Source organism: Mesorhizobium sp. C089B (assembly GCF_030323125.1).
Lineage (GTDB): Bacteria > Pseudomonadota > Alphaproteobacteria > Rhizobiales > Rhizobiaceae > Mesorhizobium.
In genome coordinates this window covers 1,289,009-1,346,679 of the sequence record NZ_CP100469.1, presented here as the reverse complement: position 1 = coordinate 1,346,679, position 57,671 = coordinate 1,289,009, and the positions used below count along the sequence as shown (strand labels likewise).

The window sequence follows — 57,671 nt, the reverse complement described above, 5'->3', positions numbered from 1 at the left end:
ACCGCAACATCGCCATGGTGTTCCAGAACTACGCGCTCTATCCGCATATGACGGTGGCCGACAATATGGGCTTTGCCCTGAAGATCAAGAAAGCCGATCCGGCCGACACCGCCGGCCGCGTCGGCAGGGCCGCCAGCATTCTCGGCCTGGACAAGCTGCTCGACCGCTATCCGCGTCAGCTTTCCGGCGGCCAGCGCCAGCGCGTCGCCATGGGCCGCGCCATCGTGCGCGACCCGCAGGTGTTCCTGTTCGACGAGCCGCTGTCCAATCTCGACGCCAAATTGCGCGTGCAGATGCGCGGCGAGATCAAGGCGCTGCACCAGCGGCTCGGGACCACAACCATCTACGTCACGCACGACCAGATCGAGGCCATGACCATGGCCGACAAGATCGTCGTGCTGCATGACGGCCTTGTCGAGCAGATCGGCGCGCCGCTCGATCTCTACGATCGCCCGGCCAACCTCTTCGTTGCCGGCTTCATCGGCTCGCCGGCGATGAATTTCATTCGCGGCCATGTCGAGGAAGGTGTTTTCCGCAGCGCCGGTGGACTGATCTTGCCGCTGCCGGAAGGCATCGACCTGACCAACATTCCCGGCGGGGACCTCATCTACGGCATCCGCCCCGAACACATCCGAGCGACGACCGCCAAAGGAATCCCCGGCACGATCGTGCTTCTGGAAGCAACGGGTTCGGAAATCTTTGCCAGGGTCGACTGCGCCGGAGAAGAAATCTCCTGCCTTTTCCGCGAGCGGCTGGCACTGAAACAGGGCGAGCAGATGCGCATCGAGATCGACCGCGCCTGCGCTCATCTGTTCGACACCAAGACCGGGCGGCGATGTCGAACCCGAGACCTACTGATTAAAAGTCAAGACAAGGCATCCAACTCTTCCTCACCCGCCCTAACTTCTTCAGATCATAAATATTTGAATACAAAGCGTTTTCCGACTTCCTGTTTCGCACTTCCTAACATACGGTATCGGCTCCTACCGGCGCGTTTCCGTTACCCTCTGTTACCCCAAGGAGCTTTTCACTTGGCCAAAGCACTCAACGTGAAGTCAGTTTCGGCGGCAAAACCGGACCCCGACAAACGGGTTGAAATCGGCGATGGTCTCCTACCTGGCTTGCGGTTGGTGATCCAACCCAGCGGGGCAAAGTCATGGGCGCTTCGCTATCGCCGCCATGGGAAGACCGCGAAGCTCACGCTTGGGCCGGTACTTTTCGAGCGCGAGGGCGACGCCGTGCCGGGGCTCGTCACCATCGGCGAGGCTATGACCCTGGCCGAAGCGCGCGCCGCCGGCCGGGCAGCGCTACAGGTGCTCGCCGAAGGAAAGGATCCGGCGGCAGTTGCAAAGCGCTCAAGCGCCCGCAAAGGCGCCCTACCCGACCGGAACCGGGACCTGGTGGTAGTGCAGGCGGATGCGTTCATTACCCGCTACTGCAAACCGCGGAATCGGTCTTGGCCGGAAGTCGAACGCCAATTCAAGACTGTTGTTAACCCATCGTGGGGCGAGCGGCGGGTGCAGGACATCACGAAGCGAGACGTTACCGACCTGCTAGATGCAATGGTCGATCGCGACGCCCCCGTGTTGGCAAACCGGGTGTTCGCAACGATTCGAAGGTTTTTCGGATGGCTGGTCGAGCGCGACGTGCTGAAAGTCTCGCCATGCGCGGGCCTCAGATCGCCCTCGTCCGAGAAGTCTCGCGACCGGGTGCTTGACGACGACGAAGTCCGCCTTTTTCTCAAAGCTACCCACGGTATTGGTTACCCTTTCGGCCCAATGTTTCGGCTGCTGCTGCTCACGGCGCAACGGAAATCGGAAGTTGGAAGCATGAGCCGAGGTGAGCTTGCAACGGCGGGCGATAAGCCGCTCTGGACTATTCCGGCCGAGCGGGCAAAGAACGGCAAGGAGCATGAGATCCCGTTGTCCAAGGCGGCGGTTTCCATAATTGGAGCCCTGCCCCAAATTGGCGACAGTCAGTTACTGTTCACGACGACGGGTAAGACGCCGGCCTCGGGTTTTTCTAGAGCGGTAGAACGTATCAGTTCCAAGATGCAAGAAACTCGGCGCGAAGAGGCGGCAAAGCGAGCGGACGACCCTGCGAAGGTAACCCCAATTCTTCATTGGACATTGCACGACCTACGCCGGTCGGCGGCCAGCGGCATGGCGAGGCTTGGTGTCTCCCTCCCGGTGATTGAAAAGCTGCTAAATCACACTTCGGGCTCATTCGGCGGCATTGTTGGCGTCTACCAAAAGCACTCGTTCGCAGATGAAAAACGCCAGGCACTGGATCTCTGGGCGCGCCACCTTGAAAGTCTCGAAGCCCCGACGCTGAGTTAAGCCCCCATTTAGTTTTTGCAGGTCTGATTGTTCTCTGTTGTCGCTATCCCAATCAAAACAGATGCACCTTTCACCGCGGTAACAGGGGTTCGATTCCCCTTGGGCGTACCAGACATTTCAATAAATTAGCTCATTTGTGAAGAATCTCGTCTAATATCCGTCTAATATTAATCTCTTGGCGAGCGGTGGAAACGCATGGGATCATGGCGGTTAACAGCGCTCCGATCCGCGAACCGCCATCACGCAGAGATGGTTCGTCCACTAAATCTTGCTGACGACCCTAAATCTTGGATCGACAGCGAACCGAATGTCTTATTGATGAGGTCGCGTGTTCGAGTCACGCAAGCGGCACCACTTCCCCATCCAGTTAGAGCCGGATGATTTCAGGTCGAATCGACCTGAAATCTGAATTCACACTTTTCGGCATCATGCTCTAGCAGGTGCCAGGAACAGCTCAAATGGTCGTCAGTGGACCGACAGTATATGGCGTCCGACAAGTGATAGCGGACATCGGTGCGGCCTAGCTCTCAAGACCGGGCCCCACACTCAAAGCCTTGTCAGCGCCGACACCCTTGGAAGCCAGAAAGAGGGTGCAAGAACGGATTAGTTGAGTCAAATAGGTAATTATTTCACTCCATCCCGAAACGGGTCTTTGCCCGAAAGCAAGTCCTTGATCCACCGCCGCCGTCTCATTGCATCCTCCGAATTCTCGGATTGTGCCGCTACAAATACTTGCATATCGCTGATTGCCTTGCTCGCCTCTCCCAAGAGAGCGTACGCAACGCCGCGGGTATCATGATAGTATGGATCTTGCGGACGTTGCGAGAGCGCGCACTCGATTGCGGCAAGGGCATGTTGCCCGTCCCTCTGCAACGCGAACGACCAAGCCACGCTGTTGCATACATCCGCTTCGTCCAAACTGAGTGTCCAGCGAACCGTCTCGTCCGCCAGACTTGCACCAGCTTCTGGACTGTCTTCCCGCAGACGGAACGAAAGCCCGACAAGTGCCTCGAGCGTGCGCGCATCAACCCGCACACCGGGAAAAGTAGGTCTATAAACCTCTTGAAGCTTGGTTTGTGACCATTCGTCGAGAGAGAGATTTCGACCGAGAACCGCTTGAGCCGATCGAATGAGATCTTCGACCTTGGTGAAACTCAGGCGCAGCGCAGTCTTGGACGAGGCTACCATCACCCCGCTGTCATCGATGAAGTGAACACGGTCAAGCTCCACTCCAGGCTCGCTTATTGCGTAAACCGCGTCTTCGTTCGGCAACGCGCTTAGGTCCACGGTGGCGACTTGGGAGCCGGATGTTCCTGACCGCCTATCCAACGTCTGGCTCTCAGTCAAAATGACAAGCTTGTTGTTGTCTGCCGTAAACTCGATGTTTTTGATCGCCCGCCCGCCAGTTGAAATCGGCATGCCGGCTTCTGGAACGATCGGCCCGCCAAGCTTCCAAAGATAAGGTATCGGATTGTCAGAGTTCGAGATGACCACAACTGAGCTGGTTGCATCAAACTTGATATCCCAGTGCCAGTTATGGGTCTGCCGAGGGACGTCCAATCTGGCCACCAGTTTGGGCAGGCTCTCAAGTGACCATAGCTGCGCCAGAGGGCCGGCACCGCTGATGGTAATCAGATATCGGCCATCCTGGCTGAACTCGGCTCCATGCAAGAAGGTGGCAATTTCGGGTAGAACGAAGGCCTCAGGCGACTGTTTGTCGCCGTCCAGTCGCCAGAGGCGCGCTAAGGTTCTTGAGCCCTGTAGAGTCACGTCGTACGAGGCCGTAAGGAGCCAGCGGCCATCGCCGCTGAAAGTTGGTTGGGTCGCAAACTCATGGCCGGTGAGATCGACGGCAGCCGAGCCCGGCTCGTCCAACCGGATCAAGCGAACGTTGCTATCGGTGCGATCGTCATCGTTCAAAGAGCGCTCGTCGGCGAGTGCCAACCAGTGTCCATCAGGCGAGAATGCCACGCTGCCAATCCCAGCGGCAAAGCCGTTGACTCCGACTGGCTGAAGAAGTTCGCTCGACCCGTCCAGCCTCAGGACATAGCCAACCTCTTCTGCCCTGCCAATCTTATCACGGTAAGGATTTACGTATCGTCCATAGAAGACGACGTCGCCACTCGGACTGACGTATCTGCTGTAGCTACCCGCCGGAAGAACAACCACCTGCCGTTTGGGCTGAGAGCTCCCTGTTGCATCTAGTCCATATATCGCTTCTTGCTCCCCCTCCTGCACAAAGAGATAGCGACTGTCAGCGCTGAACTGTATTTCATCGGTTCCAATCCAGGTCCGCGACGGCACCACAAAAGCGCGGCCGCCCTCCTTGAGTTCAATAATCGAGCTTTCATTGTCAGAGGCCCCTTGGATCGAGGCCCAAAGATGGGTTTTTGAAACAATGACGCGGCAGGGGAGGCATTCCGCGATACTCTTGACCTGAGTGTCCTTCAATTGCCACCGCCGAAGTAGAACGGGTTCCAGCGGGCTCACGAGGTTCCAGAAATCGAGCTCGTCATCTAGCAGGTTGACTGCAACCCTTCCGTCATCTGACAGCCAGGCCGCGCGCCCCAGCCTGTAAGGTGACGGTTTGATGCCGATCTCAGCGGTTGCGTTATTGGAGAAATCCCAAATCCGCCCTTTGCCGTCGTTGCTTCCTGCGAACAAGAACCGTCCGCTCGGACTGAACTCGATAACGTTTGCCGCACTGTCGAGCCCAGTCAGTGCGGCGGGCGCAATGCTGCCCGTTGGTACTGTGAGCTTCTGGGTCGGAACGACCGCGATTTCATGCTCTAGGCCGTACGCCATCATGGCGCCGTCCTTGCTGACGGCAGTCGAATTGACAAACGCATTCGCCCTGAACTCGGTCGAAGGAACCGCCTCGGTACTGTCGTCGACACGGTGAAGTCTCCAGGAACGCAGCCATCCGTCCAGAGACAACGAGAAAAGCCCGCCATTCGAATTCGTGAAACGCGCGAGCTGAATGGCGCTGCTATTTGGCGCGCCCCGGTGCGGCAGGACGAGCGGGGCACCAACAGGCTTCAAACCATCGAGCGACCATAGCTTCAGATTGAGATCGGCCCACGTTGAATTATCGAGCCAGTCGGAGCTGGCGGTGAAGATCATTGAATGACTGGCATCGACTCCGCATATATCGACCCCGACGTCGGGCGATACAGGCCGATCTGCCCGATGTCTTGCATCGATGCTTGCGACGGGTTCCGCCGAAGACGAGCTAAGGTCCCAAATCCAAACGTTGGATGTAGCGGTGCACCCAAGAAGTACGCTGTCATCTGGAGCAAACGCGAAGCGAAGAATTCGGCTGTCCGTTGGGGGGCGCAACGTCCTAAGTACGATCGTTGTCGATAAATCTTCGAGCGATATGAGTTGTACGGTTCCGACGGATGTCGTTGCGGCAAGGAACAGCCCATTGTTGGACCGCCCAATCACACCGACCTGATACGAACTGGCAACGAGGGGCCGCGAGACTGGGTAACGCTCGCCGTCGACGAGAGTCCAAACCAGCGCATCCGTTCGCGGTTCATCCCACGACGCTGTCTGGACGGTCAAAAGATGAGCCGCCTTCCGATCAAATGAGATGTGCATGAGCCTGTTCCGTCCCTGCGCGATTTGCGCGAGGGAGGGTGCCAAAGGGTTAGACAGGTCCCACACTCGAACCTCGTTTAGCTGTGCTGTGCTCGGATCCTCGGCACCCGTCGCGAGGAAGTGCTCATCGCCGCTGAAGGCTGCGATGGTAATTTGGTCCTGATGTCCATTGATACCGACCCCGGAAACACGGCGGAGCGCGTCATGAAGGGCGCTGAGCGCTGCAGGTACCACATACCCCTGCTCCGAAGTGGATTTCGCTGCTTCCACAGCCAACAGGAGAGCACGCTGGTCGTTGGTCCCGAGCACATCGCGTGACTGCGACGTGAGCAATAGCGACCTATTTCGCGCCGACTGCGCGTTGGCCAGTGCCGCGTTCTGGTTAGCGAGGTGCTGGAACCATAGTGCAGCGACCGCGACAGCGGCGAATATGGCCGCCGCGACAGCCAATATGACAATTGCTTGACGTTGGCGGCGCCTAATCCTCTCTGCACGAGCAAGACTCGCGTGGGCAAAAGACTCTTCGACAGCATTCAGCCCCGGATGCTTGATGGACAGGAGTGTTTGAATTGGACCGCTGCGGACCGCATCCGCCCAAAGTAACTCGGTCTTGTTGGAAGTTGCCCACTCCCGCGCATCAGGGGTCAGCCGGCGCAGGGCCGCGATACGTTCTGAGTCCTCGCGCACCCAATTCTGCAGGCGATCCCAGTGTAGGATCAGCGCATTGTGTGCCAATTCAAGAGATCCTCCGACCTCAGCGTTGTCGAAAATGATGAGACGAGCGGTATCGAGGCGACGAAGCACGTCGTCGACGCGTTCGTTCTCGCCAGCGTCTGCGGTGTAGAGCTCGCGAAGAGGCACGCGTCGTGTCGCAAGGCTTTCGGGTTCTACCATCCGCTCGAGCACGCACCGTGCTGTGAGCCGGTGGGCTGTGTCCAAGTCCTCGATGACCTCCTCGGCGCGGCCGCAGACGAAACCGCCGATGCCACCCTGGAGCGCCTCGTAGTGCGCGCGCGTCAGCGAGCGATCGGTGGCCGGTTGGCTCAGAAAGAGCTTGTATATCTCGCTGAGGACCCGCGACAGGATCGCAAGTGCCCCCGGCATCTGCACCACGTTGTTCACGAGAATGTCGACAAGATCCTCCGATTCGAACCGCATGACCGCTTCGGTTGCCGGCCCCTCGATCACTCGGCGCAATTCGTCCTGCGTCATCTGTGGCACAATGAAGCGGGCCGCCATCCCGTCTTCAGCCAGCGGGGACAGAGCAAGCTTTTGATCGCAATCGGAGCGGACCGTGAGAACTACGCGAAGGGGCAGTCTCGGGAATCCGAAACTGGCCGGCACCAACTCGCCCTCCTTGGTAGCGGTGACATGCCAGACGCCGACGTCATCCTCGGAGAGCTCACGAATATTGTCATAGCCAAGGGACCGCAGCGCGGACTCGGCCTCGGCTTTCGAATGAGCACTCGCAGGCGGTCGCTGTTTCGATTGGTCGATTGCATTCTTAATGAGGCTCAAAATGCTCGTGGGAGCTTCAGGGTCGATTTCTTGGCTGACTAACTCGTCAGCCGAATCGATCACTAACAGGATCTCATGTCCCGCGTCGGCCAACTTGTTCGCCCAAACTTTGAGCGCATTTGGGTCCGTTTCCAGAAGCCGTTGGTCGGGAGCCGCGAGATTCGCGGGCGTGCTGTCACGCAGCGCCGCCGCGAGGTTCGCGAACGGCGCCTGTCCCGGACGCACTACGATGGAGCGGATCGATCCGGGGAGCCGCGGCAGCAGCCCGGCTCTGACGAGGCTAGATTTGCCGATGCCGGAAGGTCCGGTGACAACTACAAGTTGATCTTGCAGGACCCGCGCGAGCAACTGCTCGCTGATCCGCTTCCGACCAAAGAACAGGCGGGCATCGCTCTCTTTGTAAGGCTCGGCACCACGCCAAGGGTTAGTGGTCGGATCAAGTGGCGGTGCCGGCGGCAACTCCAACGGACGTCCAGGCACGAGGAAGACGTACTGCCCCTTGTCGTGCTTGGGCAGCGGCCACAGAACGGGGTTTTGCGATGACCGGTTGCTGCCTGGGGCTGGCATCAACTGCTGTTCTACGAAAAGGAACAACTCCGTCGCCGTAATCACACCGTCCCCAGTGCTGTTTGCACGGGGAAGGTCGGCTGCGCCCTCCAGTCCATCCATCAGCGCCTTGGCAAAAGGCGAGTGGTCACCCGCCCGGCCGCGATCACCGAGATCCCAACCAGCCGCAACGTCGAGCGCCTTCTGGTCGTGCGCCGCCGAAGCGATCGCCTGCCATGCAGAACCTTGGACATACCAGCTATAACGCTCCTGATGCAGGTTCTCAGGTCTGAGCGCCAAGTTTCGCGAATTTGACCACCGGAACGCGCCGGCGAAACAGCAGTCCAGCACCACCAGGATATGCCGGCACTGCAGGTTCGAGAGTGCCTTATCTAACTCGACCATAGGAAGGTATCGATCGGTCGAATTCGAATCCGCGTCTTGTGGAAGGATGTAACCTACCGGACCTCCATCATTCTCGACCGCGATCCCATGACCGGCGAAGTAGAACAGCACCCGGTCATCCGGGCCAACATACCGAGAGAGAGCTTTGAGTGACCTCCGCAGTCGAACGATGGTCGCCTTATCGTTCACAACGACTTTCGTCTTAAAGCCGTGCTTGTCCCGTAGCACCCCGGCCAGGCTTGTGGCATCTGCCACAGGGGTGCGAAGCTCTGGGACTCCGTTCGTATACCGGTCGATGCCGACTATGAAGGCCAAGTCGCGAGAGAAACCTTCAATGCGGCTCGAGGAACTCATAGGTGCCCCAGCGCGTCGAGGAGAGCCTCCCGACCCTCATTGGAGGTGAAGAACGTCACATGATCGCAGGCGACCTCAGCAATCCGCGGCTCCGGAATACGACCCTCAGGGACTGCCATAGCGCTTACCACGCTGACCGCAATGTCATTCGGCGCCCTCAGGAAAGCGAGAGAAGAGGCGGCATGCAGCACCCGCTGGGGCGCGAGCTTTGACAGCAGCCTTTCGAGCATGGCGCCCTCCGCCACAGCAGGGATGATCGACGTATTTCCGGCCAGAAGCGCATAGGGCACCTCTGGGTCGGCGCTCTTGCTCAGTTCCACCAACAGGGGCGAGCCCGGCGCCATCTCGTCGAGCGTGACGTCTACCGTTTCTATGGCACCTACCAAATCGCCGAGCACCTTGACCGGCCAAGCGACCTGCGTCAGCCCGTTGAGCCCAATGGCGAGCGCCGCAGTGGCCCAGTCCTGGATCTTCGGCCAGGGTGAGCCGGCATGCGGCGTGCCGAGTGTGACCAGTCGCTGGACCACTTCGTTCCCACCCTCGCGTTCGATAAACCAGCGCGCGACTAGTCCGCCCATCGAGTGCGCCGCCACGTGCAGCGTCTTGCTGTGATTTGCAGCGAGCCCGACGGTTGCAAGCCTTTCCTTGAGTGCCTTGGCCGTCTCCTTGATGCCCGTGTTGATGTTCTCGTAGTTGAACGCCAGCACGAGGTCGTATCGGTCCCCGATCCGCTGGGGCGGCGCATTTAGAAGCGCGATCTCCGCCCGCGATGAGTTCGTCATTCCAAGCGTGTCGCCGAGGATGCCATGGATGTAGAGTAGGATTCGGTTTGCCTGTGCCACCCTCGCGCGGACAACGTCTGCCGTGGCTTCGTAGCGCGGGGGCCCCTCAGCATCGAAACTTATCGCCGCCAAATGCGGGTAGTCGAACTCAGTTCCGAGCTTCGAGTTCAGGATTTTCTGGAACAGGATCCGAACAGAGCTAACAATGCCTCGCTCAACGTCGCTCGCGGTCTGGAGCGGTGCCGGGAGCTGCCGCAACTCGACCTCGGTGCCGGCATCGAAGGGCCGGGTCACACCAAGCGGTAAGAAGAATTCGCCGTCCCAAGCGAAAGGCAAAACGTGCTCGCCGGGCTTGAGCTGCGTTTGTAGCTGCACCACGAGCGGCGTATCAGCAGTGACCGCTTCCGGGTTTTCGATGTCGATGAGCTGGAGTCCACAAAGGCCCGGATCGGTACCACGCGAGATTTCGAACAGAAACGGCTGCGAGGCCTCTGGATCGTCGCGCAGGATGGCGGGTAAGCCAAGATCTCCAAGGCCGCGCCCCGCCTCAGTCGGGGAGATAAGACGCGCCCTGGCCTTGAGCGCTGGGTGCCCGAGCAGTGTGACGTCGGCACCGAGCGACACCTGCTGATCTTGCGGTGGGACCGGAGCCGCTTCCAACGGCCGAACTACCACGAACGCTAAGTCGCCGGTCGCCCAATCGGGGATTGCCTCGGTGCCTCCTGGCTTGATCCTCAGACTGCGATCATGAACCCGGGCGGCTAGCCGCTCAATAGTGTTGCGAAACAATGACCGGGGACCTCTAGCGGCACGGGTGACGACATATCGATCAAGCTCTTCCTGATCGAACAGCGTGGCATCGAACTGTTCCGTGCTGGCGATAAGCTTTAGTACGTCCCGGACCTCGGTTTTGCCCTCGTGCCACATCTCATCGGGGACGAATGCGGACACAGGCATACCACCGTACGCCGCAGCGGATTTTCCTGCCGGGATGTGTACTGTGCCGCCTTGGATCAGGCCAGAGCTCACGGAGTAGTCTGAGCCAAGCCATAGCAGCGCACAGTAAACGTCCTCGCGCCCCTTGTTCCTGAGTTCGATGCGTACCTTGGGCTCTACCCACCCTCCGTCTGCATACCGATACTCTAGGCGGATGCTGTGACGCAAGTCGGCCTCGCGCCCAACAAGGTCAGTTTCATTTGCGAGCTGCAGGACGACAATCTCAATTGGCTCAGATCCAAGCCGGCTTCCCGTGTTCTCGAGCCGGGCCACGGTCTCCCAGCGGGCGACATGTTCCAGGCGCTGGACCGAAGCCTTGGCGGCCTCGTCACCCAACCCCACAATCTCGGCGACGAGCGGGCGGTCCGATTGGGCCCGGCTGATCCGGAACGAGCCATCCGCGGCGTCCAGACGTAACTCGGCCTCATTCTCGTCGGCAACCTCTCGGACCAAGGTTGAAGGGCCGCCGCCGTCGCCGGACGTCGCAAGAGCGCGCCGAACGCCCTCCAGCGCGTCAGGGACTCCGAGCAAGTGGACGCCGAGGACTGGGAGCGGCGTCGCAATCACCACTGCTCGGTATGTCGAGTTCTGATCGAGTTCGCCATTGTGGACGCTGAGCTTCACGCGGCTCTGTTCCGGGCGCACCTCCTCGACCTCGGCGGTGGCCAGCGCCGTATTAATCTGGCGCCAGTCATCGGGGGCGGCACGCAGGTCGAAGATGGCGAGAAGCGTCGTTTCGCTCCCAGCCGGCCGCGCAATCCCGTGCACGGCGCCAGCGTCGATTACCCATCCAAGGTCCTTGTCACGCCGCAAAGTGAAGTTCGCCCGCTGCTGGCGGGCCGTCCCGCCGAGGAAGAGCCGTTGCAGATCGCTCGGATCGCTCGCCTCGACCTGCGGCACCTGCTGTGCGACCCGTAGGCGAACCTGCGCCTCGGCCCGTTTGAGCAGGTCGCGATAGGTGATCGAGCCGCAGGTCTGGCGCAGCACTGAGAGCAGGGCTGCGGTGAAGGCCCCATGCGGTGTGCCCGCCTCCATCACCTCCTTTGCAGTCTCGCTTGATCGGCACGCCGCTAGGAGCAGGTGCTTGCCGGACGGCACCACGCTCCAGCCCGCGCCTGACGAACCGTCCCTGCGGTCTGATGCGGCGATGAGCGCGCCGCCGAGGAAGGATCCTACAGGCCGGCTCCGGCGGTCGGTCGGTGCGCGTCGTACAGCGATTCCCTCCTCAAGAGCGGCCCTAGTGCCGCTACCTGAATGACAACAGTCGAGTATGCACAGCACGTGCGGACCGGGTCTCGCGACCTCCGCGATCAAGGCCGCGAGTTCCTTGTCAGCGAGATCCCATTGGCCCTCGTCGCGGCTGTCGTAGCAGACAAGGGTTTCATCGAGGCGGTCAGGTTCAAGATGCCAAAACTCCGGCGGAGCATCCTCTTGTGAGCCATGGCCGCTGTAGTAGAACAGCGCAACGTCCTCTGGACCTGCTTTCGTCAGGTGTTCTCGAAAGCCTCCGATGATGGCGGAGCGAGTCGCATTGGCATCCTTCAGCACCTGCAGATTGACCTCGAACCCGCCGCCGGAGCCGACTTCCTGCAGCAAGTCCCGAACCGCGTCGATGTCATTCACACACCCTTTGAGGAGCGGCACCGGCGAGCGATACTCATCAATCGCGACGAGAAGACCGTATAGCGTTTTCGACATTCGGTTTTTTCCCTCGCCTATGTAACCACCGATCAAAGTGGTGAACAAGCAACAAAGCACATTTGTCGGTCGGAGAGAAGGGTTTCGATAGTTTTGTCATGATGTCGGCATTGACGAATTGGGAGCAGATCGATTCGTCTGGATGTACAAAACTTCAGTGTTGTCTCAACGACAAGTCGGTGTAAGTTCAAAGCTCATACGTGAATTGGGGTCGGGCGCTCTAACAAAAGCAAGCATTCACACCGAGCTCGCAGAAGGCCGCGCATGTCGATGATACAAGCCGAATTCAGACGCAGCGTCGAGCAACACATGGCTGGTCACCTCGGCGATGACGAAGGCGTGCGCTGCAACATTAAAGAAATCTACGAGATCGTCCGCAGCCATCCCGCCACTGCACAGGAGTTCGTCGAGCGTCACCTCGTTTCTCAATCCAGCGATCTGCTGTTGCTCACGGCTGTCACCGGCGCCTATCAGATGGCAACCGGAGATGGCAGCCTGTGGCCTCGTCTCGAAAACAGCGCGCAGGGAATCTCATACATCATGTACGAGATGGTCGAGATTTTTACAACGTATCACCAAGCGGATCTGTGGGAGCCGCTGCCGGAGCGAAAGGCAGCAGTGGACCATTGGCTCGTGTCGGGCCGCGAGAGCGCACGCTGCGATCTCTGCCGAGTGCCGCTACCTTTAGGTTCTGGATTTCTCGTTCGACGAGGGCCTGTCGACCTTGGGGAACACCCCGGCGGAACAATACAAATCGACCTTGGCGAAGAACTGCTCTGCGATCGGTGTTTCGACGGGCCGGAATTTCGAAAAGACCGACTGCTCCGCAAACCCCGGAGGCTGGAGGAATGGGATCAGGGTGGCGGCCCGCAGCAATTCACCCGACATGCCCCCCCTGACATCACGCAAGTATTTTTTGAGTGCCGCGCGGCCGAGCCGTCGCTCGACGCCCTTCACAACTGGATCGACGATTACCGCTGTCGGAATGCGCCGCAAGTTTCGTTCGGGTCCCAACGCATCCCCGTAAGGCTGCAGGGTCGGCAAGCCGAGTTCTCCTCGCAAATGTTCGAGCAGTGGACCAAGTGGGAGAGACGCCTGGAGCAAGAGGCTGAACGCGCAGATCAAATCCGCGAGACTGAACCGGAGCATGCGCTCGCTCTGGGGCGCAGCGTTCTACTGTTGTCTACGCTGATAACGTCGCCGCTCTTTAAATTAAAAACACTCTCGTCGCTCAGGATTTTTTTCCGAAACATCAACCGACGGTTTGAGCTGTCAGAGGTCTTGGGGCAGTTGGTCGCTGCGGCGCGCTCATTGCTCGACATTGCAGCAGGACCCGGGCGGGCCGAGAAGCAGGAACTGCTCCTGTTATTTCTGACCGAGTTGACGACGTGTCTCTCAAGGAGCGCGCGACATGAGGAAGCGCTCGCGAGCGCGTTCGAGTGGCTCGCAGTCGCCAACAACACAGGCGGTCGTGAAGCAGCCAGGGAACCGCGCCGCTGGGTAGCGGAGTCGCTCTTTGGGCTTGGAAAATACGAGCTAACAAAGGAAGCATTGGAGAACAATGGCCTTGAACTGTTCATGTGGATGGAGATGGACGTAGATTTCGGCGAAACGGACGATAAGATTTGGGAACAGGGCGTTCTCTATGCGCGCACCCTGCGCGCCAGTGGGGAACTCGCGCAAGCCATCCAGATTCTCTCACGCCTCGTGCAGAAGATTCCACAATCTGTAGAGCGGTTCGACGTCGCCCTCGCATTGAGCGAGCTCGGATTTGCCCTTGGTGATGTCGGGCATCGTGAGGACGCTGCCGAAAATCTTCGCAAAGCCGCACTTGTTGCAGACGAGATCGGCATGGACCACTTGGCGGAGCGCTGGCGAACAACAAGTCGCGCGTACGCCGACCCTGCGGACCTAGATATTTATGATATTGGGAAGGCCGACGACCGCTTCTTCAATCACGTGCGTGATATTGAAGAAGAAGCGCGCAAAACGAACAACTTAATCGATCTGACAAACGCACTCGCCAATCTTGCTCTGAGCGCTCCGCCCGGGGAAGATGAGCGGTATTTTGACGAATATCTGCAAACCGCAGAAAAATTCGGGAAAAACACCGGCACCATTAGACTACATGCTATGTTCTCTGCCCGGTTATTCGCGACCGGGCGGTTTCGCGAATGCCGATCCGTTCTGGATAGAGCGCAGGTTTTACTCGACGACCTCCTGTCGACGAACATTGACTCGGCAAGTCGGCAGGAGTTGGTATCGACCTTGTCCGACCTTCTCGACGTACGAACCGAACTGGCATCTCATGAAGGAAATTGGCCCGAAGTGACAGCCTTCGGGGAGCAGTTTAGAGCGAGAAATCTTTCACGGTGGATGAGGATCGCAAGCCTTGGCGACAGCTCCCAGTCCGGCACCGGCGCAGACGAGTTGCTGAGCTTGTCGATTCAGTGGCATCGCGCCGCTGAGGTCGAGGCAGAAATCCGTCACCTGCTCGGCGAAACCGACGGCGAAAGCCTGCGCGAACTGGACCGCCGCCGCCGCTCGGCTGCAGAACATATCCAGCACCGCCGGCGAGTACCTGCGGCGGACTTGGATAAACACTACATCCCTTGGAACCATGTACACGACAAGCTCGTCACCCTGCTCAAACCGGATGTCGGCGTCCTGTCGTTCGTCAGTTGCAGAAGGCGGACTGTCTGGACGCTCGCGTCAAAAGATCACACGACCAACAGGCTTATGCTCGGCGGCGCTCGACACGCAGACGAGGTTGACGCGAGTTCCGGCGTGCCGCTCTTCCGCAATTTGCCGTACAAAATGCGGGCTGTTGTCTCCGAGATGGTACAAGAGCAGCTCGGGGCCGCGAGAAGCGATCGCCACTTTAGGCTCGACCCCATTGCACGCGCTGACGCGCCACAAGCCTTGCCGGTGTGGGAGAGCGAACTGGAGCTTATTGCGCAGGCGGTCGAAAGGCGGGGCGTGAAGCGACTGTTCGTCGTTCCACATCGTGAACTCGCACGACTCCCCTTCTGGAGGCTGGTGGACGAATGCGGGCTTGATGCCATCAGCATCGTCCCAAGCGCCGAGGTTGCGGCCGCATGCCTCTCACGCAGCCGCAGCATGGAAGGCGGCAGCCTGCTTGTTCCCGATCGGACTTCGACGTTGGAGTTTGCAAGGAGGGAACTCGCCGAGGTGTTGTCTCTTCGGGCGTGTCACGGAACTGCGCGGATGGTTGACGATTACCAGTCGCTTCGCGAAGAATCCCAGGCTGCATCCGTCATCCACGTCGCGGCGCATGGTTATTTCAACAGTGACAATCCGTACGATAGTGGGTTCGGCATCGGTCCAGCGGATGGCGCGCGGCAATACTTCGATCGCTTCACGCCGCTGCACGAATTTCGCCCTTCCCGCGAACCATGCCCGGGTGACATGCGGCTACTCACGGTCGCCATGGTTATGAGCGAACTCCAGCTGGATGCATGCCGGCTTGTCGTGCTGTCGGCTTGCGAGTCAGGCGTCCCGCGGATACACAATGGCGGCGAGCTGGCCGGGTTGCCAAACGCGTTCCTGCTCGCAGGGGCGAAGTCGGTCATCGCTAGCCTATGGAAGGTGGATGACCGCGCAACATACCTGTTGATGCGATATTTCTACGAGGAATGGTGCGGAGGACGCGGCACCGAGCCGTCGCCTGCGGTGGCGCTTACTAGGGCCCGCCAGCGGCTGAGGCGTACCGACCGGGTGACGGCGCAGACGATACTTGGCTCCGGAGATTTGTCCCATCTGACGGGCGAGTATCCGTTCCAACATCCCAGCTTTGCCGACGCGTTCCACTGCTACGGCGCTTGGTAGACGATCCGCGCCGCCGCAGGGCCAGGATGTATTTGCAGCGGTCGTCATGACTGACATGCGTCCGCATAGTCGCATGCGATTTGAGCGATGATGTTGGGTGTGGCAAGGAACTTATTCGAACTCTCGTAGCGGTGGTGCCGATGATTGCGTTGGGGGGTGCCGGGCATGACGCGCGTCAGAATAGTTCACCTGGTTGAAATGTGGCTCAGAGATCCTCGGTCGAACCGCGATGGAAGAAAAATTACCAACAGATGAAGAATTCCTAGACTCGCTGTTCGAAGCTTCGCCGGACAGCCGGTCGGACCCGACCGAGGATACAGCGTTCCTGAGCGAAGCCGTGAGCATGCTGCGCGCTGGAAACGTCTTTCCGGTCGACACCGACATCAGTCAGAAGGTGAAGGAAATGTTCGACCCCCAAAGAGCCTTTCGGGGTTGGGCAACCCAGGGACTGCGAGATCACGCCGTTTCGTTTCTGGGAGCCGACGAGCAATACCTGCGCTCGATTCCAGTCGGAATGCTGTTTTTGCGTGAACTCAACGGCTATGCCATCAAGACGCCTCGTGGTGGCGCGGTCATAGTCCTCGACAAAGGCATTCTGGTCATTGCTGGCATGCTGGCGCGCTGCATGCTCGCACTGACCAGTTGGTCATCGCCAGAGCCCTATTGTCGAGACCACACCCCCGCAGATTTCGTAGCCGCGATCCTTTGTTTGGCGAATTTCGACGTGACCGCTGACTATCGGTACCTCGACCGTGTCAAGGTTCGTCACTGCCCCTCGCTCGATCCCTGGGACCTTCAGAGTGTTAAGCTCGGACTTCTCATCGAGTCGTTTGCGCTTTTACATGAATATGGCCACATCGCATGCGGCCATGTTAAGTCGGCCGATACTGCGGGAGGCATTTCACAGCATCACGCGCGCGAGTTCGAGGCAGATGAATTCGCCTTTCATAGACTCTCCAGCAAGCATGATCTACGAGCAGTTGGGATCGCAGTGGTTACGTTTTTTCGCTTTCTCGACCTCACAGAGCATGTGAGACGCGGCAAAAGCCATTCGACTGACACACATCCTGCTGCCATTGATCGATGGCAGCGCCTATGCACAAGCAGCGGATTGAAAGACCCCGGCAAAGATCATGTGGTGCTTATCGAGTCTATGTTCGATATGATCCTCAGTGTCGAACCGAAATTCCTCAAGACACCGATTGCGAGATCCTAAGGTTGGCGATGCCGTGAGCTATTTTTCAGCGACCATGCAGCGGTCGGCGAATGGTGCCGCGCCCGAACCTAACGTTCCAGCCGCGCTCGACAGATGCTGCCTTGCTGCTCAGTCTGCGTTTGGGGAAAAGCGGCTCAGCCACGTCGAACGGCCAACAGGTCTGATGGCCGTCTGCGATCACCGTTCGATCCCGATATGGCAACGGTGCGCTATTCACTTGGCTGTCCGGCGCTTGAGATTGCTTGACTTGAACTTGCCTGCACAAGACGAGAGCTGCTGGTAGCCTGTCGCATGATAGAGGACGTCGCTTAAGACAAGCTTCGACGATTTAAGATCGAATGCGAAATAGCCCACGGCCGCGCCGCCGCTGCATGACAGTTGATCGCCGGTAAAAAGCGTCGTGAAAAGGTGCTTGCGCGTCCGGTAGCTACCGCCAGCGCTGATGACGTTCGCCGACAGGAACAGCGGTTTAGTGGCCCCCTTGATCTGCGCAATGTATTCGGCGCCAAGCAGAAGCTGCGCCAATGGGTTGCTTTTTCCGGCTTCCGGGTCGACCTTGAGCACGGCTTCAATCACACCGTCGACGGTGGCAAGCAAAGCCTGAATCTTTGCCGTCGAAGCCTCTTCCGCCGGCATTGCCGCTACCTGATTGCGAAGGCTGTGCAGGTCATCCAGCATGGCCACGATTGGCGAGGCGGGCTCCCCGGCTCCACCAGTGGTCGCCGGAAAATATCCCGGCGCCGACACCGGTATCTTTCTGGCGATCAACTGTCCCGCAAGCGCCGGGTAAAGAGCGGTTTCCTTCAATTCGACGCTACGGCCGAAATAGGCCGTTTCCGCTTTGAAGAAGGAAAGCAGGGTGGTTAGCCCTTGAACCGCAAGCGATGCGTCGTCAACACCGGCCGTCATGGATTCTAGGCCCGGCTTGGCCTTCGTAGTCGGCTTGACTGCGGCAAGCAGAGATTTCAACTCCGCCTTCAACCCGAGCGCACGAGTACGGAACCCGCTATATGCCCGCACGGCGAGGATCAGCTCGTCGCCGCCGATGATCACCAGGTTGGGTTTTTCGGCCCGCTCGCTGATCTCGGTGGCAATCTGTTCCGCGATCTCACGCAACGCGCCGAGGGCCAGTATATCGACCTCGATCTTGACGTTATCGTCGATGGTCGTCGCGCCGGAGGGAACCTCCGGAGGCGTGGCACCCGTCGCCGTGTCGGTTGCTGAAGAGGCATCCTCTCCCGCGGAATCTGCATCTTCGGATTTCGCCAAGACGCCCCCTCACTTCATATCATTCGTCAACCTGGTCATTTGCTCGGGCCAGCACGTTTCGCCGCTGCCACCACGCCAGAGGTATCACGCACCGCCTTCCCACTTGCCTTGGCAAACTGGTCCGCGTCTGCGACTGACTTGTCGAACCTGACGAGCGGATTGCGGGCCTGGATATCCGCGATGGAAACCATGTAGCGCTGCCAGACCGGATCGACCACAAATTCCAGCGGCACGTTCGACAGGTCTTGCCGCAGCACGAAGCCAAAGCTCTGCAGCTTGCCGTTCTCGCAAGCCACAATGAGTTTCCAGAATTCTCGCGGTATCTGCGCCCGCACCGGTCCGGCATCGTCGACGCCGAGAAACACCGGATCATCGTCCGCGAGGACCGGACCGGCGAAAATGGAAAGCCTGCTCGCGCCGGCCTGCTTCATCACGTAATTTTCGAGATCGCCCCAATTGTTCACGCCCTGCGCCGATTGATTGTAGACCGCAACCTGCGGCGAGCAGTTGGTGACGTGAAACGTGTCGCCGTTTGCAAATTGCACTTCCTGAAAATTCCTGCCCCAAGCCACGTCCTCGCGCCGCACGATATGACCGCGGTCGAATGCACCCTTGTCCTTGGTATAGAAGCGATCGGGTAGTTGGAATGCAGGGTCGACACGCGGGTCAGGAAACCACTTCTCCATGTCCTTGTCACCAAGGCCGCCGAGGCTCTTGCGATCGTAATCCTTGCCCGGTTCGGGGCGCTTTGCTGCGTTGCTGGCATCCAGATTCGATGCAGTGAAGAGAGCGATGCGCCGCTTCTTGTGGAGGGCAAGCGAGAAATGATGGTAGGGAATGAGCAACTTCCCTCCGACGACCGCGAGGTCGCCTTGAACTGCGGGCTCGGGAGCCGGCACGGTAACGCCGAGGAACGTGGCGTCGTAACCCTTACGCGTGGTGTAGTTGACGTCGTGGGTGGGCGACACCGCCGCCTCGGTCGGCGCCTGTCCTTCGGGACCGATGACGGTCGTGGTTGCCCCGCCGATACGGATGCTGATCTCGATCGGTATAGTCCAGCTGGCAGTTTGGCCATGCTGAAGCCCACCGGAGACGGGCTGAACCGCGCCCTTGTCCGGGTTCGGCACTGGTTTCTCATCCTCCGGCTCGGCGCGATCCCACCACTCCTGCCAGGAAGGGGTTCCTCCCCTCGCGCCGGGCGCGAAGTTAACGCCGGCATCAACGACTCGTCCGTCTCGCGCAAGCTCTGCCGTAGGCACGCAGTAGTTGCGGTCGAGGTAAACACCTGCGAAATGCAGCGCGACGATTTTGCCGTCTCTCGGATCGTAAACCCCCGATCCGGAATTGCCGCCTAGCGTTGAGCTGTCGTGGCAAAGTGCAAAAACGCTCTTGCCGAAACTGTCGATCGATCCGCGCGGCAAGATCAGGCCAGGCTGCAGGCGCTTGACGTTGTAAAGCCCGCGAAAAACCTGGTTCTGCACCGTTGCATCATTGCGGTAGTCAAAAGCCGGATAGCCGATCACGGCGATCTCGGTGTTGACGATTTCTTCCGGCGCGCGCACCGAAAGCTCGAGTGGGACATGAGCGGCTCCGAGGCCGTCGACCTGTAGCAAGGCCATGTCCCAATAGGGATGGATCATAACGACCTTGCGCACCGCAAGCACCGTGGAGGCCAAGCTGTCGCGCTCCCGCACGAAGTCGATCCCCGCCGAAAGGCCGCTCTTGAAGGTCAGCTTGCGGTCGCCCAGCCCGGAGGTGAAAATCTCGGCGACATGTCTGTTGGTCATCAGAAGGTTTTCGCCGACAACGAAGCCGGTGCCTCCGTAGGGAAGGCTCGGATGGTGCGGAAGCTCGATGCGGCCGACCGAGGGAATCGCCTTTTTGATGCTGGCATGCAGGGCGGCATCCGTCGAAAACTGAACCCACAGCGGGTGGTCGACAACGAAGTCACCATCGATGATATCCACCGCCGGACGCTTGTCGGGAATGATGATTGCTTCGGTGACGAAACCCTCTTCGCGACTGAGCTCCCTGCTTGCGTTGATTTTTTCGATCGCGCTCTTCACCAGCGCCGCGTCCTTGTCCGAGAGAGATCTGCGCTCGGCAATGGATGCCGCCTCGTCAGATGCAGCCTTGGCCCCTCCGCGTGCCGCTGCTTCTGGACGGAACGATTCCAGTCCCTCTTCAACGGGCCCAGCGGCTGGGGAACTGATCTGCGAAAGATAGCTTTGCAATTTCCCTGAAGGCGCCGAACCCATGAGAATCTCCTCCCCTGCCTGCCGCCCCGGATAATCCGGAAACAAGCTATCAAAAAAACCGACATGCTCACCCAGGGCAGGCCGCGTCGAAAACCGCCGGGGGCAACTTCAGCCCGTGCAATAAAGATCAACGTTAAGGGTACGCGCAGCTTGCCAAGCTGCTTAAGCTAAGCAAACGCTATGCCGGTCTTGTCAAGACTGCAATGTTACGGTGTCCCATTCGAAAATTTCTCGTTCGTTTGCATAAATCCTTAAAAATCATGACCTTGGTTTCCGGTGGAGGTCGATAAAATATTTCTTGTGGGCGATATTGCAAATTTTATTCATGGGATGCAAAGTAAATATGGGATGAATTATTGCGCGCTAGCAGCAACCGTTCACTGACGGTTGGGTTCCTTTGCGTGAATTGTTGTAAGTCGGCAAATGCCGCAGCGGAGGGTTTGCGGGCGCGTGTCTTGTTGACGCGGGTTTGATCGCGAAACGTTCGCGATTGCGCTGGTCGTATCGGCATCGCTCTGCACATCATCCGGCTTGGCGAGAGTCGGATAGGATAGTGCCTGACACCTTCCGTGGAATGAGGGCACGGCAGACCGCCGCAATCCGGCCCGGCAATTCGCCGGTTGGTCCCCGGTGCCGGACGATGAATGGAAAAAGGAGGAACGGATCTCATGGCGCGTTGTCCCTTTGCAGTCTGGAAAAAGATAAGCGGTTCTTCGGGCACTTATCTCGGCGGGCCGTTCAAGATCGTTCATCACACGACCGAAGGAAGCACCGCTCAGGGTGCTTTCGACGCCTTCCAAGCGCACGGTTCTGATCCGCATTTCACTGTCGATGCGACCAAGATCTATCAGCACATAGACACTGGCGAGGCAGCACGGGCGCTGAAGAACCTAACTGGCGGCGTCCAGACCAATCGTGATTCCGCCGTGCAGATCGAAGTGGTCGGCTTCGCGCACAGGGCAAAGACACGCGCGACGCTGGAGAACGTTCGCAAGCTCTGCCGCTGGATCGAAAGCACGCACGGAGTACCAAAAGTATGGCCGAATGGTCCACCGAAGCCGGCGGTTAATGGACACGATCCGGGCAATCACAACCGCAACGCGACCAACTGGGATACGAAAGGCGGCCACTATGGCCACAGCAACGTTCCGGAAAACACGCATTGGGACCCAGGCTATACCAAGACGGAAGTCGACTTCCTAATGCTCGAAAGCACCGAAGGCTTGGAAAGCGCCGAGTTCAGCGCGATCATTCTAGAAGATCCTGGCCTGAAAAGCGATCATTCGCGCATGCCAGACCACGCCGACCCCGAAGGGGCCTCCATGGAAATGCCTAGCAAAACAAAGCCTGCTGCGAAAAAGAAGCCCGCGTCCCGCAAGAAGTCCGCTGACGGCCGCGGAAAGATCGGAGCGGCGAAGGCACAGAAGGTCGCAGCGAGCAAGGACAGGCCGACCCGCAAAGCTGATCAGAAAAGTCCGAAGAAGACGTAGGTGACCGGCAACCCGGCCAATTGGCGGAACTGCTCAATGTGGCGCTGGGCTGCGAGCACCGTGGTGGTTGGCAGCATTGCCTTGGTGGCGCCAGCCGGCGGCCAATCAATGCACGAGGCCGAAGCAGAAAACCTGCAGCGCGCGATCGCTTTTCTGGAGAAAAATGGAGGACTGCAAGCACGCAACGGCATGCGCCTGGCAATTCCGGTGGACCTGATCAATCGGCTGCTGAGCAGTTTGACGCCCGTCTCGTTCAAGTTGAAAAACAATATCGGAACTGTTGAAATGCTGACCGCGAAGGCGCAGTTTTCTATTGGTTTTCCAAAATTGTCGCTTTCCGGCCGTGCAACCCTACTTGGTGGTTCGGTGACCGTACCTGCTGCAATCGATGCCGTTGCTCGCTTTGCCTTTGACAGAGACGCAAATTTGCGCCTGTCCGTCGACGTCCTGTCCGTCAGGCCCGACCTCGGCGCCTTGCCGGCGTCTGCGGCAAACCTTGTCGAGGCTTTGGCGACAGCTGAGGTGCAAGCGGCCGCGAAGGCGGTGTCTTTGACTATTCCGCTCGGCAAACTGGTCAACATCCCGCTGCCCGCGCAGAGTGGAACAATCGACTTCAAGGTCGGGGATGCAGCTGTCACGCTTGGTGTTCAAAGCAAACCGTTCACGCGAGCGGTCCGCGCGCAGTTGAACGAAATCATCACACTTCCGGACGGGGTTTACCTCTATGGCCAGGCCAATTGATCGGCTAGGAATTTTGTTCGCCTTGTGCGTCGTATCTTCCGCGGCCAGGGCGGACGCGCTCGACGATGCGAAGAAACGCGTCGCAGAATTGGTCGGCAGCGCAACGATAGCACCTGATGCCATCGAGCTTTTCGTCGGACGAGACGTTCTAAAAACCATTGTAGATAGACTGGGCGAGCAACCCCTTACTGCCAATCTCGCAAGCAGGCGGATTGACGGTCAGATCGTACCCGGACGCAGCACGTATCTTGAGTTTCGATCCGATCCATCCATTGAGGGCAGCCTGACGATCTCGAGTTTAACAGGCAATTGGGCAGACGGCTCGCCTCGATTGGTCATCACCGCCCAGGCCAGCGCCCATGCGACCGCGCATCTGAAGGCAATGCTCGCCCGCATCGGCTCCCCCGTTGAAATCTCGGCAGCTCCTTCTGAAAATATCAGCCTTTCCCTGACTTGCGAGGATGCCGAAGGTGCCTGGTTCAAGGGAGCAGTCAGCCTCGACAGCCCGGAACATGTTTCGCTCGATATCCACAATCGAATTGATGACGTGCGGGTCTCGATCAACCTGCCGACCGACCATGCGTTGAGCGAATTCGTCTTTGCCGATCCGCTGAAATTCAACACGGCACTTCCAGGCGACCGGAAACTCAATGCTACGCTCGGGCCGGAATCTTCGAAAGTCGGTTCGAATGGCATCACGATCGTCGCACGTCCGACGCTGTCGAGCGAACCATGAGAGCCAGTCCGTTGGAACGCCGAACAAAAGGCCGTTTTGCCAAAGGCCGGCGTTTTAGCAGCCGCAGGGTAGTCGAACAAATGCAGAAAACGCGATTGGTTTTTCGCAAGTTCCAGATCATGGCGGTGTCGCCTCTTTCCCCTTCCAGAGGCCAATCGCATGAGCGCGACATTCGTACCGCAAACCAAGGATTCGGCGATCGCCAGGATACTGACCAGACCGGACGGCGCGAACGCTCCCCTCCCAGGGGGCAAGCATGCCGGTATGGCGATCGTAGTCGGGCGCCGGCACGTCATGACTTGCGCTCATGTCCTCAACTACGCGGCAGGGCGACCAGCTGCTGATGAGCCCGAACCTTTGGGTCCCTTCGCAGTGACTTTCCCCCTTTCGCAATCCGCAGCCGTCATCGAGGGGAAAGTCGTCGCGTGGCATCCGATGAAGCCGCGCGTGGTAGACGATATAGCCGTGCTCGCCTTGGGCTCCGACGTGCCCGCCGATGTGGGGGTTGCGATTTTTACCGACACTGTCGATCCGCTTGACGACCACGTTCTGAGTGTCTTTGGCATGGCCTCCGATGATCAGCCTCCAAATCACGTCCGAGCCATATTCATGGGCCCTGTCAATGTCGGTCAGAGCCAGATCGATGGCACCGGCGACAATTCTGGCGTTTTCGTCAAAGGTGGCTACAGCGGCGCGGCAGTCTGGGACAATGTGGAAAAGGGTCTCGTCGGAATGGTCAGGGCGCGCAGTGCTGATCCGGCAGAGCAGGTCGCCTATATGGTTCCGGTTCCGGCGCTCAACAAATCCTGGCCAACCCTGCCGGTCGAAACACGTCGGCTGCCGGCTTCCTTCAACGGCTTGTGGACCGGCTTCACGTCTTTGTTCTTCCTAGTGGTCCTGGTCATATTCTTGATGAACCGCAACAAGTGGCCGACAACGCAATTGTCGGCATTTGCCGGAATGAATATATACGCCCTGGTTGCGCCTTTCGTCGGCCTGATGTGGCGGCGCTACTCCAAAGAGTTCAGCTTGCGTCCTTGGTCGACGCGGATCCCACGCTTCGGCGGTTTCAAGGCCGAGGCAGGCTCTGCTTCGGAAAAGCTGTTTTGGGCGGCAAGCGTGTTTTTTCTTATCCTTTTGCCGCTCTATGCGCAGGGTCATTTCATAAGGACATTCCACAACCAGGGCGATGTGCTGATATACAGCAGCGCGTTCGGCCTTCGCGACGAAGATATAGAGGCAATGGAATGCCCTGCCGGAAGCGGCCACCATTGCCAATGCTGGAAGAGCAGATCCAATCATCTGTGCCAGCATCCCGAGGCCGGGCGGTACTCCATGGTCAAACCGGCATCGCCCGACAAAGGTGGCTTCTGGAACAACTACTATCACTATGGTGAGATTTCGATCGAGAACGAGTCGGTAACATTCTTTCCGATCCTGCAGCCGCTGATCGTCAACCTGCTTACGGCTCTCACTGTGGCGCTTTATGGCGCCGCGCTGTGGCGGACCTTTCGCAGCTGCGGAAACGACAGCCCGAAGCACCTTGCTCGGGCGGGCAAAAGCGGAACGAAACCTCTCCCTACTTCACCGCGTCCCACCAAGCCGTCCATGGGCTCGAATAGTCGAGATGGCTAGCCGGCAGAGGCAACCGTTCGGCGTAGTCCGGATCGGCCTTGAGACCGTCGAGAAACAGGGGCACGCCGGCAGGCGGCGAACCAACCTTGCTCATGCCTGCCAGTCTTGCCAAAGCCCAACTGTCCGGCAGGTCACCGAAAAACTCCGCCATGTTTTTGACGACAACGCCCATTTTTGCCTTCTGGCCTCTCCGCAAACATTCGTATGCAGCAAGCGCGGAGGTAATCGGATCGAGCCATTTCATATCGAGTATTTCATTCAACCTGTTGCCCGGCAGGACTTCGAAGACATTTCGCCGTTTGCGAAACGCCCTGTTGGCATTGGCCAAGGATTCGACGTCTTTCAGTTGATTGCGCGAAGTCAGAACGTTTCGCACCTTGTGTGGAAGTTGGTCGATTAGATGTCCGAGAGGCAGCAGGTACTGGGACACCGTAGGAGCACCATCCTTGTCAAGCGCTAGGGTTACCAACATCGCACGATTGGGGCTGGCAAGAGTCGAAACCGTGTACGGCGCATTTTCGCCCACATGAAATGAGATCAGATGTGAACCCGGATCCACAGGAAAATAGGCCTCGGCGATGCCGTCAAGTCCGTTCGGCCTGTCGGCCATATGCCATTCCACATTGGTGGCCTTGGACAAACCCACGTCGAGCTTGGTTTGCGGGTTCTCGAGACCAGCCAGCACATAGATAGGCGACGATCCCGCCTTCTCGCCACTAAAATCATGTAGGGGAAGATTGCTCAGTTTCCGGAAGTCGGTGCCGGAACTTCCCAACAGAATGCGGCCGGCGCCGGCCAAGGCCAGCCACAGATCGAGATCAGGGTCGACGACGGGTCCGTCCAGCGACTTCGAAAAGTCGACCCACCCGTCATCGGTGATCTCCAGGCTCTTTGCGATCGAGACATGGGGGGTGCTGTGGCGCCATTGCGCGAGGTCCAGTTCTACGTCTGACCCAGCTGAAACACCGATATCTTTGCGCCCAATGATCTGACCGTTTTGATCCTTGAGAAGGGCCGTATAGTCGCCCGCCTCGACGTTTGCCTTCCCGGACGCCAGATACTTTGTCTGGGTTCTAGAATTGACATTGATCAGTTCGAGCGTGCAGTCAGGTGGCACGACGATGTCGAGCGTTGCGCCGAACGCGTCGGCTCCGACAACGGCTTCCTCAAGCACTTCTCCGGCGGAAACGGCTGTGCCCAATTCGCTACCCGTCCACTTTGGCCGGAGCCCAAAATTTTCCAACCCGCGCTCGCCCGGCGTAGGGGCAAGAGGTCCTCGAGATGAGGCGATCCTGAAGGTTATTGCCGCGTCATCATACAGTTCCTGCCTCAACTCAGACTGCTCGAAGATGGTATTTGCTGCCCGCACCGAGAACGTGTATGCGTCCGGTTTGAGCCTCAGGACGGTCTTGGTGCCTTGGAACGGCTGTTCGACGGAGTTTGTATCTCGACCCCTTCTGTATGCAATCGTCCCGTCGGGCACCTTGCTGCCTTCGATGGTGATCGTGCAGGTCGCATCCGGCGCCGGTTTCAGCCAGGCCAGCGTCATGTCATCGGCAGTGCCGTCCACTTCCCCATCAACAGGGTCTTGCAGCGCGGTTTTCAAATACCGGCGCAGCGAAGTGTACTGCACGTTCATCAAGTCGGCGCCGCTATCGTCCCAAACCTTGGCTCTGCCCTTTCCTTGCAGACCTTCCATTAACCTTGGGTGGAAGGGGCCGCCAGCAAGTGTGGTCCGGCCATCCGTCGTCGAGTGCAACACGAAAGTCGAGGCCTCCGTGCCCGTGTCGGTGTTGAACGGCAGGATTGGACTGCTGATGGTGATGACGCTTCCATCCAACTTGTTACGGCAGGCATCGATGAAATAGGCATGACTCCCCGGGCCAAGGTGAGCACGAAGCCAAACGACGATCTCATCAATCGGCAGGCAGCAATTGCCCGAAACATTGGCATTCTTGAAGTCGGAAGCGACGAAAATGCTTTTCTTCACGCCCGGGCCGCTCGCGAACGTAAAGCCATGGCCACTGAAGTAGACATAAAGCTCGTCGGTCCGGCCAGCGCCCTTCTGCTTAAGCTCCAGCATGGCTTCCCTGATCCCCTCGGCAGTCGCCGGCCGGCCCTCTGGCTGGACCGGTTGCGAACAGAAAATCAAGTGTCTGTCCTTGGCCTTTACGCCTTCGCTGTCCCACTTCTTCACCAGCCATGTCCTGAATGCCAGCCCGGCCTTGAGGGTACCTGGAAGCTCCTTCGCCAGCGCGCCTCCCTGAACATTCGGGTAGTTTTCGATAGCGACAATGAGAGCGCGAACGGCCATGGTGCTTCACACTGTGGGGGTGTTGATGAATGCGTTCAGTTCCAAGGCGTCAACCGCCTCATTGCGGTACATGAAAAAACCGGCGCGGTGGATGCCGGCAACCCGCGCCGTTTTGAGTGAAAAAATCGGAGAGCCGGAATTGCCTTGCGTTGTAGAACAGTCATGAAAAAGCGTGGGCGTTCCAGAACCGTCTAACACCTCGCCCAAAGCAGCGCGGCGCACGCCGAACCCGTCCCCGAACACGCCGGAAAGAAACAGCGGATTGTTTATCTCATCCTTGGCAGGGTAGCCAATTGCGACCACCCGCGCTGTCTCGACAATCGGTTCCAGCTCGACTTCCACGGGCGGCCGTCTGTGCTTCGCCAGGTTCAACAGCACCATATCCAGTTTCGGGTGGATCGAAGCGACGCTCTTGATCGCTACGAAGTCGGCGTCCGCATTTGTCTCGTCATACTCCTGCTTGAAGACGACTCGCGCCCTGCCGGCGGCGAGAACTTCGCTGCCATAGGTCAGCGCGGCGAGCACATGACGGTTTGTTGCAAGCAGACCACCCTCTCCGACAACGAAGCCGGTGCCGACATGCGTCCCCTCCAGTTCGATACGGCCGATCGAGTTGACGACTTTCGCTACCTTCTTGCGAAACTCACTCCACATGTCCTTGAGTTCCAGAGAATGAAGATTATGGCCTTCTTTCTCGGGCAGATCGTCAAGCACGCCGCCATGGCGTGAGTAGACCACCGGGCGAAGTAGGCGAATGACGATTTCCAGCGCCGCCAATTCACTGGCTGACGGGATCGTGCCTTTGTGGAGTTTGTTGAGCGCGGATTGCGCCTTGGCTTCGCTGTCGGGAATATTTTGCGGACCGATGATCGCCTTTACCTTGGCGACGGCTTGGCTCACCTTGTTCTTACCCAGCGCGCGCCCCGCCCGGGCGAGCAAGATGCCGTATTTCTCTTCAAGCGCCATGGATCACCCCGCCAGCTTCTTTTCGTAGATCACGCTACCAGACGGATCGAGGACTTGCTCCACCAGCCTCGGTCCATCGAATGCGAGCACCGCGTAACCGTGCGGCGTGAATTTTTCTTCCTCGCCCGGTATTAGCGGATTGGGTCCTTCGAGCACGATCGCTGCTGGAAGCGTCAGTCCGTCCCTGACTTTGCCGGCACTGCGGCGCCAGTCGGCCCGCTCATAGATTTTCTCTTTTGCGCGCGGCAAGCCGCGGGTCGCGTCCCGGCTCTGCGGCATGCCGCCATGGCCGACGCATCTGGCCAGCATGCCGAACTGAGGATCCGGCGTCTCGAACAGAACGCAGCGATGTTCGTGGCCCCAGTACCAGGCGAATATCCGTTTGCTGTCCAGAATCGATCGGAATCCGGGATGGGCAAGGAGTTTCTGCCCCTGCTCTTCGAAGTGCGAATAGAGTTGGTGATGCGAAAACAGCACGATGCGGCGATCGCCGGCCTGCGCGATTATCTGTTTGAGCCAATCGACCTGGGCATTGTCAATGGCGTGGTCCCGATAGGCGACATCAAGGCCGACCATTGTCCAATGACTGTTTTGATAGGCGAAGTAGCTGGCCTCCTGCCCGAACTTCGCCAATGTCAGGTCGAAATAAGCATGTCCGCCTGAATACATCTCATGATTGGAATTGAGGGCGCGGCTGGGCGTGTTGGCCAGGGATGGCCATCCGTCCAGAAACCGCTGCCGCACCTCACTGGCGGTGCCGGAATAATAGACGTCGCCTAGGTGGAGGAGCAGCGCGTAACCTGCAGGATCGTTCCTGACCGAAGTCGCAATCGGCGGCGCGCCATACAGACCCGTCCCCCAATCGCCAAGAACCGCGATGCGACCCTGATCCTGGAAGGGTATGGCTTGGGCGCGCTTGGGACGGATCAAAGGATGCGGAAAAGGATTCTTCAGCTTCTCCCAAGCGACCGTTGCCCAACCAAACCAGTCGCCGGTGTCAAACTTTGCCTCAAGTCCGCCGGTGGGCAAAGGCTGCAAGATCAATCTGCCCTTTTCGCCCGAAGCGACAAGACTTTGCAGGCGCGCGGCCGCAGCGTCGTGCGGTGTGTTCAGCACCAACGCACCTGCATTTTTCTGCGACCGGCGCAGGCTGTTCAGCGCATTGCCGATCCCCGCCATGATTGCTCCCCGTTTCTCGGGCGGGACACTGATATCCCGACGAGAGGCTTCATGGATGCTCTCAAGCGCTTCAACACCCGAGAGTATCTTTTCGATCTCGCCAAATGTGACAACTATCTGGGAGGACTTTGTTTGTGTCACCTTGGCGAAACCATGTTTGCGCAGAGACAATTAAGCTTACATCATCAAACAACGCCACCGTTTTTACAAGCTCGATATCGCTACGAGCGGTGGATTTGAAGACTGGCGTACGCGCAGCTCGGGAGCGGGGCGACGTTATCATCACGGACGGGTCAGCGGGCTGCTTGTTTCGACGAAACGAATGGACTCTTCGTGCTGCAAAAACGCCCCTGACGGAGGGCTCCGGCCCGATATTTTGTAGAAGGAGCCCAAGGTGGCGGAATGGCTATTCGATCTGCTCGTCAAGCTCTGGCAGGAAGACCATCCATATCACGCCACATGCTTGGTTTGATGGACTATTAAGACGATGTCGCTCCGCCAGGCGCGGAGATGGCACCTCCACCGGAGGGGATCTTTGAAACCTGGGCCGGAGCCCGAGGGCGCGTACGACGACGTGCCTGCTGTGCGCCTCACGAGTAGGATGGCCGAGTCGGCGGATAAAACACAAACTCGTTTTTTGTATCCTGTACAAACAGTTCCGGATGAACGGATTGCCGGCGGGTTGATTGTTTTCGAAAACGCATCGACAGCTCGTCGTACAGTTCCCGGGCCGAAACCGCTATTCCGCCGCTAAGGACAGTCCGCCGCAGCTTCTCATCGATAACGCGGGCGAATGTTTCCGCGAGCGGATTGTCAAGTTCAACCCCTGTCGTCCCCACCGCCAAAACTGTTACTTTGCCCCCCTCCGCCCAATCGCGGCGCCAAAGAACCTCATTTGAAGTGGTCACGGCCGTGTCGAGCGGGCCGGGTTCGACCGCACCATCAAACAATATGAGCGTCCTACGAACCGAACTGCGGCGAGTAGCTTCGGCGATCTCCCCTATTGCAACACCCAACCCTGGTTGGCCAATACCAGAGTCTGACGCTAGAAAAAGTCGCTCGCTTCCTTTCCCGAGAAAATGTCCGGACCAATATAATACCGCAGCCTCTGCCCGCAGACGCTCAACAGACGACAAAACCTCCCGAACGGCCGCGACGCTTTGATTGTACACGACCGTTGTCTCGAACCCGAGGTCTTGAAACAACGTTGATACGATATCGAGGTCGCTTTTGAAATGGAGTGCGTGGCCGGGCGGTCCGTCGTTTCCCACCACCAGTGCTACAAGACGGCCAGGCGCCTCAGAATGCTCTGGAGGCGGCGGAGCCGAGGAGACTAGTTGAAGTCCGAGGTCCGCCAATGCGGCGTTGAGCTCAATCCGACTGTCCTGAACACTGCGGCGGCCCAGAACAGTGAGCGCATCCCGTGTTCGATCCGCAAATAAAGCAATCTGGTCAGCTGATCCGTCGGAGACAGACCACATGATCCCGTCAAAATTCTGTGGATGACTAAAGCAAGCCTCTGCCAACTCGCGCGACGTCTCCGTGGCCGGGCGGGCAACCAACGAATCCGGCAAATCCGGCTCGACAAGCGGGGAACGACGCAGGTCGACTAACTTTAGTTGTCGTGATGTTTCTACTTCGATCCAGTCGAGTGCACCCAAGGCAGCCTCGTTGATAGAGCGTGCCTGCAGCTCGGTTGACGACACGAAACTGACGATCGCCTGCTGCAAAGCAGCACCGAAACTATCCGCCAGATATAATACCCGCCAACGCGACGCCGCACTTGGATCACTAAAGCGGGAAGGCATGGTGCTGCCTCCGAGGTCTTCAGCGATCTGTCGGCTGATGAACCGCGACCAACGCTTGCCGGTAGGAATGGTCGCAACGAGTGGGTCGAATGAGCTCGGGTTACGGCGTGATTGGTCTCCGAGAATCTCGATCCCAGCTGACCTTGCTACCTGCGCGCCGGCGGCAGTCGAAAACTGGTCAGCCTCTAGTGTGGCCCGGTCGAAACGAACCGACGGATTGCGCGCCTCAATATCTGCAATCGGCACCATGGAAGGTCGCCAGACCGTATCGACCACGAACTCCAGGTCCTCTTCCGAAAGCTGCTGCCGAAGCACAAAGCCGAAGCTAAGCAATTGGCTGCCATCAAAAGCGACGATTACCCTCCAATATTCACGTGAGATTTGCACGCGGATCGGCTCGATATCGCCAACGCCGACAAAGATTGGGTCGTCATCGGCAAGCGATGGGCCGGTAAAGATGCTGATCCGGCTCGACCTCGCTTGCTCCATTACGAAGTTTTCGACATCACCCCAGTTGTCAATTACTTGAGCAGACTGGTTGAAGCCAGCGGCAAGCGGCAAGCAATTAGTGAAATGATAAGTGTCCCCATTGGCGAATTGCACCTCACGGAAGCTGCTACCCCAGGCGACGTCATGACGGCGCACCGCATGCCCTTTGTCAAAGGCGCCCTTTTCGTTGCTGAAGAAACGGCCTGGCAGTTGGAAAGCCGGGGCGATGCGGGGATCAACTAACCACCTCTCGGTTTCGTTCTTGTCGAGGCCGGTCAGACTCTTGCGGTCGTAGCTGTAGCTCGGCTCGGGCTTCCTGGCGGCCGGACTTGCGTCAACGTTCGAGGCCGTAAAAAGGGCGAGGCGCCGTTTCATGTGCAACGCCAGCGAAAAATGGTGATAGGCAATCATCATCTTGCCGTCGACAGCAACGACCGTCTCTGGCGCCGGGCTAGGCGCTGGGACTGACACTCCGAGAAAGCCCGGATCGTAGCCTTTACGTGTCGAATAATCAGGGTCGTGAATCGGCGTTTTCAGACGACCGGCTCCGTCTGATGAAGTAAGTTCACCCCGATCGCCTGCACGAGCCAATGCAGCCGATAATTGGAGCATCTCGCGCTCTGGTACCCATCTGGATAACAGGCTATCGCGTGCAACTTTCGGATCCAGGAGCGCACTCATGAGAGAGTTTCCGGAAATCCTGGCTCCTCCTTCAGCATTGAATATAGCGGTATTTAGCGCCGCCTCCGCATTCTCGCTAAATCCCACGCGGAGACGATGAAGGGCCTGCTCTGTGCTGTCATATTTGAATATTCGCAGGATCCTTTCCCTCAGACGCGTCCATCGCGGCTCCGCGATCACTCTTGAAAATGCGCGCAACATATCGGCATCTTCAGCATCGTCTGGCAATGACTTTCCGATTATTATAGCAGCACAAAACAACCGACTTAGAGATATATTTATCCTTACCGTCGTGGACCCCGGTGAAAACTTAGATGCTTCCACGATTACTGACAGCGCGGGCGCGTCAATTATCAAGCCGAAACTCGGAAATGCCTCCTGTATCGCCTGTTCGGCCGCATTTCTTAGATCTCCCATTGGAGTGGGCGTTTGTAAAAACACCGATCTCGTCGCGGCTTCCTCCACGAGCGCCATGAGTTCATCGGGGTCATTTGTGCAGCCAAAGCCCCCCCTGTCTAAAACACTCTGGCGTTTGGCCCCATCTGAAGCAAACTCAGCCGAGTAGATAATTACCGGTGCCGCAAAGCGAATTGCACGAAGTTGATCAAGTAACTGAAATCCCGCATCGCCATCGGGCGGCCTGACCATATCAGAGATAACCAAATCTATCCCGTGAAGGTTCGGGTGTTTCAGCGCGTCTTCTGTTGACAGGACCTGGATGACTGTAGCCCCCTGTGTTCGAGACTCGTCCACTACATCGTCGTTATTGATGGGCCTATCGTCAACCCAGAGTATCGTTACTCCGAGTAGTGGCTCAGCCCTCAGTCGCTCAAAGAGCAGCGAGCGTACAATTGGCAACAAACGCGTGTTGCCTCCCTCGTCAACGGAGGTCACACCACTGGCTGCCAGCGCTGCCCAAACGTCGCTTGGCAGTTGATCGGCGACAAAGGTTTCATGCTGTCGTGAAAATCGGGCGATCTTCGCCAGCGTTAACCGAGAGACACTCTCTTCCAATTGCGAAAATTTCGCGCGGACTGCTTTGTCCTCGGCCCCTCCCACAGCGCTGGCGCGTTCTCTTAGGTCACTCTCAAGCGCCACGAACCATCGGTCGTCGTTTATTGACAACGCTCCCTCGCCCCGACGAGCCCTGCTAAGCCAACCCAGCGCGCGCGCTGGGTCGATGAAATTCAATGCAGTGAGTTGCTGGGCTTCAGCGAGCCCAAGCCGTTCACCCCACGGAGTAGCGCGCCCACTATATTCCCAGAGCAGTCTTGCGGCGTCACGCACTCGCAATAGCGTGAAGTCTGCAACCAACCTCGCCAGGAGGAGGTCACGGATCGCAGGGTCAATAATATAGAGCCCATCGTCGATTTCCGTGCATACCGAGGACAGGAGCAGCGATGCCTCAGCCTTGTAAGGGAGCGTGTATGGAGGATCGAGGAAGTAGTTTATCCGCAGCAGATGGACGACTTCGGGGTTTAGTACGACCGGAAGAGCTGCATGACTTGCCAGCCCCAAAAGTCCAGGATGGTGCTTTCGTTTAAACGCTGCCAGCAGGCGCTCGGCTTCAATTGGGGTCATGACATTGTGCCAGCCGCCGCGAACTCCGACGACGGTGTAGTGGTTGGCAACGGCCTTTCCAATAGAACGGGTTGCCCTCTTAAGACGTTTATCGCGCGATGCATCCCACCGCGATCCATCGCAAACATCGGAACGTGCCGCGCAATCTGCCGAGCGGTACTGCCGGTCCATTCCGACTCTGGAAGCGGGTTAAGCCAGACGACACGTCTGGTCACTGCTCGGAAGCCTTTCAGAGACGCTACTGTGTCCAACAGGCGGACGGGGTCGAAGCGGCCACGCGCTGCCCCAGCGTCGCTGATGACGACGACCGCGGTATCCACGCTCGATTCCTTCAGCAGCACTTCGGCCGGGTGGATATCAATGAGATCCGGGTCGCGGAAGAGAATTCCGTGCGTGAGCGCCGGGATCTCACCAAGCACGGAATCCAGATTTGACGAGCTCCGCGGGTCAAGCCTATCCAGAACGGCAAGATCCGATCCTTCGAGCGGCGTGTCGTGAAAGAAAAACATTCGCATACGACCAAGACGCCCCGCCTGCGCGATCGCGGAACAGACCTCGTCGACGTAGCCATAGAAAGGTGCCATCGAACCGCGGCGGTCAACTAGAATCAGCAGGTCAGCCTGGTTACGCCGTCTTGGTCGGAGCACAGGAGGCGATCCGACACCGAGCCGCGACCGGCGGGCGATGGTCGCGCCAACGTCGAGCTCTGTCGCAGGGCCTTCTCGTAGAGGCGAGCGAAGCCGACGCCACGTCTGAGCAACGTCGCGGTAGCTGACAGGATATTGGGGGAGGAACACGTGTGAGTAAGGAAGTCGGGGCAGTTCTTCCGGTTTGAGCGGCGGCAGCCGCTGCGACGGCGCCACCACAGGTGCCGAACGAGATGGTTCTTCGAGCGGAAGCGGCTGTTCATTTGTCGGGCTGAGAGCCGAAGTACCTAGCTCCGGAATCGGCGTTTCAATCGGTGCGCCCTCAGCACCGGTATGCGGATTCGGCACCGCGGCGTTGGCATTCCAGTCGAACACTACGCATTGATCAAACAGCGTCCCAACGAGGACGGATTCCTCGCGGGAAGTGGCCCACAACGAACAGAGGATTTGGCGTAGTTCGTCCCTCGAGGTCCACCCGAAACCCGCACGCAGCGCCCGCATCACGGCCCCATACTCATCAAGCCCGATGGCAAAGTTGCGACGCACGAGCTTTTGGAAAATCGTCCAGATAAAGAACTCTTCGCCCGCTTTCGTCACAATGTAGCGATCTCCTTTCGCGTACGATCCTGATCACTTCGATCCTTCAACAATGCTTCCATATTTTGCAGCTTATCGAGGTCAGCCGGCGTCGTCTTTTTTTGCTGCTCGTACCTCACCCACTCGATTAGTTCCACGAGGCCTGGCCTTTTAAGCAGGTCACGCTGCCTCAGCCGCTCAATGATCTCTACAGCTCGCTTAGCCAGCGGTACCTCAGTCACACCGTGCAGGGCGAGAATGTGCTCGACCTCTGCGCGACTCCTTGGATAGTCGACATAGAAATAGACGCATCGCCGCAAGAACGCGGGAGGTAGCGGCTTCTCTTCGTTGTGCGTGATGACAACAATCGGACGAACGTCACCCGCTCTTCGGCCTTTGGCCGGTGCTTCCGGCACGTCGAATTCCATTCGATCGAGTTCCCAAAGCAGGTCGTTGGGGAAATCTAGGTCCGCTTTGTCAATTTCGTCGATTAGGACAATAGAGCGCCGCCCGAGTGCAGCTCGCGCGATCGCGCGGCCGAGGGGACCGAGTTCAATGTAGTTGCCCGGATCCCTCACTAGGGGCTGGCCGTCTTTGTCAACAGGACCGTTCGCTCCGAGTTGCGAGTCATAGAGCCTCCGCACCGCGTCATACGTATAAAGAAGGTCCTGGGCGCGACTGGTCGATTTCACATACGCAATTTCCAGCGGCAATCCCAACGCATAGGCGAGCGCATGAGCGAGGCGTGTCTTGCCGCAACCTGGTTCACCTTGCAGCAACAAGGGGCGTTCAAGCGCAATTGCCAAATCGGTTACACGGACGAGATCCGCGCTGGGCTGATACACTTCGCTTTCCACGACCTCGGTGGGCCATCCCGCATCGAGCAGTTCGGCGACCTGCGCACGCTCAATCTGACGTGTCTTGGCCAACGGTTTCTGGATCGCTTCTGCGTAGCTCAGCGACAAATCAATTGGGCGCATCTCAGTCTCCAATAGCCTCAAGGTCCTGCAACATCTCGAGCAGGCCCTGCTCGTCCTCGCCATACTCGTTGACTAATCCGTGATAGCGCTCGAGGCGATCGTACACTTGATCGACCGAGAGATACTCCTCCCGCGCGTACCCCATGACGATGACTGTCGTCCACCGCTCCAAAAGCGCCTCACACCAGGCATTGGCATTTGCGATGTCCGCTCCCCACGCAGAGACATCGTCGGACGTGAACGCCGGCGAAGGAAGTCGCTTCATAGTCCCGGGAATATTCGCACCCTCGGGTACTCCAAACACAACGATAAGATGAGTGTCTTTCGGTTGCGTGATAGTTTGGATAAGACCTTGCCAGAGGGCATCAGCATCCCCTTCGCTCGCAACATAAGCCGGCCAGAGAACGTGCTTTACGGCGAGGAGTGTCTCGACCTTCTTTGCTTTGCTGAGGGCAAAGGGAACCGCAGTTTGCAGTGGCCCGATAACCAAGGGCGATCGAGTTGCGGGTGCTCGATCACGGGTCCAGGCCCCATATTCCGCGCCCCGATGCCGGAGGCTGTCGCAGAAATATCTCAGAAGTCTGGGTGTCGCAGCGGGCACGACGAAGCCGGACAGACCGCCAACAGGAGGAAGCTGTCCCACGCACATCATAACCGGCTGCCGAAGGTCAAACAGATGTACTTGAGCGGTCTCTGCAGCCCTGGGATTTCGTGGGCGCGATGCTTGTAGGAGCGAGCGCTGAATCGCGGCGAGCCGATTCCCGAGATCGGTACCCGGCACGGTTGCCGCAGCGTTTTCAATAAGCTTTATGAGCCACCACTGTCGCTTGGGGGGTGGACCGTAGGACTCCTCCAGTTGGAGAACGAGGACCATAACATCTCCGCGATCGTTCGCGGGATTTCTTGTCAAGAAGCCGGCATGCGGAATGCCGGCCAGTAGTGTCGTCCGACCCATGTGTTCGATGGCGAGCGGGATGGCGTTCAATGCGTCGACGAGCTCATGGCGAAGGTCGTCAGGAATCATGATATCAGATCCAACCCTGCGCGCGCTTGATTCTATCGGTGGCGGCCTGAGGCAGGTCCGCTAGGATCGCTTGTATGTCGATCCCTTGATTGTGGAATTTCACGATGCCCTGGAAGCCGGGCTCTCCCGCGTACGACTGCGGATCAACTTTTTGCGCCCCTTGGTGAAGCGCCACCACCTGCCAATCATCGTCGCAAACAGGTGCTCCCGAAGAACCTTCGTCAGTGTCAGTTAGGTAGCGTATCTGAAACGGCTGATCGCCCCTGCCAACAAAGAAGTTGTTCCGAATTGCTAAGACCAACGGCCCACCACGTGGGCATTGAACAATGTTGAGCCGCGTTCCGTGCTTCAAGTGGTGTGCCTGCTGCGGCAGGGCCACCGGCTTTCTCTGGTCAACATCCGCACTCCCCGCAAGCGCGAGGAGTGCGTAGTCTAGCTCAGCACTGCTATTTACCAACTCCTCCACCTCGGCCTCGACGCCTCCCCGGCCTTCAACATGATAATCGAACCATACTGCTGCGCCTTTGGCCTGCGCAGCGAAGTCCTTTGCGGTCGGCGGGGGCTCGCCTCTCTCTCGCGCCTTAACGACATGATGGTTGGTGAGTAGGAGCCGCGGGCCGATCAGCCACGCCGTTCCAAGCGCGCCCACTGGATCTTCCTGCACACCGCTGACAATCCGTGGAACCCGGATGCGTGCGACCCGATTCGCGACGAGCGCCGCCTGCGCTAAGAATGTGGTTGTAACCCATTCGCCGGGTCCCCCAAAGATAAGAACTTCTGGCTTGGTAGGAAGGTCGGGCATAAGTGGGTCGCCGCCATATGCCTCCTCGACCTCCTTCTTGAGGCTGTCGATCTCTCGTCCGAGGTCGGTGCCGGTCACCATTCGCGCCGCATTATGGGCCAGGATGACCACCGGCCGCTCTCCATTGCCGAGCCGCCCCAGCTTGTCTAACTGACTAACTATATTGGTGAGATCAACGAACTGGTTGTCAGTGCGGTTGAGCGCTACGCCGATCCCGCTCAACATCGCTGTTCGCGTTGAGCGCTCCTCAATACCTGGCAGCCTCATAAGGACATCTAGCAGTCGATCCATAAGGGCTTTGTCGAGCATGAACCGATCCATCACGTCAGCGGGCACCGATGTGAAGCTTGTGGTGCTCCAGGAGAAACACCAAACTAAGATGGAGAGACGGAGGAAAGCAACAAGTTAAACTGTCATGCAGGACCTTGCACTCTCTGCGCGACAATTAATGACCTCCCCTCGTGTCTGCTCAAGCCAGGAATTTCTGCATGACTTGCCAAATAGAATCTACTTGGTGTCTAGGCAGCCTGAGGAACTGCCTCGACCACGTTCTTACAACTTGGCGCCGAGCAGTTCGAGGAACGCCTCCTGACGACGACCGGTTCACCCCCCTGTACGCGCCTAACACATTTCGCTATGTAGAGCGGCAAGCTTTTCGACGAATCCCCAAAGCCATTGCATCTTCAGGGCCAGAACGGCGTACAAGACCTTTCCATGCAACTCATGGCCAACCCGTTCGAGATACGCCTTCGGAACATTGAGGGCGAAACTATCATCTTACGCCAGCGTGCTGGTTGGCTCAGACGATCCTAATCATTACCATGACGGCTTTAAGCGTTGTCATTACGGCGGCGGCGTTGAGGAACCGCAAGCATTAGCTGAATGTCCAATTTGAGTCGCAAAGCAGACATTCTTCTTTGGAGGCCGATATCGGACCGTTAGGTTTCAAGCTCCAGGTGGAATTAGCTACCGTAGAGCGCCTACAAATACCAGCGACCGCTTCGACCCCATTTCGGCCCTCAAACCAATATCAACTATTTCCCAAGGGCTGCCATTGCCGGTCAGCCTCAGGCAGTTGCGCACCGAGCCGATTGACATGTGGCTTGCAATCCTGCGCAAGACGTGCAGATTTGCACGGTCAGTGCAGGAGCGTGCGATGGTCGATGAAGTTGCCCCACCCCTTCGCTACTTCAAGGCGGGAGACCCGGTGCATGTCCGGGCCCAGCAGGTTTGGCTGATCTTGGTGTCTAAGGTGATGTCGTCTCCGCGCAACCCGCAGCGCCCGACGGTCATGACCTACGGCGATCTCGCCGAAACGATGGGCATGGACCGCCGCGCCGGGATCACGCTCAACCGGCAGCTCGGGGTCGTCGGCGACATTTGCGTGGCCAACGATCTGCCGGCGCTAAACTGCATCGTCATCAACGACCGGCTCAACGCGCCCGGCGATCACGTTGTCACGCGTCCCGGCCGAACCTGGCAGCAGGAACAGGCGGACGCCATGTCAACCAACTGGTTCACGGTCAGAGTGCCGACCACTGGGACGCTGCGCAAGATTCGCTCGGCGGCTGTGGCGGAGTAGGCGATGAAGCTCTTCGCAACGAGAGTATGGGGCTTCGGCTTCGCGCGCCTACCGCTGGCGACGTTTGGCATCAAAGGCAATGTCGATCGACTACTGAACCTGGCGAAGCGCGGCGACCGGCTGATTTTCGTAGGAACGCAAACAGAGCGCACAGCCCCCGAGCTTCAGGGTCGCATCCTCGGAATGGCCGAGATCGGCTTCGAGCCGCTCCGCACGCTTGATCTCGTCGAGCGCAATGCATTCGATCCGAGGGACTTCGACGCCGTTGGCAACTTCAAGTTTCCCTACGCCGTCGCCACCACTCGCGTCTGGCAATTTGAACCCGCGCCAGTTTTGACCCGACTGCTTTCCCGGCAGCTAACGATGGTCGCCACGGCAGGCGTCGAAGAGATCGATGATCCTGCGGACGTTGCCGCCATAAAGGCGCTGAATGCCGTCGAGATCGATTTACCGAAACTCCCAGCGCTCGAACGGATGCGGCGCCTGAACGACGCGCTGCGGAACACCACCGGGCCGCGCCCGACGGACACCAGCTATCAAGTCAGTAGGTCGGCCATTGAAGGAGAGGCCTGGGCCTATGGCTTGCGGTACGGCGACCGCGACGTGTGGAAGATTGGGTGGGCCGACGACATCGACGAGCGCTGCGCCACGGTGAATCAGCACATCCCCGTCGAACTCGGAGGACTGGAGCAGTGGAGCGTGGAGTTCCGACAGCGGATGAAGAACCGCGACGCCGCCTACAAAATGGAGCAGCGCGTCCTCACGCTGCTGGATGCTAAACGGAAAGGCTTTGAGCGTGTGCACTGCACCCACGCCGATCTGCAGTCAGCATGGACGCACGCCTTTCTCAACGTAATCCAGGAGGGTTAGATGAACCTATCCTACTGGATGCGGCAGCGCACCGACATCATCCGGCTGTTCTACGACAAGGGCCGCGTACCCTTCGAGCAACTCAAGCGCGATATCGAGGAAGAGGTGCGGCCATGGGAACCGCCCTACTTCAACCCCGAGACCGATGACCCGGAGCCGGCGTTCCTCGCCGAGTGGATGCAAGCCGATGAAACCCGCGAGCTAGTCGGGATGCTGGCGGTGTCGCTGCTCGCAGACACCTTGAGCCTTTACTTCGTGGAGCTTGAGCGCGAGATCGGCATCGCGTTCGTCGACCCGAAGGAGCGCGCTGCCCTGTTCAAGCGCGGGAAGGTCGAGGCCTATCGGCAGATCATCAAGAACGTCATGGGCGATGCGTTCGAGAACTGCCCCGTCAGATTCGACGTCATCGAGCAGGTGACCCTCGCCCGCAACGACTTCGCCCACGGTCAAGATTTTATCTCGTTCCAGACGACGCACAACCAGCGGACCGTCGAGAAGCATCCGAACCCGTTCTTCACCAATGCCAACGAGCATCTCGCCGAAGGCAACATCCCGGAATGGCGCCGCCTTACGATTGAAGTCAGCCGCGAGAAGCTGATGGCCGCCATCGACGAGGCGGAGAAGTTGGCTGACTGGGTGCACCGGAACGACGAAGCCGTGTCGGAATGGCGCGCCCGTATGCGGGCGGCCAGGACCAGCGATTAACGTTTCCTCGCCGGGCGCTCCGACCATGACAGCTGCTTGACCGGCCTGAACGCCTGTCTTTGAGGCCAGACAGAGCCACCTTAGGTCTGCTTCGGGCTCCAGACAGAGAGTTATGAAGGGTTGTTACTAAGATCCGCTTCGTAAGGCCTATCGGTGGACGCCGGCCGGCGCAGGAGCGGAAACGTCAATGTCTCCGGAAACCGGAATCATTTCCGCTTCCTCATTCCTCGCCGAAGAAGTCCTCGTCTAGCCGCTTGAATTCGACCGTGCGGTAGCCGCGAACGCCGACACCGTGCTCGATCATTAGGTCGGCCAGTTCCTGCCCGTCGATGAGGATCACGTGCTGGGCAAGGTGCTTCACGTAGTCGCGCGCCGGCTGACTGAAGGTGGAGGTGGTGACGAAAACGCCTTTGGTCGCGCCTAGCCCCACCAGACTTCCTACGAAGCCGTTGACGTCCGGTCGGCTCACTGGATTGCCGGGCGCGTAGCGTTCGGCTTGGACATAGATGCGGTCGAGGCCGAGGCGATCCTCGTTGACGATGCCGTCGACACCGCCGTCGCCGGAGCGGCCGAGTTGGGCGGCTGCGTCCTTGTGGCTGCCGCCATAGCCCATGGCGACCAGGAGGTCGACGATCAGCTGCTCGAAGAAGGCAGGGCTGTTCGCAAGAATGCGCAGAAGCAGTTCGTCGCGCAGTGCGGCCGTAAGTGATGCATGGGCCGCATCGATCTGCTCCTCCGAAGTCGTATGGGGTGAGGCAGCGTCGAGCGATTTTGCGACCGCGTCATCCTGCTCGGTTGCACCACCTTCGTTCTTGTAAAATTCACGAAACTCCGGCTCCCGCATCAGGAGAGGCACATCGATCCGCTCTGGCTTGGTGTCCAACAGCGCCTTTCCTCGATCTGTCGCGACAAAGCGGCCACGCGCGGGCGAGGAGATCAGGCCAGCCTTGCTCATGTAGAACTTCGCCCAGTGAATGCGGTTGTGCAGCACGCGCTGCCGTCCGCTGGGCAAGAGCTCGTCCCGCTCCTCCGGCGTAAGTTTCAGATCGTCGGCGATCCGCTCCGCGACGTCAGCGACGCGGGATTCGCCGACAGCAGCGATGCGCAGAACCGGGAGCATGAGGCTCTGATAGTCCGGGATCATGATATCGCTCTCCGAAGAGTACCTGCCCGGCGGATCACGCAGATTCGATCAGGAAATTGTGCATTCGATCTCCGCCGACTGGATCGTTAAGCGCATTCTCTACCAGCGCGAAGAAACTAGCCTTCAGCCGAGCGACCGTGGGAAGGCTTTCCATGTCGCATGTAGCCTTGAATTTCGCTATCGCCTCAATCGCTCCGTCCTTCCCTGCGATGTCTATTCCATTTCTCTTCGCATAAACGGTGAAGTGCTTAAGCCACATCTGATATTGCTTCTCGAGAACGTTCGCCCTGATCCGGGCTTCGAGTTTGAAGATGCGCCGCCAGTTTAGAGATTTTAGATCTGGATCGAAGGTTAGCGCCCACGCGGGCCCAGCGCCCCCACCAGGAAGAAGCACTGTGCCATCCAATGACAGTGTAACATGTTCGTTCCCATATGGATCAAAGCACTCCGCTTTTTGGTGTTGTTCATCCAAGAGGATATCCTGGGCACCTTTGTATGAACGATTACAGATCGTTCCCATCGCTGTCAGATTGCGGAGATTTGCCCCGGCGAAAGGGTATTTCGATACGGCCAAGTAATGGTCGAGATCCGGGTCCACGAGATCCGGATCCGGTGCCTCCATAATTTCAAGCCCGCAGAACGGGCAGCACCCGCTCGCAAAATGATCGTGGACGACGTGGTGGTAGCGGCCTCTTACAGTTTCACCGCTGCCTGGCGTCTTGAGGTCCGAGAGCTTCCCGAATGCATATTCAAACAGGCTTCGAGCCGCATCGTGAACGGTGGGGAGGGTACCCGCAATGCCGTGAGATGGAGCATTGATGGCAAAGAGTTCAGGGAACTGGTTTTGCCCCGCCAGCGCCAACATAATGTCGTCCCGCTGTTCCGCTTGCAGAGGCCGGCTCGCTTCGACAAACGCACCATAAAGGGCCGGAAACTTGTGGCACCGAGCGAATTCCGATTTGTAGGGCTCTGGAACCGACGCGTGGAAGCCGAGTGGCTCTTCACCATGCTGAAGTGCTACCAACGCGTCATGTAGGACTGCCAACAGTGTTGAGCTGAGCCAATTGTCATTTGTGGCCGCGATCGGATACGTGAAGAACATGCTATTTTTGGCTCTTCAGTTCGAATAGGCGGTCCGCGAGCAGCGCTTTCTCGACCGAGGAACCGATCCGAGGCATTTCTTCCTCGATCTCGTTGGCGGATGCGGTCGTTTTCAAGCGGTTGATCTTCTCCTGCGCTAAGTGTGAGATCGGGGGATCAATGTCGAAGCAGTGACTGAGGATGGCGTCGTAGGTCGCCCCGAAGGTTTCGATCTCCGGTTTGCGAGCCGATAATTTTTCGTCTTCCTTGGAAAAAATACGGACCTGCTCACGACGCATGTCAGAGGGAACGAAGGGCGCGTGCGTAGTTAGAATGAACTCTTGTTCGCCCAGTCCCTGTATCGGCAGTTCCATCAGTCTGGTGATCAGCTTGGCGCGCCATTGGGGGTTGAAGTGCGATTCAGGCTCATCGAGAAGGAACAAGGTATTTCTGTCCCGAAACATTGCAACGATCCCGAAAAGCTGGGCCTGTTGATGTTCCCCATCCGAAAGGGAGACATAGTCAAGATCGGCCGACGTACCGGATTGCCCCGTTTTCTGAAAGCGAACTTCCTCGATCTTGAAAACCTTCGTCTCATCCTGAGGCTCCGGAAGCTTGGAAGCGAACTTTCGGACCTTGATGTTCCTCCGTAGGCGCTCTCGAGCCTTCTTCGGTATCATGAGGTCGTTCAGCATCGCGAGTTTATGCAGCGACCTGAATAGCCCCACCGTGTCGGACCAGAGTTCACGAAACGCCTTGCGGCTCTCGGCGTCGACCAAGTAGTCGAGCGTGTATACCTCCTGTTTGGGATCGTAGTCCCAACACGTCGCGGCATTGCAAAGGCGTTTGATGTACCCCTCCAACTCGTCAGTTAGTTGAATTCCCTTCCGCAACGATTTTATTGCTCTGACTTTGGGCGCATCTGGATGGTTGAGTTGGATCACCAACCGGAAAGAATGCAGGGCTGCTAATCCGGCGTGCCGCACCAGGTCGACCCGAAGGTCGTCCGTACCGGACATCAGGTTGGCGATGAGCACCTCGAGATGTGTAGAATAATCTAGCAACACCAGTCTGTTGTCGGGGACAGTCGCATTAGAATCCTTCATCGCGGCGGTCGCGACAGATGCAGCGTAGCCTGATCGGCTGACATAGAAAGGAACGCTCAGGGTTTCATTGTCGCCCGACGTGTACGCCACGACGAGAGGCGGAAGATGTTGTCCAAACTCGATGTCTTGGTTGTCCGCCAATGGACGATAATCGTCGTCCCGTTTGACCTCCATCCGCATCTTGCCGATACGCCCTGATGGATCCCGTACCTTACTCAGCTTGACGCGCCGGACGCCCTGGTCTCCTGGCAACCTCTACCTCGTAGATGATCTCAAATAGCAGTTCGGGATTGGCCGCCGCCGCCTCTTCCTGAGGGCGATGCTCATGCCATGCGGCCTGAAACAACTCTGCAATGATTTGTAAAAATTGAGACTTCCCGGTGCCGTTCTTTCCCAACAGGCAAATCGGCAAGAAATGTGCATTCTCATGGCCTGTGCGAGGCCGAACTAACTCAATGTCCAAACCGTCCAACAAGCCGCCGCAACTAGCGGCCTCAAAAATCTTCACCCTGACGATCTTCATCGCCTATGCTTTCTGAGCATCATTAACGACCGCGTTTCGTCGAAGACCTGCTGCAACGTCGGCTCGTCATCGGAGATAGAGGCGAACACCGCCTCCTTGAGGTCATCATAGTTGCCCCTGAACTCCCCCCGAAGATCCTGGAAGCTGACCCCCTCTTCTGGCCAATTCTGCATGTTTTCTTTCAGGAATTCTCGAGCCGTCAACATGGCGCTCTTCCGTCTAAATGGTTTCGGTTTTTCTTTCGCCTCCGCCGCGCGCTCGGCGCGGATGCGCGCGAGCAGGCGTTCGGCGGGTTCGTCGTTTTCTACCTGGGGGACCAGTACGCCGCGGAAAGCCTTTGCCAGGATCGCCTCGTCCAGTCTGCCCACCAGCTCCAGCGCGCGCTTTGCCTCTCCCGCCAGCCGGTCAATTCTGGCGAAAGCGGATTCGATGCGGCGGACAATTTCGTGTTGTTCTTCGAGGGGCGCGAGGCATATCTGCATCGCCCGCACCTCGGGGAAATAGATTGTTGTGTGGGTGGTCCCCTTGCCGAACTCTCGGATGTCTTCACCCTCTGCGATCAACGCGTACATCAAGAACTTTGGCACCAAGGCTTCTGTGCAAGTCCAAGTGACGAAATCCTGGCTTGTCGCCATAGGCTTGCCCATGATCGTCACGTAACCAACGGAGGCCGTTCTAGAAAGGCAGACGGTTCCGGCTGGTAAGAGGCGTGCCGCGGAGTTGGCCAAGCCTTCTTTGTTGGTTGTCTGGATCGTATTTTCGATTACCTTTCCATGATGCGCTCCGGCATCCTTGATTCCGATCCATGGGATGTCACCGCCCCACCACTCGGGGTGCGACCGGCTTGGAGTGTGTCCCGTCTCCTGCCGCGTGATACGATTTAGGGGGACCCACTGCCATTTTGGAGGGGCTTGACGAGTCGAAGTGTTGACCGCCAATGCCGCCTTTCCTTGGATCGCCCTATCGGTTGCCTCCCTGCCGCCTCTGGGCTGATGCGGCGTCGGGGTGCTGGCGATTAGAGCTGATGCAGCCTGGAGGTTTATCTTCTTTGCCCTCCACTCCGATGTCATCCTCCCTAGGAAGGCAGACCTGAGCACGACCTGCCTATAGCGGGACACGAGAATTTCGACGCGTGCGAGTTCGGTGCGGGCGCGGGCGAATTTCGCGTTCAGCGCATCCAGTTTGGCCACGATGCGCTTTTGCTCGGCTAGGGGCGGGAGGGGAAGCTTGAAACTTCGGCACTGAGACAGCGATATATTTACTTGGCCTGCTGAGCCGCGGGTCTCATTGATCACGCTCTTGACACTGTCTCCACCGCAAAGGAAATAGTATAGCCATTCAGACGTAATGGATGCGTTCGGGCGAAAAATCGTCAATGCTTGATTGACGTTCCAAGTCGGGTATGTATCGGGTACTACGGCGACTTTTCCCAGTGGTGGTCCTACGATATTCATCAGCACGTCACCAGGAAATGCCTGTGATTTCGCCATCGAAGAGTGATGAATGTCGACATTGATGAACTGAGGCCTGTACTCAAAGTCGATCTTCTGACCAACGATGTTGTACACCTTCAGAAACGGCACGCCGGGCTTGTCAATAAAGCCCTCTTTGGGAGTGCCTCCACTTTGCACCAAGTCACAGATTTCAGAGGCTTCGTATTCGACCCACCCCCTCGGCAGCCCGGTCATTCCGCCGCCTCCGGAATCTCATCGGCCAGTTCCGCCATCAGCGCCTCGATCTCCAGCGTTGCGGCCTGCAGATGGCCGAGGATGGCGGCGGCGATATCCTCGGGCTCGATCAGGCCTTCTTCCGCCTCTTCCTCCGCCTCGCGCAGCCAAGCGATATCAAGACTGTCACTGCGCGCAGCAATCTCCGCGCGGGTGAATTTTCGCCAGCGTCCAGCCTCGCCTTCGTCTGGCCCACGCTCGGTGCCATGCGGGTTTATGCCGAAGGCCTTTTCGAACCATTCGAAATGGGCCTCCGCCAGCTGTGTCGTCTTGCCGAATTTCGGCATCTGGGCGCGCAGGTCGTAAATCCAGACTGCCTTCGTGTTGTCGGTCTCATTCTTGCCGCGCGTCAGGAAAATGACGTTGGTCTTTACGCCTTGCGCATAGAAGATGCCCGTCGGCAAGCGCAGGATGGTGTGCAGGTCGCACCAGTTCATCATCATCTGGCGAAGCTGCTTTCCCCGTCCGTCTTCGAACAGCACGTTGTCTGGCACGACGATGGCCGCGCGACCACCGGGTTTCAGCGCTCGCATACAGTGCTCGACGAAGGGAAGCTGATAGGAAGAGACGCTTGCCGTGACGGAGAGATCATCCCGCGTCGGCGCGCCGCCCGCCGGGCCGAAAGGCGGATTGGTGAGGATGAGATCGGCGCGGCCGAGGCTCTTACCCTTGTCTGACAGGGTGTCCCCCAGATCGACATGGTCGCTGTCGAGATCGTGGAGGTAGAGGTTCATTAAAAGCAGGCGAAGCGTGCCCGGAACGTTTTCCATACCGTGGAAGGCATGGTGCTTCTGGAACTCTTGCTCCTTCTCTCCGAGATCGAAATAGTTGTCTGTGCGTGCGCGCATGTAACGGTCGGCGGCGATCAGGAAGCCGCCGGTTCCGGCGGCGGGATCTTGGATCACCTCGCCGGGTTTTGGCTGCATGAGGCGCACGAGAAGCTCGATCAGCACGCGCGGGGTGAAATACTGGCCGGCACCCCGCTTGGTCTCCTCCGCGTTCTTCTGCAGCAGGCCTTCGTAGAGATCGCCGAACTGGTCGCGCTCGTCCGAAAACCAATCCAACTCGTCGATGGCGGTCACCAGCGTCGTCAGGTTCTGTGGTTCGCGAATGAAGGTGGAGGCGTTGTCGAAGATTTCCTGCACCATCTCTGGCAGCGGCCGCGCGTCGGCATAGCGCTTTCGCTCCTCCGCCGAGGCTTTGTCGCTGGGCGGAAGAACGAGGACGTCGTCCTTGCCGAGGCGGGTGCTAGTAGCGCCGAGCGTCACCAAGAGCTTGCGATAATGCTCCAGCTTGGGGAGGCCGTTCGCCGCCACCAGATCCGCCCAGCGCATGCCCTTCGGCAGGCTGCCCGTCTCGCGGTTGCGCTCGGCCATCATCTTGAGGAACAAGAGGTAGGTCAGCTCGGTGACATACTGCTGATAGGTGATGCCGTCCTTCCTAAGGACGGTGCAGAGGCGCCAGAGTTTCTGGACGATGGCATTGGCATTCATGGTTGTGGCGCAGCCTGTCTCTTGTTGAGTCTCATGCTTGTAAGGGGTGAGCGAGCTAGGTCAACTCATGCCGCGGAAGGCCCCCAGATTGCCTCGTTGAATTGGTGCAGCACATCGTCGAGCGCGCCGTCGAACTCCTGCGAGATCCGATTGAAGCCGCCTTTGTCAGCAAAGACACCCTGGTCCAGCAATGTAGGGTCGGCCACAGGCTTGTCCTTCAGCGCACGACCGATGCGGCGCAGCCAGTCCTTCTGCATCTTTGTCCAAGCCCGCGACCTCTCGATGGCAACGATCGCCTGCTCGACGCGTGTCGCGTAGGGCACCAGCGGATCGCCCAATGCCGCCTGCCGCACGAAGCCAATGATGTGGGCGGCGATGTCGGCATTGCGCGCCTTGCCATAGGCCGCGCGCAGCATGGATTCGGAATAGTTCCGCTCGTCTAGCAGACCCGCCAGTTCTGACAGCTCTCTGCGTGTAAGGTCGCGAGGCCGCTGCGTGACGGCGATCAGAGCCGGGACCCGGTTCATGTTCTCGCGGACAAAGCGCTCGAAACCGGAAATGTAATCTTCGGGCGTGGTGTTTTTGCCGAAAATTTCCTCGATGCGCAGCAGCTCGTCCTCGTGCGTCGAGATCACTACGCCATCGTTGGCCCGGACCGTGCCAGAAGGGCGACGCTCCAGAAATTCCACCGCGCGCGGATGCGCCTTGAGCCACTCTGCGAGCTCAATGCCGGGACGGGTCGCGAGCCGCTGGACGGCAGCTTCCGGTGACTCGCCGGTGTGGCGCTCGAAGCCCTCGCGGCTCTCGGCGTCCATGCCCTTGCCGAGTGCGCGCATGCGCACGATCACCTGGCCCGCGACCCAGCGCCTGTCCTCGTCGTCCAAGGCCTTACCGAGATCGGCGACCAACTGGCCGAGCGATATATCAGGCTTGACGACGACCGGGCGCATGTCGGTCATCTTCTGCAACTCGGCGTAGAGATCGACGGCGTCGAAGATGCGGAAGTGCTCCTTGCCTATCTCGGGGCATAACCGGGTCGCGCGGCCGATCATCTGGTCGTAAAGGATGCGGCTCTTCACCCGCCGCACGAAGACGAGGGTCGAGATCGCTGGCACGTCGATTCCGGTCGTGAGCAGGTCGACGGTGACGACGTATTTCGGGAGAGGATCGTTCTTGAATCGCAGGATCAGCTCGTCGGCCTTGTCGATCGTGCCAGTGATCTTCGCCACCATCTCGTGAGGGATGGCGTCCTTGCCGTACTCATCCTGCAGTTCCTCGGTCAGGAGCCGCACGATGTCGTCAGCATGGGTGTCGCGAGCAGCGAAGATAAGCGTCTTGCCAGGCTTGTCCGGGGGATCTCGGTCGCGATGGCGCGGCAGACAATCCGGTTGAAGGATTCCGAGTAGACGCGCCTGTTGAAGTCGGCGAGATCGTAGTCGAGAGAGACGTCGTCGGGCAGAGCGAAGAGATCGATCTGTCCTGTCTTGCGATCGACGATCTCGACCTCTTCGCCACCTTCGAAATGGATACCGGCTTCCGAGAGCGCTGTCGTGATACGCCTCGGCGGCAGGTGGTCGGTGAGATAGCCTTCAACGACTGCTTGGCGGTATCCGTAGTGGAAGACGGGATGTCCGAAGATTTCGCGCGTGTGAAGCGCGGGCGTCGCGGTGAGCGCGATCTTCACCGCATCGAAATAGTCGAGGATCTGCCGGTAGGCCGACTGGTAGTCTTCGAGATTCCGAAAGCCGATGTCGCTCTCGCGCAGCTCGGCGTCGAGCGTGTAGCCGCGATGCGCCTCGTCCACGATGATGCAGTCGAATGTGCCCGGAGTCGGCCGCTGCGAGACGTCCGGCTCATTCAGGATACGGGCGATCAGCGACTGCACGGTCGCCACCTGGACCTGATCCTCCGGTTCCGGAACCTTCTTGTCGAGGCCCGCGACCTTGTAGATCTGGGCGAAATTCAGGAGCCCTTCGATCTCCGTTGTTTCCAGCGCATCGCCCGCCTGTTTGCCAAGGGCTTTGCGATCGACGAGGAAGAGGATGCGCCGGAAGCGCTTATGCTTGAGGAGGCGATACATAAGCGCGATAGCCGTACGGGTCTTGCCTGTCCCCGTGGCCATTGAGATCAGAATTTGACGCTGGCCCGCCTCAACGGCGTGTTCGATCGCGGCGACAGCATCTTCCTGGTAGGGGCGAAGCTTGCCCTTGCCTAGGCTTTCCTCAGCAAGCCCGCGAACGGCGGCATCGACGTCGGTCCGCAGCTTGGCGACAAGATCGTTAGGGGAAAACCACTGCGGCAGAGCCACAGGATGGTTGGTCTCTCGTCGCACGTCCCGGTACCAGATGCCGGATTTCGTGAGCCATTGCCGGACAAAGGGGCGACCGTTGGTGGCGAAGACGAAAGGAACGCGAAACGGCTCGTCGAGTCCGTGCTGCCATGGCCCGTCTGGGTGTTGCTGCCCCGGCGCAAGCAGGATGGTTCGGGCATAGCGTTCAGCCTGGACGAGGGTGGAAGGGACGTCAAAAGACCCGCGCTTGGCCTCGACCACGCCGATGCAGACCATGCCGACGAAAAGGGCATAGTCGACGCTTCCGCCCACGCAAGGCCATTCGGCGATAGCCAATGCCCGTCCGTCTTCCGGTCGTGTGCCAGCGGAATGGCGCAAGGCGTCCGAATCGGCTTCCCACCCCATCTCGCTCAGCTGAACATCGATCAGAAGGCGCGTCTGCTGCTCGTCGAGCTCGACCCGACTTGCTGCTTCGAAGCCTGCCTGTTTCAACTCTAGCAGCTGCTGCTCGGGCACGGTCTCGGCCGTCGCCTGAAGCTCCGACAGCCTGCGTGTCAGTTCAGCCTGGTTGGCTTCGAGTTCGACCGCCGTCTGTTCCCAGATGGCGCTTTCTTCGGAGGCTTGGCGCGCGAGGTCCTCTGCCGCTGCGCGAGCCTTGGCGAGGTCCTCGGCCGAGGCTTCGAGTGTTCGAAGCCGTTCCTCTGATTCCCTCACTTGCCGACGCAGTTTGTCCAGTTCCTGTCGCGTCGAGTCGTCGGTGTCCTTCGAGGGCTTCGGAGGAACGAAGGGCCCCGGCTTGAACTGCGGGTCGCTACCGTATGTTCGCCGATACCAGACGCCGAGTGTCCGGCAGAATTTAAGCGCGGCCAAGGCCTCCGCTGGGGTTCCCCCGAAGTCGTGATTGGCTTCGTTCCCGCTCTTGCGGATGGCATGGAAGATGTCACCAATCTCACGCGGAACGATCTGCGCAGCCCGAAGGCGCCGCAGCAGTTCGAACGTTGTTTCACGACGATCCGGATTATAGGCCCCGGAGAGCGCCGCAATCTCCTTAACCATGTATTCGCCAAATTGGCGGCTCTTGACCAGCGAGGTATTAGCGTCGATGGTAAAGAATCGCTCGGCAAGTACAGCCAGACGATGGAGTTCAGGACTGAGCTCCTTCAAGTAATCAAAGTTGGCCGACAATGCCCCACTCACTTGCATTCTGTGCCCCGCACCAGAACGATGGCACATCTCACAAAGGTAGGCAAACAAGCGCCGCAGCCACTAGTTGATGATGGAGTGGATCGTTGCTACCGCTCGCTGTTCGTCCGTAACGTCCGGTTTCGGTCCCGGCTGCGTTTACCCATTCGTCTGACATGAGGCGCGTGCCCCCATCTGCTTCGCGCTAGCCGCGTAACAATCACGCTGAAAGCGATGCGCATATCAAAATAGCGGTTTACTGTTGGTTTCAGCTCGTTGGCCCGGCGGCACATGTTCACTGTGCGTAGTGAAGGTATGCTTTTAGGAATTTCTGTCGCTAGTGAAAATGTGCGATGCAGCGCTACCCTCACCCTGGCACCTGGGGGGAAGTACCTTCGTTTTTCATAAGCCGTTGATATCATTTCATTGCAGGCAAATTTTGTTGGGTTGTTGGGTCTTGATGCCAAATCTATGCCGCTTCCTCGCTACAATCCGTTTGAACTGACAGTTTCCTTGCGACTCCCCTAATGTCCCAACATTACCCAACATCCCCACATTTCAAGCTCCCTCTAGGGGGCCAACAAACCATGTCGAACCATGCGCTTCGTCAGCGTGCATTAGCTGGATTGCTCGACCACTGACCGGTGTGTTCTTGAACTTCCGAATGTACCCAGAAAAACGGGCTGTGCTGAACCCGCCGCTTTTATCCGCGAAGTGACCTAAGGCCGATCGCAAATCTGCATCTTCGCCGAATTTGCGTTTGAGTTCTTTGATTGTGAAGGGTGTTTCGGGTAGCGCCGCAAGCACTTCGGCCAAGGCGGTCTTTTCCGGATCTTCGGCACGCATTTCTGCGATGTTGCCTCGGGGATCTTCCATTTTGAGCCATATGAGGGCTGACCGAACTATGCCCGACCAATCCTCGAAAGAGCCCATCGGAGATGCCGGGCTGGGTTTACCCGCAACAAGATATGCTCGAACAATAACGAGCGCTGCGGTTACGAGTTCGGAACGCTTGCGCATGGCAAGATCAAGCGCGTCGAATGAGAACGGTCGCTCATCGGGTCGCTCGACTTTTGCGTCCAAGCGAATTCGGATCGTTCGTCTGTTCAGGTCGCCAAAAATCTGGAGGTTGTTCCCGGTACAGCATATCAACGTCGTGGACGGTATTATCTGGCTTTCGGATTTCCCCAAGACTCGGACCTGCGTCTCGGCTGATGTGAGCATCTGGCAAAGCTGATCCGACCGGAGAACGTGGCTGACGTTGTCGATTGCGATCACCGCGTCACCGGCTATGGCTGCCGCCCCGATCCGCTTTTCAAGCTCGGCTTCATCTGGCGTCGGCGTAATTACAGAGGCTGGCCGACCGGTTGTAAGGATTGAGGCAATGTCCACAGTGAGCGACTTGCCGGTACCGGGGGACGGCGCAGTAACGGCGAACATAGGAGCGCTCTTGAGGATGGGTCGGATAACGGCGGTTATTAGAAGAGCGACGGCTGCCGAACGATCAGATCCGTCAACGAAAGGCAACTGGTTGATGGGTTCGAGCAGGACGTCGATGGCATCCAATGCGTTCTTGTACGACGGAGACTCCTGAACCGTCGGCCATAAGCGGTTCGAAAGGAAGAGAAGGCCCGATGAAAGATCGTACCCAGACGTGTTCAAGACTGTGCCATCGTCGCGAAGACACGGAGCCTGGATGATGGCACGCAAGCGCGGGATCGTCCAACCAGCTCCGCGACGAGCGAGCACCATGCGGGCCACCTCAGCGGGGCAATTGATTTCGACGTCCTCGTTTGAACGCGCATTCCATTTCAGGAATGTTGCATGGCGGGTCAGGACATCAACGAGCGAATCAGCGTCAACCCTGCCAACAATTATTGATCCGTCGGGCCGCAGAGAGTTGCCCTCCACCGAGGCATTGACCGAAAGGGTCTTCGTCGGCGCCGCATACTCTACCGGCCGGACAAGAACATCGCCACGGGCAAAAATGCCTATCGCTGGATTTGACAGGACCGCGATCGCATCATCAACGGCTTTATGGACATCGCCCTGCTTTATCTTAATGAGGGGTTTGGGCGGACCGCTTCTACCAACGCTGAAGTCGTCAATCGGCTTTCGGCCAATCCCGTTCGATGATGGGTCCGACCTGATATTCGAGACGACAGGTCTGGCGCCTAGAGACGTCTCGGTTGTGTTAGCGGTTCCGCCATAGCGGCCCTCAGCCTGTGGCAAAGTGCGTTCGTTCGCATCAGCCTTGTGAACGGTCGTTGATTTCTGAAAATCATTTCGAGGATTGTCGCCTGTAGCGAATACAAAGTCAGTCACAGGACACCGCGCCCGGCATCACGCCATGATTGCAGCAACGCGTTCGCTATGCGCGACCGTATTTTACCGCGACCACTCCCCCGCACATACTCGTAAAGGGCTGCTCGCTTCGCAGCACTTTCGCCGAGTCCAGCGTCGAACCTTAAGATCGATATTCGCTCACTCAGCACGCCGGACCGCAAAATAGCGCTAAAGGCTAATGCGGTGTGCCGGCGTCGCCACCGCATCCCTAACCTCAATGCCAGCGCAGCATAAAAGAGAAGATCGCTTGTTTCCGCGCGGTTCGCAAACGCAATAGCCTCGGGGAGGACATCAATCGTAACAACGAGCCGGTAGGAAAATGGAATGGGTCGCCCATCGTTAAACGGAGGCAATCCCGACGAACATGAAGGAGACCGGAGCGGATTAGTCGTATGCCCATGTGTGTGGAAGATATTACAAAGTGGACACCGACCCCCAACGATCAACGCGCCGTCCTCAACGCGAAGCGGCCACACAGGGAATGTGACTATTGCCGGGCCTGGGCTCCAAGCGTTTGCCTCGGTGATCCGCGACATTTGGGCGTCGGTCAGTACGACGCCCGAACGAGCGAGCCTACTGGCGCCACCATGCAGATGAGGATTGTTCGTTTGCGCTTTGCAAACGGTCTGGCCGTCGCCAGCGACTTGGACGCTGGACGCAGTTTGGGTACAAATTGTCATCGGTTTTCTTCTGAATGTGCGGTGAATGCAGAGCCCGCTGGTTGCAGCCACGCGGCCCTTCATGCTGCGTTAGGTGCGAACCCGACGGCGCTCGATGAACGCTGCGAGCTCAGCTTCGGGCCAGTAGTTGCGACCGTTAATGTTGACAGGGCGGGGAAAGTCCAGACCGGGCTTTCGCAACCATCGCCAAATGGTCATGTCACTGACGCCCCCTACCCGGGTCTTCATCTCATGGGCGGGCAGCAAACGATCTGATGGAGGGGTGGTCACGGCGGATCTCCTTGTTCAACCTTGATGAACACAGGGTAACAAAATCGCTGTCACACCTCCTACCCACGATGCGAGAGTCGTTCTCGGCCGCCTTAAGGCCGAGAGATTTAAGTCCAAAACGCTTTCGCAGGGTGAAATCCGCTACCCGCAGCGTTACCCTTGAAGAAGCGTCAGCCTTTCCCTATTAGGGCCGGCGATAAATAACTTTCTGATTTTATTATCTTTTTTATGGTGAGCGCGATGGGATTCGAACCCATGACCTACTGATTAAAAGTCAGTTGCTCTACCGGCTGAGCTACGCGCTCCCGCGGGCTCTAAAGGCCGCCCTCGAAATTGCGCGGAACATAGGGAGAGTGCCGCGACCGGTCAACCGGAAAAAGATGGCCGTTCCACCGGGGTTTCGGCCATCGCCCGACGCGCCGCAAATTGCGTCGTCACCAGCCCGGTGAGCCGCTCCCGCAACGTGGTCGCCGCTTCGATCTGTTGGCGCGCGAAACGCGCCTTTTCTCACGCGCCAAATTCGAGAAACATTACAAATCAGCAACTTACTGTTTTGGTGGGAACCATCGCACGAGCGGGCCGTTTTCGTCTCACAAGGGACGTCAACCACCCTTCAAGGAGAAGATCATGAACAAGATCGCAACGGGTCTACTGGCGACCACCCTGTCAATTTCGTTTGCCGCGGCCGCCGCTATGCCGGCCAATGCCGCCCAGATGTTCGTGCCCCAGTCATCAGCAACTTCGTCCGACATCGTGAATGTGGGCGATTCTCGTCATGACAACTGGCGGTGGATGCGCCATGGCAACCGCAATTCCGGCAATCGCGATTTCCGCCTAGGCCGCCAATTCTCGCGCAACAATGATGGCGGCAGCTATTGGAATGGCCATCGCGGCTATCGCGAATATCACCGCGGCTATCGCCGTCACGGCGACTACTGGTTCCCGCTGGCTGCCTTCGCCACCGGCGCCTTGATCACCGGCGCGATCGTCAACAGCGAGAACAACCGCGGCGATGCGCATGTGCAGTGGTGCTACGACCACTATCGGTCGTACCGCGCTTCGGACAACACATTCCAGCCCAATTACGGCCCGCGTCGGCAGTGCAATTCGCCCTATTGAGTGAGTTGGTACCAAGTGTTGTGTAGAAAAGCCCGCGCCGGCAACGGCGCGGGCCTTTCCGTAGGTTGCTTGGGTACGGGCGCGGCGGATTAGCTGGCCCAATTGACGCTCTTGAAGATCAGATACAGGGCTCCGCCTTCACCACGCGGAGAACGGTATGCACCGAGGCCGTTGCAGATTCGAACCGCAACTGCGGTCATCTTCCAGCCGAGCACTTCCAGGTCGTTGTTCAAATCTATCGCATAGGATTGAGCCAGCTCATCAATGGAATGCTCCTGTCCGAATGACCGAACCAGCTTTGCGTCGGCAAGCAGTTCGCCAGGCAGGTTTGAATTTGCCCAAGCCCAGAGCCAGTTGCTGGCCTTGGCACTCGTCGATCCGGCGATTTGGATTTCGGCGACGACCTTGGTGATGCCGTTGTCCGAGAACAGAAGCTTTCCTTCTGTCAGATCATAGTCATAGCGAGGCCAACTGCCGAGTCGGAATTTCTGGTGCAAGCGTGCATTCTTTGCATCCAATTGTTCGACAGCCTCGTCGCGCCAGGCGACATACCAGTGTGGATTCATCCCCTTCCCCCGCCACGATTTACTACCGTACGCTCAGCGTCCGGCGCACCGCATCGCGCCAGCCGGCCAGTTTTGCCGAACGCACCGTGGCATCCATGTCCGGCTTGAAGCGGCGCTCGAGCGCCCAACTCCTGGCAAAATCCTTCGCCTTCGGCAACACACCCGCCTTCGAGCCGGCAAGCCACGCTGCGCCCAGCGCCGTCGTCTCCAGAATGGTCGGGCGATCGACCGGGGCATCGAGGATATCGGCCAGCCGCTGCATGGTCCAGTCGGAGGCCACCATGCCGCCGTCGACGCGAAGCACGGTTTTGGCCGATGCCCCCTTCCAGTCCTTGCGCATGGCGTCGAGGAGATCGCGCGTCTGGTAGGCGACGGATTCAAGCGCCGCGCGGGCAAACTCCGCCGGGCCTGAGTTGCGCGTCAGCCCGAAGATCGCGCCACGCGCTTCGGCGTCCCAATGCGGCGCGCCGAGACCGACGAAAGCCGGCACCAGATAGACGTTCTGC

The 57,671-nt window shown here is 58.5% G+C and carries 34 protein-coding genes, 1 tRNA gene and 1 pseudogene (2 of these 36 running past the window's edge); 12 read left to right on the top strand and 24 right to left on the bottom strand.

Annotated elements, in window-relative coordinates:
• Positions 1–836: pseudogene (locus tag NLY44_RS06765) on the top strand (ABC transporter ATP-binding protein); its annotated part reaches 220 nt to the left of the window's first position; the annotation flags it as partial.
• 213 nt (positions 837–1,049) lie between these two features.
• Positions 1,050–2,339 (top strand): tyrosine-type recombinase/integrase, encoded by a 1,290-nt coding sequence (locus NLY44_RS06760; protein WP_245263852.1) that lies wholly within the window; start codon positions 1,050–1,052, stop codon positions 2,337–2,339.
• Between the two features lie 624 nt (positions 2,340–2,963).
• On the opposite strand, the gene NLY44_RS06755 is transcribed toward NLY44_RS06760, so the two are convergent.
• Positions 2,964–8,765: an nSTAND1 domain-containing NTPase gene (locus tag NLY44_RS06755; RefSeq protein WP_023806078.1), complete on the bottom strand. Its 5,802-nt coding sequence runs from the start codon at positions 8,763–8,765 to the stop codon at positions 2,964–2,966.
• Complete coding sequence (locus tag NLY44_RS06750) at positions 8,762–12,241, bottom strand: caspase family protein (RefSeq protein ID WP_286456845.1); 3,480 nt, start codon at positions 12,239–12,241, stop codon at positions 8,762–8,764. Before NLY44_RS06750 ends, NLY44_RS06755 begins: the two co-directional genes overlap by 4 nt.
• Positions 12,242–12,505: 264 nt before the next feature.
• On the opposite strand from NLY44_RS06750, the gene NLY44_RS06745 reads away from it, so the two are divergent.
• Complete coding sequence (locus tag NLY44_RS06745) at positions 12,506–16,090, top strand: CHAT domain-containing tetratricopeptide repeat protein (protein WP_023806075.1); 3,585 nt, start codon at positions 12,506–12,508, stop codon at positions 16,088–16,090.
• Positions 16,091–16,319: 229 nt separating this feature from the next.
• Complete coding sequence (locus tag NLY44_RS06740; RefSeq protein WP_023806074.1) at positions 16,320–17,306, top strand: phage exclusion protein Lit family protein; 987 nt, start codon at positions 16,320–16,322, stop codon at positions 17,304–17,306.
• Positions 17,307–17,519: 213 nt separating this feature from the next.
• Here the strand turns inward: NLY44_RS06740 and NLY44_RS06735 are convergent, their stop codons facing one another.
• Entirely contained in the window at positions 17,520–18,575 is a 1,056-nt protein-coding gene (locus NLY44_RS06735) for a hypothetical protein (protein ID WP_023806073.1), read from the bottom strand.
• 35 nt (positions 18,576–18,610) lie between these two features.
• The gene (locus tag NLY44_RS06730; protein WP_050588927.1) at positions 18,611–20,833 is read right to left on the bottom strand and encodes a DNA/RNA non-specific endonuclease; all 2,223 of its coding nucleotides are present in this window, start codon (positions 20,831–20,833) and stop codon (positions 18,611–18,613) included.
• A 644-nt stretch (positions 20,834–21,477) separates the two neighbouring features.
• Between NLY44_RS06730 and NLY44_RS06725 the strand changes: the two genes are divergently transcribed.
• From NLY44_RS06725 to NLY44_RS06710, 4 genes are all read left to right on the top strand, one after another.
• Positions 21,478–22,323 carry a peptidoglycan recognition protein family protein gene (locus NLY44_RS06725; protein WP_023806071.1) on the top strand — a complete coding sequence of 282 codons (846 nt, stop codon included), beginning with the start codon at positions 21,478–21,480 and terminating at the stop codon, positions 22,321–22,323.
• Complete coding sequence (locus NLY44_RS06720; protein ID WP_156941041.1) at positions 22,324–23,064, top strand: hypothetical protein; 741 nt, start codon at positions 22,324–22,326, stop codon at positions 23,062–23,064.
• On the top strand, positions 23,048–23,800 hold the full coding sequence (locus NLY44_RS06715; RefSeq protein WP_198028998.1) for a hypothetical protein: 753 nt from the start codon (positions 23,048–23,050) through the stop codon (positions 23,798–23,800). Before NLY44_RS06720 ends, NLY44_RS06715 begins: the two co-directional genes overlap by 17 nt.
• Positions 23,801–23,959: 159 nt before the next feature.
• Positions 23,960–25,435 carry a S1 family peptidase gene (locus tag NLY44_RS06710; RefSeq protein ID WP_084013044.1) on the top strand — a complete coding sequence of 492 codons (1,476 nt, stop codon included), beginning with the start codon at positions 23,960–23,962 and terminating at the stop codon, positions 25,433–25,435.
• Here the strand turns inward: NLY44_RS06710 and NLY44_RS06705 are convergent.
• The 8 genes from NLY44_RS06705 to NLY44_RS06670 all read right to left on the bottom strand — a co-directional run bounded on the left by NLY44_RS06705 (position 25,380) and on the right by NLY44_RS06670 (position 38,791).
• On the bottom strand, positions 25,380–27,749 hold the full coding sequence (locus NLY44_RS06705; RefSeq protein WP_023806067.1) for a caspase family protein: 2,370 nt from the start codon (positions 27,747–27,749) through the stop codon (positions 25,380–25,382). The genes NLY44_RS06710 and NLY44_RS06705 overlap by 56 nt on opposite strands.
• Before the next feature lie 6 nt (positions 27,750–27,755).
• A complete protein-coding gene (locus NLY44_RS06700; protein ID WP_023806066.1) occupies positions 27,756–28,715 on the bottom strand; it encodes a trypsin-like serine peptidase in 960 nt (319 codons plus the stop codon).
• 3 nt (positions 28,716–28,718) lie between these two features.
• On the bottom strand, positions 28,719–30,065 hold the full coding sequence (locus NLY44_RS06695; protein WP_156941039.1) for a metallophosphoesterase family protein: 1,347 nt from the start codon (positions 30,063–30,065) through the stop codon (positions 28,719–28,721).
• A gap of 419 nt (positions 30,066–30,484) precedes the next feature.
• Entirely contained in the window at positions 30,485–34,453 is a 3,969-nt protein-coding gene (locus tag NLY44_RS06690) for a DNA/RNA non-specific endonuclease (protein WP_023806064.1), read from the bottom strand.
• Positions 34,450–35,697 carry a VWA domain-containing protein gene (locus tag NLY44_RS06685; RefSeq protein ID WP_286456835.1) on the bottom strand — a complete coding sequence of 416 codons (1,248 nt, stop codon included), beginning with the start codon at positions 35,695–35,697 and terminating at the stop codon, positions 34,450–34,452. The genes NLY44_RS06690 and NLY44_RS06685 overlap by 4 nt, the downstream gene beginning before the upstream one ends.
• Entirely contained in the window at positions 35,694–36,656 is a 963-nt protein-coding gene (locus NLY44_RS06680; RefSeq protein WP_023806062.1) for an AAA family ATPase, read from the bottom strand. Before NLY44_RS06680 ends, NLY44_RS06685 begins: the two co-directional genes overlap by 4 nt.
• Position 36,657: 1 nt before the next feature.
• The gene (locus NLY44_RS06675) at positions 36,658–37,680 is read right to left on the bottom strand and encodes a hypothetical protein (protein ID WP_023806061.1); all 1,023 of its coding nucleotides are present in this window, start codon (positions 37,678–37,680) and stop codon (positions 36,658–36,660) included.
• 4 nt (positions 37,681–37,684) lie between these two features.
• On the bottom strand, positions 37,685–38,791 hold the full coding sequence (locus NLY44_RS06670) for a trypsin-like serine peptidase (RefSeq protein WP_198028996.1): 1,107 nt from the start codon (positions 38,789–38,791) through the stop codon (positions 37,685–37,687).
• A gap of 847 nt (positions 38,792–39,638) precedes the next feature.
• Between NLY44_RS06670 and NLY44_RS06665 the strand changes: the two genes are divergently transcribed.
• From NLY44_RS06665 to NLY44_RS06655, 3 genes are read left to right on the top strand one after another with little or no spacing between them, the layout of a single operon-like run.
• The gene (locus NLY44_RS06665; RefSeq protein ID WP_031356142.1) at positions 39,639–40,064 is read left to right on the top strand and encodes a hypothetical protein; all 426 of its coding nucleotides are present in this window, start codon (positions 39,639–39,641) and stop codon (positions 40,062–40,064) included.
• Positions 40,065–40,067: 3 nt separating this feature from the next.
• Positions 40,068–40,934: a GIY-YIG nuclease family protein gene (locus tag NLY44_RS06660; RefSeq protein WP_023806058.1), complete on the top strand. Its 867-nt coding sequence runs from the start codon at positions 40,068–40,070 to the stop codon at positions 40,932–40,934.
• An 18-nt stretch (positions 40,935–40,952) separates the two neighbouring features.
• Positions 40,953–41,639: a hypothetical protein gene (locus NLY44_RS06655; RefSeq protein WP_156941037.1), complete on the top strand. Its 687-nt coding sequence runs from the start codon at positions 40,953–40,955 to the stop codon at positions 41,637–41,639.
• A 220-nt stretch (positions 41,640–41,859) separates the two neighbouring features.
• On the opposite strand, the gene NLY44_RS06650 is transcribed toward NLY44_RS06655, so the two are convergent.
• From NLY44_RS06650 to NLY44_RS06605, 10 genes are all read right to left on the bottom strand, one after another.
• Positions 41,860–42,783 (bottom strand): restriction endonuclease, encoded by a 924-nt coding sequence (locus NLY44_RS06650; protein ID WP_245263850.1) that lies wholly within the window; start codon positions 42,781–42,783, stop codon positions 41,860–41,862.
• A gap of 34 nt (positions 42,784–42,817) precedes the next feature.
• Positions 42,818–43,885, bottom strand: a complete 1,068-nt coding sequence (locus tag NLY44_RS06645) for a hypothetical protein (protein ID WP_156941036.1) — start codon at positions 43,883–43,885, stop codon at positions 42,818–42,820.
• A 1-nt stretch (position 43,886) separates the two neighbouring features.
• Positions 43,887–45,221, bottom strand: a complete 1,335-nt coding sequence (locus tag NLY44_RS06640) for a restriction system-associated AAA family ATPase (protein ID WP_084013043.1) — start codon at positions 45,219–45,221, stop codon at positions 43,887–43,889.
• Positions 45,181–45,492 carry a hypothetical protein gene (locus tag NLY44_RS06635; protein WP_023806052.1) on the bottom strand — a complete coding sequence of 104 codons (312 nt, stop codon included), beginning with the start codon at positions 45,490–45,492 and terminating at the stop codon, positions 45,181–45,183. The genes NLY44_RS06640 and NLY44_RS06635 overlap by 41 nt, the downstream gene beginning before the upstream one ends.
• Entirely contained in the window at positions 45,489–47,180 is a 1,692-nt protein-coding gene (locus tag NLY44_RS06630; protein WP_286456830.1) for a restriction endonuclease subunit S, read from the bottom strand. Before NLY44_RS06630 ends, NLY44_RS06635 begins: the two co-directional genes overlap by 4 nt.
• Positions 47,177–48,712 carry a class I SAM-dependent DNA methyltransferase gene (locus tag NLY44_RS06625; RefSeq protein ID WP_023806049.1) on the bottom strand — a complete coding sequence of 512 codons (1,536 nt, stop codon included), beginning with the start codon at positions 48,710–48,712 and terminating at the stop codon, positions 47,177–47,179. Before NLY44_RS06625 ends, NLY44_RS06630 begins: the two co-directional genes overlap by 4 nt.
• 65 nt (positions 48,713–48,777) lie before the next feature.
• On the bottom strand, positions 48,778–50,004 hold the full coding sequence (locus NLY44_RS06620) for a type I restriction-modification enzyme R subunit C-terminal domain-containing protein (RefSeq protein WP_286456828.1): 1,227 nt from the start codon (positions 50,002–50,004) through the stop codon (positions 48,778–48,780).
• Positions 49,992–52,187 (bottom strand): type I restriction-modification system endonuclease, encoded by a 2,196-nt coding sequence (gene hsdR / locus NLY44_RS06615; protein WP_286456827.1) that lies wholly within the window; start codon positions 52,185–52,187, stop codon positions 49,992–49,994. The genes NLY44_RS06620 and hsdR overlap by 13 nt, the downstream gene beginning before the upstream one ends.
• Before the next feature lie 555 nt (positions 52,188–52,742).
• Positions 52,743–54,509 carry a hypothetical protein gene (locus NLY44_RS06610; protein WP_023806047.1) on the bottom strand — a complete coding sequence of 589 codons (1,767 nt, stop codon included), beginning with the start codon at positions 54,507–54,509 and terminating at the stop codon, positions 52,743–52,745.
• Between the two features lie 1,200 nt (positions 54,510–55,709).
• Positions 55,710–55,785 (bottom strand) — tRNA-Lys (locus NLY44_RS06605).
• A gap of 322 nt (positions 55,786–56,107) precedes the next feature.
• Between NLY44_RS06605 and NLY44_RS06600 the strand changes: the two genes are divergently transcribed.
• Positions 56,108–56,599, top strand: coding sequence for a BA14K family protein (locus NLY44_RS06600; protein WP_023806046.1), 492 nt, complete (start codon positions 56,108–56,110; stop codon positions 56,597–56,599).
• Between the two features lie 89 nt (positions 56,600–56,688).
• Here the strand turns inward: NLY44_RS06600 and NLY44_RS06595 are convergent, their stop codons facing one another.
• A complete protein-coding gene (locus tag NLY44_RS06595) occupies positions 56,689–57,165 on the bottom strand; it encodes a DUF6882 domain-containing protein (protein ID WP_023806045.1) in 477 nt (158 codons plus the stop codon).
• A 22-nt stretch (positions 57,166–57,187) separates the two neighbouring features.
• Positions 57,188–57,671 carry the 3' portion of a glycerol kinase GlpK gene (gene glpK, locus NLY44_RS06590; protein ID WP_023806044.1) on the bottom strand. 1,010 nt of this gene lie beyond the right edge of the window, so only the last 484 of its 1,494 coding nucleotides appear in the window; its start codon lies beyond the right edge, outside the window — the gene reads right to left on this strand; it ends in the stop codon at positions 57,188–57,190.

Excerpts from the sequence above, each read along its gene's own strand:
- NLY44_RS06740 (WP_023806074.1), top strand. The coding sequence starts at position 16,320 with ATGGAAGAAAAATTACCAACAGATGAAGAATTCCTAGACTCGCTGTTC.
- NLY44_RS06710 (WP_084013044.1), top strand. The coding sequence starts at position 23,960 with ATGAGCGCGACATTCGTACCGCAAACCAAGGATTCGGCGATCGCCAGG.
- NLY44_RS06625 (WP_023806049.1), bottom strand. The coding sequence starts at position 48,712 with ATGAATGCCAATGCCATCGTCCAGAAACTCTGGCGCCTCTGCACCGTC.
- NLY44_RS06730 (WP_050588927.1), bottom strand. The coding sequence starts at position 20,833 with ATGGGTTCGGCGCCTTCAGGGAAATTGCAAAGCTATCTTTCGCAGATC.
- NLY44_RS06705 (WP_023806067.1), bottom strand. The coding sequence starts at position 27,749 with ATGGCCGTTCGCGCTCTCATTGTCGCTATCGAAAACTACCCGAATGTT.
- NLY44_RS06650 (WP_245263850.1), bottom strand. The coding sequence starts at position 42,783 with ATGATCCCGGACTATCAGAGCCTCATGCTCCCGGTTCTGCGCATCGCT.
- NLY44_RS06725 (WP_023806071.1), top strand. The coding sequence starts at position 21,478 with ATGGAAAAAGGAGGAACGGATCTCATGGCGCGTTGTCCCTTTGCAGTC.
- NLY44_RS06635 (WP_023806052.1), bottom strand. The coding sequence starts at position 45,492 with ATGAAGATCGTCAGGGTGAAGATTTTTGAGGCCGCTAGTTGCGGCGGC.
- NLY44_RS06690 (WP_023806064.1), bottom strand. The coding sequence starts at position 34,453 with ATGACCCCAATTGAAGCCGAGCGCCTGCTGGCAGCGTTTAAACGAAAG.
- NLY44_RS06675 (WP_023806061.1), bottom strand. The coding sequence starts at position 37,680 with ATGATTCCTGACGACCTTCGCCATGAGCTCGTCGACGCATTGAACGCC.
- NLY44_RS06665 (WP_031356142.1), top strand. The coding sequence starts at position 39,639 with ATGGTCGATGAAGTTGCCCCACCCCTTCGCTACTTCAAGGCGGGAGAC.
- NLY44_RS06670 (WP_198028996.1), bottom strand. The coding sequence starts at position 38,791 with ATGCTCGACAAAGCCCTTATGGATCGACTGCTAGATGTCCTTATGAGG.
- NLY44_RS06600 (WP_023806046.1), top strand. The coding sequence starts at position 56,108 with ATGAACAAGATCGCAACGGGTCTACTGGCGACCACCCTGTCAATTTCG.
- NLY44_RS06630 (WP_286456830.1), bottom strand. The coding sequence starts at position 47,180 with ATGACCGGGCTGCCGAGGGGGTGGGTCGAATACGAAGCCTCTGAAATC.
- NLY44_RS06755 (WP_023806078.1), bottom strand. The coding sequence starts at position 8,765 with ATGAGTTCCTCGAGCCGCATTGAAGGTTTCTCTCGCGACTTGGCCTTC.
- NLY44_RS06595 (WP_023806045.1), bottom strand. The coding sequence starts at position 57,165 with ATGAATCCACACTGGTATGTCGCCTGGCGCGACGAGGCTGTCGAACAA.
- NLY44_RS06700 (WP_023806066.1), bottom strand. The coding sequence starts at position 28,715 with ATGGCGCTTGAAGAGAAATACGGCATCTTGCTCGCCCGGGCGGGGCGC.
- NLY44_RS06655 (WP_156941037.1), top strand. The coding sequence starts at position 40,953 with ATGCGGCAGCGCACCGACATCATCCGGCTGTTCTACGACAAGGGCCGC.
- NLY44_RS06645 (WP_156941036.1), bottom strand. The coding sequence starts at position 43,885 with ATGTTCTTCACGTATCCGATCGCGGCCACAAATGACAATTGGCTCAGC.
- NLY44_RS06750 (WP_286456845.1), bottom strand. The coding sequence starts at position 12,241 with ATGTCGAAAACGCTATACGGTCTTCTCGTCGCGATTGATGAGTATCGC.
- NLY44_RS06715 (WP_198028998.1), top strand. The coding sequence starts at position 23,048 with ATGGCCAGGCCAATTGATCGGCTAGGAATTTTGTTCGCCTTGTGCGTC.
- NLY44_RS06660 (WP_023806058.1), top strand. The coding sequence starts at position 40,068 with ATGAAGCTCTTCGCAACGAGAGTATGGGGCTTCGGCTTCGCGCGCCTA.
- NLY44_RS06745 (WP_023806075.1), top strand. The coding sequence starts at position 12,506 with ATGTCGATGATACAAGCCGAATTCAGACGCAGCGTCGAGCAACACATG.
- NLY44_RS06680 (WP_023806062.1), bottom strand. The coding sequence starts at position 36,656 with ATGCGCCCAATTGATTTGTCGCTGAGCTACGCAGAAGCGATCCAGAAA.